The sequence below is a fragment of the Thermoactinomyces mirandus genome (genome assembly GCF_013868055.1).
Taxonomy (GTDB): Bacteria; Bacillota; Bacilli; order Thermoactinomycetales; family Thermoactinomycetaceae; genus Thermoactinomyces; species Thermoactinomyces mirandus.
Map to the genome: position 1 here is coordinate 115,344 of NZ_JACEOL010000009.1, position 57,507 is coordinate 172,850.

Below are 57,507 nucleotides of genomic sequence, written 5' to 3' on the forward strand. Positions count from 1 at the left end.
GTGGTGTACCAGAACCGTTTCGGATCGCGAAAACCCTCCCAGTCGGAACTTTTCAAACGGGTATAGCGCGGGTCATAAAGTTCATAATCCCGGTCATCATAATTGCTTCTGTATTGAAAGTGCAGATAGGTTTGCTGCCTGAGTGTCACTTCTTCATATTCATTTTTCGTCTTCCAGTCAAATGGCTGTTTCCGAATCGTTTTCCGGACAGCAGATTCCGCTGACATAACCATCCTCCTTTCTATCGAGAGCCCCTTCTTTTTTTGACAGATTGCCCGGCAATGCCCCAGTGCTCCCAAGGCATCTCATGAATTAACACCCGTACATTTTCGATCGGGGAATCCAAGACTTCCGCAGCCAGATTGGTCATTTTTTCAATCAGTTCTTCCTTTTGCTCCGCCGTACGTCCTTCAAGAATATGCACCTGAATCAGTGGCACAGTGTTTCCCCCTTTTTCCGGAGATTAAGTTAATGCTTTTCCAAAAGAATCAACCATTTGTCTGAGGTGATAGAAGATGCCCTGTTCAATCTTGTCTTCTGTCCACGTGATCGTCGGTTGATCATAGTAGGCTGTGTAACCGCCTGTATAGGTTTCATTGCGATTTCCGGACGGGTCGAAGAAATAAATGGTTTGGCCTCTGGTCACCCCGTGGCGGGTCGGAGAGATTTCAACCGGTACATTGTTCCGGCTCAGAAGATCGGCAGCCCGCAGTACTTCATACCAATTGTCAACAAAAAAACCGGCATGATGGAGCTTTTTATCGGGGCCTTTGATAAACGCGAGGTCATGGGGCTTACCGTTAGGGGCGTGCAACCAGCTTGCCAACAGCTCCTTGCCATCTGTGGAGACAATTTTTTCACTTATATGGAGGTTCAGTACGTCCGTAAAGAAACGGGTAGCCGTTTCTACGTCTTCGCCGGCTAACAGGCAGTGATCAAAACAGTGCGGTGCGATTCCTCTTGTATCATCCGGCCAGGGATGGGGATTCAAGGTGCCCACTTTTGTACCCACGCACTCGATCTCATGGTAAAGTTCCACAATATGGCCTGTCGGAATTTCAAAGCGCAGCGTTTCTCCTTCTCCCAACCGGTTGCCTTTTGGAACCCTGGTAACCGAACAGCCAAACTGTTCTATTCTTTTTTCAAATTGCTCCATGTCATTGGCGAATTCAACTTTAAACGCAATATGATCAACTCCCGGTGAGTCTGCTTCCCGCAGAATCACACTGTGGTGATCCCATTCATCCCAGGCTTTCAAATAAACCCGGTTTTCTTCCCGACCGACTTCATCCAGACCGATCAGGTTGGTATAGTAGTCAACTGACTTTTCCAGATCCAAAACTTTCAGTTCAATTCGGCCAATTCGCAGGATCCCCATCTCATCACTCCCTTGTGTTTGTTAATAGATGATGAACGTATTCATATATTAACTTACTGTTAATTCAAAATATACAAATTAATATGTTGATTTTATTATTTTTTTAGTACTTTTTATTCTAAAAATAAAATAAACACTTAATTATCATAGTTTGTAAAACATTGCGTTAAATCCTTGGAAATCAAGAATCTGGCTGTTCGCTCCAAACAAAAAAGCCAGTCCAAGAGATGGAGGACTGGCTCACATCAAACCATATTAATTTGCTCTGGCTACTTCCTGTTTGGCCGGGACGGCACGAAGCCGGGGAAAACGGAACAAAATAGACAATACGGCGCAAACGGCAATCAGAATCGGGTAATAAGAATAACTCAGAATGCTTACCGGAGAAATGGAAGCTACACTGGCCGCCAGCAAAATTTGCGGTCCATACGGAATCAGCCCTTGTACGCTGCATGAAAAGATATCAAGCAGGCTGGCCGTTTTCCGGCTGTCAATCCCAAACCTTGTGGAAATTTCCCTGGCCAAAGGTCCGGCTATGATAATGGAAATCGTATTGTTGGCAACGCACAGATTGGTTACACTGATCAGCCCGGCAATGCTGAATTGGGCCCCTTTCCTGCTGCGTGTCCGGCGTGTAAGGAAATCGAGCAGAAACTGGATTCCTCCATACGAACGGATCAGTTCCACCATTCCTCCGATCAGCAGAACCAATATGGAGAGGGATTGCATTCCCGTAATTCCTTCTTCCGCTTTTTGCACCAAAGTAAGCCAGGTATAGTTCCCTTCCCAGAAGCCGATCAATCCGGCGCAAACGATCCCCAGAACCAGGACAACAAATACATTGACACCGACCAACGCTGTAACCAAAACGGCAATATACGGCAAGGTTTCAATCAAGGAGAAAGGATGGCTGGCCACATTTGCCACGCTTCCTCCGGATATAAAGTAAAGAATGACTGCGGTGACGACAGCGGCTGGCAAAACGGTCAGAAAGTTGACCTTGAACTTGTCTTTCATTCTGATATTTTGTGTGCTTACGGCAGCGATGGTCGTATCGGAAATAAAAGACAGATTGTCTCCAAACATCGCTCCCCCGACAACTACAGCCATGGACAAGGCAAGAGAAATATCCGCCTGCTGGCTGAGGCCCACGCCAATCGGGGCCAGGGCAACAATCGTTCCCATCGATGTTCCCATCGACAGGGAAATGAAGCAGGCGATCACAAACAGCCCAACCATCAGTAAGTTAGGCGGCAGGACAGAGAGCGCCAGATTTACGGTTGATTCAACGGCGCCCATTCCTTTGGCCATTGCGGTAAATGCCCCGGATAACAGAAAAATCAATACCATCATGATAATGTTCGGATGTCCCGCACCGCGGTAAAACAATTTCATTTTGTCGGACAGGGAGATTTGCCTGTTCATCAAGAGTGCCAGCATCGATGCAATCAAAACGGCAATGATGGCAGGCATTTTTGTAAAATCACGGGTATAAACGCCGACACCGATAAACAGAGCCAAAAATATGACGAAAGGCAACAAAGCCCATGGATTTCCTTTGTTTTTCAATTTCATTCGCTCCTTTTTGAATAGAAAAAGACCTCTTCATTCCAGCGAAGAGGTCTTCATGTTCATATCGTTGAAAACCTCTTCTTATCTTCCAAGCACAAGCGCTTGCTGGAATTGGCACAGTACTCAAAATGAGCCCGTTGCCGAGGATTCACAGGGCCAGTCCCTCCACCTCTCTGGATAAGAAGATCGGTTTTTTATTAGTTTTAATAAATATCTTATGCCATAATAATATGATCTTATTTGTTTGTCAATAAATTTCGTGCAATCAAATTTTGAGAAATCCCATGAAAAATAGCCAGCTCTTTTTGGCTGACTATTTTCAAACGTTTATTGTTTAATTGAGCCCCAAGTGTGATTTCAGTTCACTTTGCTGCTTTTTCAATTGTTTCCATTCTTCATAAAGGTCATATTGTGCCAAAAATTCATGTCGTTCCTTAGCCAATAAATATTCTTGCTGAATGGAATAGAGACGCTCTTCCAGTGCTTTTAACTGTTCGATCATGCGAAGCACCTCAATTCTTTTCATTTAGAATTCAAGTATTAGAAGTTATCATTTTTTAATTACCCAGCGGTTAAAAAAAGTAAACCAAAAAATTTGTCTAAATCAAGAAAGAGTTTGTCCGATTCACCGAAAAACAGCGAAGAAGTTTGCAAGAGTTGACAAAAAATAAAGGATACGGCTAAAAACCAACGTTGACCTGCGTCGATTTTTTGATAAAATGATAATCTGATCACTTTATACAAACATGAAAGGAGTATATGTGATGTCCATCAACCCCCAATATATGCCATCCTTTCTCGAAGAATTCCGCTCTATGAAACTTGAAATGATGATCCGTGACCTGCATAAACTGAGTCACGATGAATTGATGTGTATCAAGAAGGAAATTGATGATTTACTTCATTCTGAAACAGAGTAGGATGAATTGTGATGAATCAACCGACAGAAAAAATATTGATCCAGACCTACAAACACATTAATGAATCGCGCAACCTGATCGAACAGCTCATCAACCAGCTTGGGCAACAAACACCATTTATTCACCATTTGCCTGAAGACATTCAACATCTTATTCACGTTGCCCTGGAATTATCACCGGACCAGCGGAAAACCCTGCGTCTGTTCCTTGAATCATTAAAACAGGAATGACCCCAGAATTACTTTGAAGTAATTACTGGGGTCATTTTTTCGGGCAGGACCTCCCTGCATGTTTCGGGAAGAGATGCCTGATGTGTTCAATTTTTTTCAGGATGATAATCGTTTGAATAAATGAGTTGAAATATTTTTCGGGATAAAACGGATGAGCGAAAATATTTATACATTTTCGCCGCATCAACTGCTGCAAACAAACCTGTTCCAGGAATAACCCGCGTTTCGTCACGAAAGCGAATATAGTCATGCGCCTGCAGTTTCGCCAAAATTTTATGGCATTGATTTTTGTTACCCAAAACATCCTGAAACATATGGACCAACTGATCAATATATACTGCATCCGAAGGATGTTCTTCTCTTAAATCGGGGTCCAATTTCGGATAAACGAGCAGTCCCCACAAAATTACCAGTGCTGCACGCTCCGTTTCGTTCCAATGGCGATGAGGGGGCTCCTGATCCCTGCGAACCGGTTTCTCTTTTTTGGCTGGAATGCGAGAAAACAAAAGAGAACTCATTTCCTGGATCGACATTTGATTCATCGTTTCGCCCCTTTCACAGAATATCAAATCATGTTAACTTTTTTTCTCTCTTAATAAGGGTTATAGGCAAAACTTTCCTATTTCATACCTCGTCATAAAGAAAATGATTTTAAAATATAATTTCACGAGCAATCTCTTAAATTTTCCTGTTATAAAAAAAGAAAACAGCTTATTCTCTCTGTAGATCTCACTTTACAGGAATGTTTCCAAAATGAGTAGTGGAAAAGATTATGTCTTTTCTGTTATATTTATAAGTAAAGATTTTAAGAAGAATTATGCTTCGGAAGGAGTTTGCACCGAATGTTCTTTGAAACAAAAAAAGGGAAATATACCGACAAGGAAAACGAACTGATTATAGAAGCGATCAACAAAAAAAGAACGGGAAATCCTCAAAGAACTGTCTGAACAATTAAACCGTGGATATTCAGGGATTATGTCTCATGTTCGGAAGCTGAGATCCGAATATCCAGATCGTTTCCACTGTTACGAAAATTCGGCGGACAACTCCCATCGTCTGAACAGCTGGGATCCAGAAGAGGAAGCACTTGTCATCAATACTGTAAACAAGTTTCTTGAAGAAGGCAAATCGCTTTCCAATGCGATCAGCGAATTGGAGAAAAAGCTTTCCCGTACCCAGGGAGCCATTTATCAACGGATCTACACGTTAAGGCGGAAACAGCCTGAAAAGTTTAAACATCTCCCTGTACATAGGCCCCGACGCCGCCGAAGCCTGCAGGACTGGCCATTTAACCAGACTTCAATAAACAGCCTGTACCCCGTGCCATCCAATCATACCGGGGAGCAAATATCCGCAACGGATCAACAGCGGCTGACAACTGAAGACAGTATAAATACATATCCCCAGCCCCTTATTTCCTCTTCAAACTCCGGTTCCGATCAAATGCTTACGGCTGAGGAAGAAGAAGAAATGGTTCTGAAAGCTTTCGAAAAAAAATTTGGACGGCCCAATAATGATGCACGGTCAAGACTGATCGCGATCATGCGAAAATACGGTACGACACGTGTTTCCATCGCCATGTTTACCTTAACGGAAGATAAGGCATTTCCCTCCCATATCGTTGATTTTTTGGAACGGCGTTTATTAAATAAAATTTTATGAAAACATAAAAGCACGAACCCATATTGGTCCGTGCTTTTATATCGGTTCCTTCAATTTTACGGGAATGGTTGCATTAATAATTGTCTTTCTATCTTTTGACTGTGGAATGACTTCTACCTGACCGACCACATCATAACCGAAGTCATCGCACAATTCGATAAGACGAACACGAAATTGCTTTATTTTTTTCTCATCAATATCGGATCTTTGATAGCTAAGCACCAGCGATAAACGATCATCAGCTGTCATGGCAGTCGGCTCGTCTTTGTCCCGGCTAAACATATTTAAAAAAGCCATCCTGATCGCCCCTATTCTGATCAAGCGATATGAAACAACCGCTTGATTCTCGTAATGATTGTGGAAGATTCCAATTCCATAAACGGTACATCCTCACCGATCAATCTGCGCGAAATGTTGCTGAATGCTTTGCCGGCCAAGGATTTGCTGTCCAGGATTACAGGTTCACCGGTATTGGACGAACGGATAATGCGTTTGTCCTCCGGAACGACACCCAACAGATTGATTGCCAGATGGCTTTGCACCCGTTCGACACTCAACATGTCCCCATCTCTTACCATCCCGGGCTGAACGCGATTTACAATCAAATCGATTCGCTGAATATTGGCAGATTCCAATAAACCGATTACCCGGTCTGAGTCCCTGACAGAGGGAATTTCCGGGTTTACTACAAGAATGGCCCGGTCCGCGGCAGCGATAGCGTTGCGAAATCCCCCTTCAATTCCGGCGGGTGAGTCAATCAGAATATAATCAAATTCTGATCGTAACTGGTCCACAATAGCCTGAACCTGCGATGGCGAAACCTCTTCCTTGTATCTTGTCTGTGCTGCAGGCAACAGTGCGAGATCATTATATTCCTTATGCCGGACAAGCGACTGCCGTATTGTGCTTACCCCTTCGATCACATCAACCAAATCGTAGACAATGCGATTTTCCAGTCCCAGCATCAAATCGAGTTTCCTCAACCCGATATCCGTATCCACCAGGCAGACTCTGTAACCCAACTGGGCCAATCCCAAACCAAGTGATGCAACTGTGGTTGACTTGCCTACGCCACCTTTTCCGCTTGTTACGGTAATGGAAACAGATCTGTTCATCCTGATTCCCCTTTCCTCACCCTCATATGTACTCAAGCCTCCATTTTTTTCAAAAAACTCTGCTCATCCTGTTTTTATGCCGATCCGTATGATAGAAAGAATTGGTTGTTTTTGTCGAAAAAAACAGCTGCCGACACCCAAAGTTCTGCAAGATTCTTCATTTATTGTAGCAAAACTGCAGGAATAAAAAAAGTAAGAAATCAGCCATTTTCCAAAAAATGACTTCTTTTGATTTCTTACTTCGACCTTGTTTTATCTCGTTTGTTCACAGTCGCGTTCAAATTGATCCAGTTCTTTGGAAAGGAGACGCCAAACAAACAGAACCGCAGTCATATCATCCACATACCCCATCAGGGGCACCCAGTCAAATATGATATCAGTTGGCAGGATGAAATAGAGCAAGGCCGCTCCGGCCAATCCTTTTTTCATCTTGCTGACACGCGGATCACGAAAATAGTTGTACATCACTTTCAGCTTATGGATGACAGCCTGAATTCCTCCCACGCGGGCAATCTTGTCATTAAACTGGTCAATGATTGTTTTCTCTCCTTCCCTTGTCAGTGCCCGTTCCTTCAAATCACTCAGCATGGCAACCATCTTGCGGTGATCGGATTGCTTCATTGACGATCCCTCCTCAATAGAAGCGTTTATGGCAATGGGGACAACCGGAAGCATTTGGAACAACCTGATGCGCGCAGAAAGGGCAAATATAAACAACTGAAGGAATGATCCCCACCGAATCGCCCGGCTTCTCTTCCAGAACCATCCCTTCCTGTGGAAAATCGTCCAATTGAACCCGTTCTGCAGTCTTGCGGGGAACCACTTCCTTATTCTTCAACTCTTCCAGTTCCTTGGTCAGAATCTTCAATTGCTCCTCCTGGCTGCGAATCGCTTCCAGGGAAAAGCGCAGCGTATCCGTCAATTCAATTTTCCCGTTCTTTTCCCAATACCGGTATAATTGCCATCCCAATTTGCCGATTTGATGATCGATATCTTCTCTTTTCCCTTTGATTCTCAGTGTTAAGCGGCTGATTTCCAACATTTTTTGTGATTTTTGGCCAGCCTGCTCAACACTTTTCTCCAGTTTCTGTTTCAGGTCCTGAAAAAAATTCAACGGAATCTCTCCTCACAAATCTTCATCACTTTATATTGTATGGAAGTTGCGAGGTAAGAAACAAGCCAAAACTTTTTTCGGAACTGTTTTCCTGTCAAGCTGAAGATTTCACCGGTTTATGTGCTCCGTCATACTGATGGTTTTTTCGCAAGGCAAACTTTAACCAGAATGCATTGATGATGAGCAGGATCCCGGTAATCGGGAAAATGCCGCGAATTCCAAACAATCCGGCCATGGCTCCGTAACAGATCGGACCTAACATGTTGCCCACGCTCATGGCACTGGTATAAAAGCCGTAAGCGGTACTTTCTTTCCCTGCTGGCGCGTGACGGCGGATCAGGGAATTAATGGATGGCAGCAAGCCGCCGATGCAAAGCCCCAACAGGAAGCGAAGAATTAAAAGCTGCCAAACGGTTTGGACGACCGCATGCGGAATAAAGAACAGACCTGAAGCAATCAAGGCAATAAACAATACACGCGCCGATCCGTAACGGTCGGAAGTTTTTCCCAGCACTGGAGAAGACAACATATTCGCGAAACCGGTCATGGCTGTTACCAGGCCGGCCAGAAATGCGACATGTCCACTTGCCCCCAACTCCTCCACAAACAGGGACATCAAAGGTGTGGGCCCGACATTGGCAAATTGCAGCAACAATCCGACGGAAAAGAGAATCAACAAAGTGCGTTGGTGAAATACAAACGCCCCATCTTCAATGATAGATGTTTTCCGGGCTTTGGGGTCGGGTTTTTTCTCTTCCTGCACAAAAAACAGAACGACCAGAGTTGCTATAAATAAAAAGACAGATGTCAAAATAAAATTATTGCGGTAGCCAACCCATTCAGCCAGAATCCCGCCGAAAAAGGGTCCCAATATTGTGCCGGCTACTGCTCCTGACTGCATCATTCCCAGTATATAACCCACTTTTTCTTTCGGTGAACTGGTGGCCATCAAAGAGATTGAAGCAGGAATAAATCCTGAAACAATCCCGTTAAGCATGCGAAGAATAAAGAGTTGCCAATGCGATGTAACAAGTCCCATGAAAAATGTTGCGATAACCATGCCAAATCCTGAACGCAATATCATCATTTTTCGGCCAAATCGATCTGCCAGATTCCCCCAAATGGGCTGTACAATGATTTGGGAGAAAAAGTTGATCCCAAAAATTAAGCCAGTCCACAGTTGGACTTGCTCCGGATCTGTCATGCCTATATCTTTCAGGTACAAAGGCAAAAATGGCATAATCATGTTCATGGCTCCAAGCACCAGGAACTGCGATACCATTAAAATATACATGTTCCGTTTCCAAACCGGCATTTCGGTCACTCCTTCTCCCTTCACTACATTATAAATTTCGGTTATCGAAATATCAAAACAAAAAAACTGTCACCTAAGTGACAGAAATATTCGTATCTAGATTTGTTGTGAATTTATCCGTTGATTAAAGTCAAAACAAATGTTCATTCGTTGTGATCTCTCCACACGCTTTACATAAGGCAATCTTTCGATTCGATGTATGATCTGGTCTGCTGTCTTCCCATCAACATAAAGATAAACATACTTCAATCGTTTGGAGATATAATGAATATTTCCCATGCGACCCAACGAACGGGCTGACTTCAGATCTTTGACCCAAACAGCCAAACCTAACCTTTCCACCATATTCATTCTATGTGACTCCTTTTCTTCAGAACGTGTCCGGAGGGTCCATCTCATTGCTTCAGCAGTATTCAATTGTTCAAACAGCCTATAATAATATCGTACCATTCTGCTTCAACTTATTCAATATACCAGGTATACCAAAAAAAGGATAGGCAAAATATCCAAAGGGATCTGGCTCCTTTCTCAGTCATTTCCCGGTACCTTTACTGATTTTGAAACAGAACGGGCGATGATTAAAGAGACCTGATGCAACAATTGATCCAACCGTTTCTCCGCTTCCAGATATGCATGGACAGACGGGTATTCATGAATCTTTTTTTCCAAAGCAAGTGCCTGCTCTTTCGCCTTTTTGTAATCGGGATGGAAATTGCCGAATCGTTTTGCTTCTTCAAACCGGTCGTTCGCTTTATAAAATTCCTGAATCATCTTTTGCGCTTCAGGATCATTATCCAGATTCTCTTTAGCCTTCAGGTATTCTTTCACTTCCTGCGATTCATTAATTTCGTCAGCCAATTGGTAAGCTTCCAGCAATATGGTTGACATATCCAGTGTTGCCATAATGATCCCCCTCCTCCTTATTGTAGCGCAGATGAAAATTTTTTGCCTGTTTTTCCCTGATTTTATGAGGAAGAAGGGGAAAGCAGCTGGAGAGCCTGAATTCGGGCCAATTTCACTTTTTTCTGCTCATTTCCGACCATGGCCTCAAACACCCATTCTCCCTGTTCATAACACAAATCTTCCGGACAGACTTCCAATTTTTGCCCATCCTGAACCAGCAACAGGGGAATCTGATGGGCAACGCTTTGCCGGACTACTTCCCTGGTCATCTCCGGGCCATATCGTCTGGGACCGGAAAACCAGGCTTTTGGCAATGATAAAGAGTTGTTTGTCCGCCCAAGATCGGGGGTTTCAACGCGACAATCTTTTAACCCCTGGAAATCGATGGCCCAGTTGACACTTTTTATTTTTTCTTCAGCAGGCAGCCGCCTTTCCCCAAGGCAAACATCCTTCCCCCGCGCCTGAAGCCATGCGGCGATTTGGGACGGGGTTGCATTGATAAAGCATTCCGATTTGCTGCATTTTCTTATTTCCCAATCCGTTTCGGACAAACGTTCCGCCCATTCAGCGTCTGCTTTGCCTGATTGCTTCAGGTAAGTCCATGTGGACAAATAAACCGCGTCCATTCTCCCCCACAGATCGCGGAGCCTTTCTGAAAAGACCGGAGGCAGTTCCCCGTTTGCCCATGCTTCCAGCCGTCCCGTCATTTTTTCTATTGTCCACCCATATTGAAAAGACCTTCTCAGCGAACGTTCGTTGATTTCATAGACCAGGATATAATCGCCACCCATATAATCTGCCCACTGGGAAAGCTCATATCGCCTGTTCCACGGGAAATGATAAGGTACATAAATTTCCAGTTCCGACTCCGGATATGCGGGAATATTGCCGGGGTCTTCCCATGACCGCGGCGGATAGGCGAGCCACTTCAGGCAATGTTCTCCCGCCTCTGTCATCCCAAACTCGAGCCATCCCATGCAGGCCATGGGGATCAGCCAATGGTCCCGCAACTCTTCAACGGTTCCCGGACTATCCCTGACCCCCAGCAAGATCTGCACCTGGCGGCAAATCTGCTCTATCCCATACCACTTGCCCGTTGGCAATTGTTCCAGGATCAACCGGTATCCTTCCACCCGGGGGTGATTTTCCAGCAGGACATGGCAAACTGCTTCATATAAGATTGAGATCGAGTCTTCCCATGATTGCCACAACCAGCTCATCCATCTGGTTTTATTTACCCTTGCATATTTCCCTGTCTCAACGATTAATTGCAACGAACGGGCAACATCGAGCAAAAAATGGGTCCAGCCGGACCAGGATAGGTGGATGTCTTCCAGTTCAAGCTCCACATCCATTTTCCTGAGTTCTTTTTGGGGAATTTTGCCTGTTTTGTTCAATAACCAGGGTTCATGGCTTAACGAAGACAAAAGGTGGAAAAATGCTTGCCCGACCATAAAGGCGTTGGCGTGAAGGGTTGTAACCGCATCCTCATCCAGGGGTTGCCGGGATTGTTCCCTGAGAAGAGCTTTTGCCCAGCCTGTCCGCACTTCTTTTGGACAATAATACACCAATTCCAGCTGTCTGTTCCTGAGACCAACTATCCAGCCCCTGCGGCAGGCCTTCCCCATGAGCTGCCGAAACACCACCGACGAAAGGGAAAGGTTTTTCGGCGGATACAGTTCCTGTTTCTTTATTTTGCCGAATTCGCTCTGGAACAGGATAAACCACAGCCATTTTCGTTCCTGATTGTCCATTTGTTTCAAAGCATGGGCATAATAGTTTGGGTCCATCAGTGTCTGCTCCAATTCTGCTGGCGACACTTTTCCCTTCAGACCCAGCTGAGCAGCAAAATGACGGCGCGCCTCGTCAGGCAACCGGCTTAAACAATACTCCAGTTCATTGATGCGCATAAAAGTTATCCTCCCCACTCCAAAACCTGGTATCGGTATCCCTGCTCTCTCAGGAAAGCCTGCCTTCGCCAGGCATACTCCTGGTCAACTGATTCCTTTGTCACCAATTGATAGAAATACGCCTTGTGTCCGGTCTGCTTTGGCCTTAAAACACGCCCCAGGCGTTGTGCTTCTTCCTGCCTTGAACCAAAGGTTCCCGACACCTGGATTGCAACCGAAGCATCCGGCAAATCTACAGCCATATTGGCCACCTTGGACACCAGCAAAACGGAGATTTTTTTCTCCCGAAACTGCTGATACCATTTTTCGCGTTCGGCTTGCGGTGTGGCTCCGGTTATCAGCGGATAACCTAAACGGGCAGCAATCTTTTTCAGTTGATCAATATATTGGCCAATCACCAGGATTTGTTCACCCCGATGCCGGGCCAATAACTCTTCAAGCACCTCCATCTTGAGCGGGTTTTCCGCAGCCAGCCGGTATTGATGGCGTTTTTCCGCCGCCTGGTAAATTTCTTTCTGTCCAGCAGGAAATGAAACCCGCACTTCCTGACAGACTGCTTCCGCGATCCAGCCTGCTGACTCCATTTCCTTCCAAAGCGATGAAAAGATGACAGGTCCGATTAATGTAAACACATCTTTTTCCCGACCATCTTCGCGCACCAGCGCAGCGGTCAGACCAAGTCTCCTTTTTGCCTGCAAATCGGCCGTTACCCGGAAAATGGGAGCAGGCAGCAAATGAACTTCATCATAAATAATCAATCCCCAGTTTCTTTCCCCGAATACCCGCAAATGCGGAAAAATTCCGGTTTTGGAATCCCGTTTGGTCATCATTTGATAGGTGGTGACGGTTACCGGGGCAATCTGTTTCTTTTCTGCCGTATATTCCCCGATTGATTCCCGGGGCAGATCGGTTTTGTCCCTCAATTCCCGCACCCATTGTTTACAGGAAATCGTATTGGGAGTCAAGATGAGGGTCTCTTTGCCAATTTTCCCCATAATGGCAATTGCGACAACGGTTTTCCCCGATCCGCACGGAAGCAGAATCACACCGCTGGACAGCCATCTTTGTGCCGGATGGCAAAAGGTCTGTACCGCTTTTTGCTGATAGGTGCGCAAACCGGAAAAGGAAGAGTGCTTTCTTAACCGGAAATGAAGATATTCCCCTTCGCTATATCCAATTTCATCAACGGGAGGATAGCCCCATTTGACACATTGTTCTTTAATTCGCCCCCGGTATTTCATCGGGAGAACAAGGTTATTCCTGTCCAAATGAAGAACTTCTTCCATCAGGCCGGGGATCTGGCTGATCCGTTCAATAATGGATTTCTTCATGCTGTGGAGGAGAAAAGACTGTTCGTTGTATTTTTCCAGCCGGACCATGCCAAACCGTTCCATATTCTTTCTGATCTGTTGTACAAATCCTGAATCCAACGGAAATCTGGCGTACTTTTTCAGCCACCCGACCAGGAAATCCGGGTGGATTCCGCTGGCGGCGGCCTGCCATAAAGTATATTCATCCAACTGATAGGTATACAGATGATCTGTCTCTTTTAACCGTCTGGCAAAGTAATCCAGCATTTGCAAAACAGACGCCGGGCCGGTATTCCACTTTTCAACCAGAATGGTTCCGTTCCGCATGACCATCAATGGTTTTGCATGCAAATTCACCACCCCTTGACATCTATTTTCACCCGTAAAGGCTGTAACTATTGATCATTTATGAGATAAAATAATTGAAACCCGGTATAATGGAAACCCGTCTGTTCAATAAAAGCTTTTCCAGGAGGTTCAACGATGAAAAACCGGAAAGGGCTTTTTCTTCTCTGTCTTCTGCCATTGCTGGCAGCCTGCTCCGCTTCTGCTCCGGATCCTGAACCAGGAGGAAACAAAATGGAGATTCCTTATCAAGTCATTGCCATCGATCAACTTCCGCCATCCCTTGCCAAACAGGCGCAACAGGCGATTTACTCCGTCAAGGAACAGATTCAGCTACTTTCCGCTGGCAAAAAGATGTATGTAATTTTGAGTTTGGGTGAAAAAAGAATGGCCGGATACGAAATTATTGTCAAAAAAGCGGAGCAGCAGGGAAGCAAACTGATCATTCATGCCAGCAAAAAAGCTCCTGCTGAAAATGATTTTGTGGCACAGGTCATAACTTATCCTGCTGTCATTCTCGTTATCCAACCGGTTCCCAAAGTGAAGCATGCTGAAGTGAAATGGCTTTAAGCATGGATTTAACGTGAAGCATGTTGCCTTTGTGCAGCTTGAGCCTGTCGGAATCAGACAGGCTTTTTGATGCGTTCAGAACGATCACCGTCAGGGGTGTGCGGTTCTTCCCTGCGGGCCGGCTCCGGATCACGGGGAGTCATGATTTCCGGCTGACGGGGCTGGTTAATTTCAGGTTCACGAATAACATCAGGAATTCGCATGATTCTCTTCCCTCCTTCTTTCCATGTAGTCTGTCCGCCTCTATTCTTTTTATAAAGTATGTTTTTTCCAGTAAAAAACCCTTTGTCTTGAACAAAGGGTGAGATAATAATATAGAAAGTCGATTTTCAGGGCTCCGTTCTGTCTTCTTGCAAGGATGCGATCAAGACACTTCAGCGTTCGCCTCCGCTTGCAAGAATTTATTTTTCTTCTTCCTCCTTGTTTTTTTCCACATGATTCTGGTAAGCACGCATCCATGGGGATTCTGGTGACTCCGGGGATTCCCAGGCCGGATTGCTGCCGATCACTGGCTTTTGTGACTGATATCCTTGGGATTCTGGTGGTACCATAGGAGATGACATCCCGGGATAGGGCGGAGCATAAGGGGCCCCGTAACCGGGCCAATGCATGACATTCCCCTGCAAACCTCTACATGTGCCGGAAGGGTAGGGCGGATAAAACGGAACACTGAAACCATAAGGGAAATAATAAGGTAAATAACCGGGTGTATATGAAACCTGCCCATATCTGAAGCCATAAGGCCAACCATACGCGGGATAGAATAAATGGTGCATTTTATTAAAACCTCCTATTTCAACCAGTTAGTCTAATATATGTAAAACCATGCTTGGCTTATGATCTCTTTTTCAAAATTCAAGGGGTAATTTATATGAACAAACAAAAAACCGGTGACAAGGAATACAAGAAATTATTAACTTATTTGCAGGCCCAAAACAATCAGGCGTTTCGGGAATTTATCGGGGAATTGCATTCCTATGACCTGGCCAGGCTCTTTTTTCGATTAAGCAAAATTAACCGGCAGCGTTTGCTTACATTCCTCGAGCCGCTGGAAATTGCCATGCTCATGGAAGAATTGGACCTTCATGAACAAAAAGAAATCATTGCATCCCTCGGTTCCCAAAAGTCGGCACAAGTGTTGAACCATATGCCCAACGACGATGTAGCCGATCTGCTCAGTGAACTGGAGGAAACCCAAACGACAGCTCTTCTCGGGAATATGAGAAATCTGGAAGCCGACAAGGTTCGTACCTTGCTCCATTACCCAAAAGATACGGCAGGGGGATTGATGACCACCGAATTTATCAGCATCCTTGACCACTATACGGTTGAGAAAACAATCCGGATCCTGCGAAAAACAGCCCCCTCTGCGGAAACCATTTACTATCTGTATGTGACAGATCCAAACCAGCGCCTGGTGGGGGTTCTGTCACTGCGTGACCTTTTGGTTGCCCAACCGGAAGACAAAATTTCCGAACTCATGTATAAGCGGGTGATCTCCGTTCCCGCTGAAATGGACCAGGAAGAAGTAGCAAAAATTCTCAGCCGGTATGATTTCCTGGCCCTTCCCGTGGTCAACAACAAAAAACGGTTGCTGGGAATCGTAACGGTTGACGATATCATTGATGTGCTGATTGAAGAAGCCCAGGAAGACATTCAACAGCTGTCAGCCATCCATCCGGACAAAAAACTGTTTGTACATCCTCTCCGTTCGGCAAAAAAACGGATTCCCTGGCTGGTTGTTCTGCTGGCCATCGGCATCGTTACTGCCGATTTGATCAGCCTGTTTGAAAACACCATTCACCTGCTGCCCATCCTGACCGTATTCATGCCAATGATCGCCGGGATGACAGGAAATGCGGCAACCCAATCCCTGGCGTTAACCATTCAGGGATTATCCAGCGACCAATTAACCCCGAAAAACTATGGGAAAGTGATCCGCCATGAAGGAATAGCCGGCACAATTATCGGGATCGTATGCAGCGGTGTCATTTTTGTCGCGATTGGATTCTGGAAAAACTTCCATCTCGGACTGGTAATCGGGGGCTCCCTTTTCTTCACCCTGATTCTGGGAACCCTTGTTGGAACCATAATCCCTATTCTTCTCGAAAAAATTCACATTGACCCGACCACCGCTTCCGGCCCGCTCATCACCACCTTGAATGATGTCCTTTCTTTGATGATCTATTTCGGGTTTGCCACACTGCTGGTGCATTATTTCCTGTAGGTTACAGGGCCTGAACCAGCCCTGCCCCTGTTAATGAATCCCGTCCTTCCGGCGGTAAATCGATCGCCCGCGCAAACAACATGTTTTTTAATTCCTGTGATCCCATGCGCGGATAAGCAGCCCGGTAAATGGCAAGCGCACCGCTCACATGGGCAGCGGCCATGGATGTGCCGCTCAAAATAGCAAACCGGCGATATGAATAGGTGCTCAAAATCTGGGAACCCGGGGCGGAAAGATCCACTTTTCCTGTTGCCGAATATGGTTCGCGCCTGTTATTCCGGTTCAGGGCCGCAACGGAAATGACCGGTTCAATCCGGGCCGGGATGGAAACGGTATCTCCGCTTCCGGCAGGCGTTCCTGTGTTTCCTGCTGCTGCAACCACAATAACTCCCCGTTTTACGGCCGATTGAATCACATATTCCAGTAACGGCGTTGTCATTTTGCCACCGCTGATACTTATATTCAAAACGTGCATACGGTTGGCAATCGCCCATTCAATGCCACGAATCAGGTTGGAAATGGTCCCGTTTCCCGCCGAGTTTAACACTTTAATGGCATAAAGAGATACCCTTGGCGCAATGCCGACTACCCCAAACTGATTATTCAGTGCACCAATAATCCCCGCGATATGCGTACCATGTCCGTTGTCGTCCTGCGGGGAGGCATACGGGGAAAGAATGTTCACCCCGCCTTTGATATTGGCCTTCAGGTCGGGGTGATGGAAATCTATCCCCGTATCAATTACTCCCACCCGTACACCGCTGCCGCTGTTTAAACGCCGTTTACCGATCACACGGGCGATATTCCAGGGAAGTACCTGTTTACTCACATTCGTCGGAACATTTTTGGGAACCGATGCTTTAAACACCTTCTCTACTTTATAGTAAGGGAGGGTTAACGGACGGTCCCTGGAAATTCCGATTAACTCGGGGTCCTTGCGGAGTTTTTGAATTTGTTTCGGATGTCTGAAGGTAGCAATTACAGCCGGCGAATATTTTCCAATATATTGAATATTACCTCCCAGTGCCTTTATTTTTTCCGGATGGACTGTTGACTTGAACAAAAAATGATATTTGGTTCTCATGAAAAATCACCCCTTTATTCTAGTTATGAATAAAAGGGTGATTTGGTTTGGACGAGATTGATAGATTTTTGCTCATTTTCCCTTGTGATCATCTTCGGATTGCTTTGGATAGCGACACGCTTTTTTAACAGCCTGTTTGAGAATAAATTCGATTTGTGCATTCACACTGCGAAACTCATCGGCTGCCCATTTTTCCAGTGAGGAATAGAGAGCATGGTCAATGCGAAGCAAGAAACGCTTTTTTTCCTTGCTCATGTATAAAGGGTGCCCGTATTGATCACAGGCTGTGATTCTCTTTCCGATACCAAAGCAACCATCAGATTGTTCGCCATGGAGGCCTTTCTTTCTTCATCTAATTGGACCACACCTTGCTTTTCCAAATGGGACAGCGTCATTTCCACCATGCTCATGGCACCTTCGACAATCTGTTTTCGTGCCGCGATGATCGCCTGTGCCTGCTGGCGTCTTAACATCGCCTGAGCAATTTCAGGTGCATAAGCCAAATGGCTGATCCGGGCTTCCAGCACTTCGACCCCGGCGATTTTCAACCGTTGTTGCAATTCCAGACGGAGATTGTCTGTCACTTCTTCCGGAGACGTCCTCAGGGAAATGTCTTTTTCATCCTGACGATCATAAGGATAACGGCCGGTGATCGTCCGGATGGCCGTTTCGCTCTGCACAGCGACAAAGGAACCGTAATTTTCCACATCCAACAACGCCTTGGCCGAATCCACCACACGCCAGACAATAACAGCGCCAATCAATACCGGATTTCCGTCAGCGTCATTCACTTTCAATTTATCGCTTTGAAAGTTGCGGACACGCAAAGAAACTTTCTTTTTCAAAGTGAATGGATTGGTCCAGAACAAACCATCCTCGCAAACACTGCCCACATATTTCCCGAAAAACAGCAATACACGGGCTTCGTTCGGCTGAATCAATGTAAATCCCGGCAAGGAAATCAGAAAAACAAGCACAAAAAGAACACCTAACAAATTTTCCATGATGATCAGATAAGCCCCTGCAACCAGCAAAACCAGATCCAAAAGCAGGATCAGGAAACCATTCATCTTCCAGGCCGGAGTTTCTTGTGATTGATTCATAAGCTCACTCCTTATCATTTTATTATCTTTATGATATCACTTTGATAAATAAAAAACCACCCTTAACTTTAAAGGAAATGAGTCAAGTAAAAAACCATTTCCCTAATCAGGAAATGGTTGGGTTTGTCGACAGAGTCTGGGAAAGCACTACTTTCTTGCAAGGCGGGAACGGAGTCCTGAAAATCGCTTTCCTGGATATGTTTTTCTGCAGTCTGAATCGATCCTTATAATGCCGATCGGGAAGGTTCACTTTGTTCAACAGACTGAATAAACAACTGCGCCAGTTGGTCATATCCCATCTGATTCGGATGGACTTCGTCGCAAAAATATTCGGTTCGGTTCAGGAAACAGTGATACGGGTTGACCAAATGGACACCAAATGTACGGCACAATCTGGTATAAAGCCGGTTAAGGGACTGTACCAGAATCTTTGCCTGTTCAATTCCCAGTTCGTAAGCGGGCAAAGGGATATAGAAACCGAGCAGATAAACGGTCAAATCCGGGTTTTTATCACGAATCAGGGAAAAAATGCGACGAACGTTTTCCTGAACCTTTTTTGTGGATTTCAATATCTCTTTTAAGGAAAGCTTACCCTGATCATAAAGCCGGATAAAATCGCATCCTCCCGTCGTGAGTGTCAAGTGGGTCAGTCGGGGGAAAAGGCGCTGCAAGGCCGGATTTTGCACAAAATGAAGCAATTCGGATGAAGTCATTCCCGAGATTCCCCAATTGCGTAGATGGCAATTTTCAGAGTGTTGCAGATAACGGAAAAATTGCGCTACAAAATGCTGATCCGGGCTGTTGGCCCCGATCCCTTCCGTCAAGGAATCCCCGATCGCCAAATAGGATACTGGAACAGGCGGTTGATTACGCATCAAGATCCTCCCTTCTGTTGTCGTTTTTCAAATGAAACAGCGTGCGCTATGCAGGGGATAGCTTCTCCCTGCTGGTAAGATATCGGGCTGAGCAAAGCACCCGTCGCCACCACCAGAATACGGTCATAATGGCCTTCTTCCATTTCCTTCAGCAGATGGCCATATGTGACAATCGCACTGCTGGCACAACCGCTCCCTCCGGCAAATGTTTCCTGATCCGAGGTATAGATCAGCAAACCACAATCCTTGAATTTCTGGCCCATGTTATAACCTTCATTTTCCAACAGCTCTCTTGCTATCGGCAATCCGACCGACGCCAGGTCTCCAGTTACGATGAGGTCATAATCTTTCACCGTTCGTCCGGTATCTGCAAAATGGGTTTGAATCGTTTTGGCAGCAGCCGGAGCCATGGCCGATCCCATATCAAACGGATTTTTTATTCCCAAATCGGTAACTTTGCCAATCGTGGCGTACCTGACCGCAATATCGCCACCGCCTTTTCCAAGCACACAAGCCCCGGCACCGGTTACGGTCCATTGGGCGGTGTCCGGTTTTTGCCCGCCGTATTCGGTCGGGTAACGGTATTGTTTTTCAGCAGTACAATTGTGGCTGCTGACACCGGCAACGGCATAATTGGCATATCCGCCATCCACCAGAACAGCCGCCAGGGACAGTGAAAGCATGGAAGTAGAACAGGCGCCATAAACGCCCAGCAAAGGAATCTGATTGGTTTTGGCGGAAAAGGAAGCAGAAATGTTTTGGTTGAGCAAATCCCCGGCCAGGTAGAAATCAATCTGCTGCGGGGTCAGGTTTGCCTTCTGAATGGCAATTTGTACTGCGTCTTCCAACATCTTGCGCTCTGCTTTTTCCCAAGTGTCCTGACCCATATACAGGTCCGGATAAATTTTGTCATAACGGTCTTTTAACTGTCCTTTCCCTTCCATGGGCCCTGCAGTTGCGGCACTGGCAAGGACGCATACATCTTCCGAAAATCCCCAGGTGCTCCGGCCAAGTAATTTTTTACCTTTCAATTTCATCTCCCCCGGATTATTTGACTAAGTGCAGGAGCATATGGATAATTCCCACAGCAAAAGCGGCAACGGTTCCAAACACAATCACGGAACCTGCCAGTTTAAACATTTTGCCGCCTACCCCCAGCACAAAACCTTCCGCCCTGTGTTCCAAAGCGGCTGACGCTATTGAATTGGCAAAGCCGGTTACCGGCACAGCCGTTCCTGCACCGGCCCATTGCCCAAAACGATCATATACCCCAAGGCCTGTCAGAAGACATGACAGAAAAATCAATGTAGCCACCGTCGGATCTCCTGCTTTTTCAGGCTTAAAGCCAAACCAATGAACATACATTAAAGAGAGTGCCTGGCCAAGCATGCAAATCGCTCCGCCAACTACAAAGGCTTTCAGACAGTTTATGAACACCTTGGGTCGCGGCTGGTGCTTTTTGGCCAATTTCTGATAGGCTTTTGCCTGTTCTTTCTCATTGTTTGCCGAATTTCCGTTCATGCTGATTCTCTCCTTTCCCCATCTTTTATCTCTTCTTAGAGTGTGGTCTTTCCCGTTTCTTTATGCACAAGAAAAGCATTCCTGATGGAATGCCCGAGACCGTTAAAAATATGGCAAAGCGATTTTAAGAAGAGCCGTCTGTGTGAGAACTGCGCAGTTCCAGGCGATTCCCCGCCATTTTCAAAAAACCGCTTCTTTAACCTTTACTTGATAACTGGAAATGAGTGCTGTCTACAAATAGCGAATTTTATGAAAACCTGTTGCATGGACAAATCTCATTTTCTGTTTTGAATTTGTTCAGAAAATGTTTTGGCTTCCAGTTCAGTGACGGAACTGATCAATAACGAACAACCTTTATCAGTAGTTATGGAATGGCTCAATCCGCGGGAACAGTAGAAATAGTCTCCCTGGTACAATTTTTCCTGTCCGTAACTTACTTCTCCATCAACCACAAAAATTTCTTCTCCTCCAGCATGTTCATGCACTGGAAATACTCCACCGGGGAGCATTTTGACAAACACGCTGTATTTATCTGCTGACTTGCGCAAATAGGTCAAATATACGCCATCACCCATCTGGATTGAGTTTTGTTCATCCCTGCGGATGATATAAGATTTATTCATTATGTAACCTCCTACCCGATTTGAAACTCATTGTAACCCCTTTTCACAGTAACATCAAGGGATTTCGGCAAATCAACGGCGTGAAAAATGCCGCTAGAAATAACTAGCGGCCGATACAGTTATTGGAGGTCATTTGATGCATTTGGATTGTGCTTTTCAGAAATCTTGTTCAAGGCTTGACCCGCTTCATCCTGATAAGGTTGACGAACGGCCAAATCCCCTATGGAAACGACCCCGACAATCCGGTTATTTTCTACAACAGGCAAACGGCGGACCTGGGCCTGCGCCATTAACCGGGCTGCTTCGTCCACCGACATGTCCGGAGTGCCATACACCAGATCGGTTGACATAATGTCACTGACAGAACCGGAATTCGGCATCTTGTTGGCAATTCCACGCGTAACAAGGTCACGGTCTGTCACAACTCCGACTAACTGGCCGTTTTCAACAACCGGCACCATTCCGATATTTGCCTGGCGCATTCTTTCAGCTACTTCAAACACATTGTCCCGGGGAGTGACAGAGTAAACATTGGTTGACATAATATCGCGCAAGGTATGCATCAAGAATCCCTCCTTATGCACTATCTTTTGCCGGGGAGAGCCTTCTCATTCCTGACACTGATTGCATGTAATCGCAATATCTGCCAGCCCATAAAACGGGAATCCTGTGCCCGCCTATGAAGGAAGTTCCGTGAAAAACAAGGAAGAGCAAACATATGGTACTGCCTCCGCAAGCACCAGCCGTATCAGCAATTCTGCCCCTACCCTCATGGCCTGCTCGTCAAAATCAAACAGCGGATGATGATGAGGATAGCCAAAATTTTCTTTATTCCCGGCTCCAACGAAACAAAAGGCGCCGGGACGTTTCTGGAGATAATAGCTAAAGTCTTCGCTGGCCATAAGAGGATTTATATCCCATACGTTCTTTTTTCCCACTATTTTGCGGGCTGCCTCCCTGATCCGCGAAACCGCTTTTTCTTCATTTGCAAGCGCGGGGTAACCCTGCTGATAACGACATTCATGGCTGGCACCATACATCCGGCAAGTCGCTTTGGTGATTTCCTCCAGCCGGTATTGAATATGCCGGCGTACCTCTTCCTTGAATGTTCTGACAGTTCCCTGCAAATGGCAACTTTCGGCAATGACGTTAAACGCTTGCCCGGCGTGAATTGTGCCCACCGTAAGAACCCCGGAATCCAGGGGATCGATCTGCCGGCTGATGATCGATTGCAAATTGACAACAAGCTGGGCGGCGATCTGGACCGCATCGACAGCTTCGTGCGGCAGACCGCCATGGCCGCCACGCCCCTTGATCCTGATTTCAAATGAATCGGCGGCAGCCATCAATTCACCCGGTCGGGTACCGATCACCCCATATGGCAAGGGGGTCCACAAGTGGACACCATAAATGAGATCGACATCCTCCAGGACTCCGTCTTCAATCATGGCATTGGCTCCTCCCGGAACCAATTCTTCAGCCGGTTGGAAAATAAACAGCACAGTGCCGGATAACTGTTCACGAAATTCCGCCAGCAATTCGGCAACCCCCATCATCATCGCCATGTGTCCATCATGCCCGCAGGCGTGCATCACACCGGGCACTTTTGAGCGATAGGCACAGGTCTTCTGGTCCTGAATCGGCAGTGCATCCATATCGGCGCGAAGGGCCACGGTTACGCCCGGTTTTTTCCCTTTGAGCAGGCCGGTCACTCCATGTCCGCCTACCCCCGTTTGCACCTCAAGCTGCAACTGCCGCAAATGGTCGGCAACGATCTGCGCAGTTTTTTGTTCCTGAAAGGACAACTCCGGAAATTGATGGAAGTGCCTTCTCCATTCTCTCATTTTCGGAAAAAGATGATTCAATCTGTTTTTAATTGCAGTCATCTTTCTCCCTCTTTTCCCTGAAGTTTTTGAAGACTGAATATTATGAAATTGTTATACCTTTATTCACCAAGCCGGAAATTATGTATTGGAGACTGAACAAACCAAAAAGAGGGTGATGGCCTGTCACCCTCTATTTCAACGGACACGCTGTGATTCTGTGCTTTCCTCAGCGGATTCCTTCAACGCTACTCCTTCGACCTTGACATTTACTTCCACGACAGACAAGCCTGTCATGGTTTCAACCGCTTCTTTGACATTATGTTGCAGCTCTCTGCAAACATTATGAATCTTTTCACCGTACTCCACGATTACCTTCAAATCAATCGCCGCTTCGAGGTTCCCTACTTCTACATGGACCCCCCGTGTCACGTTCTTGCCGCTCACGCGTTTGGCAAAACCTTCTGCCACCCCGCCTGACATGCCGGAGATTCCCTTGGTTTTACCTGCAGCCAGTCCTGCGATCACTGCCACCACGTCATCAGCAATCCGAACAGTTCCCTGATTCCTCTGTTCAGCCACGGTTTCACCCCCTCATCGCTAAAGAAAAATACCCCTCTCGCTTAGTTTATCATAACCTGGATTTCAAATAATATTTTCCTTTGCGATTAACTCACTTTATAGCCGGCAATTTTCACCATCGTTTGAACCTGGGAATGATTGAGGTTCACCTTATATCCATAATACGTCTTATCATCCATTTCAATTTCCACGGGGATAATAAATTTCCCTTTTAACAGCTTTGCAAACAATTGGTTTGCTTCAATTTCATCCAGATGGAATTTGCGCATAAAGTCATTTTTAATCCATGTACTTCCATAACTTTTGCCAATATTATTGGGATCATGATACCATTCATAAATTTGCACGACAGCATTATGAATCAAACGATCCAGGCTGGTTAAGTTCTGAAACCCGTTAATATTCAAAAATTCGAACAGATTGTGTGTTTGGTCGCAGAATTCATGCAATTGCGCAGTCCGGGACAAGCTTTCATCACAAAGGCAAAACAGCTCCACACGTTTCCCTCTGGACCACAGGCGATCCAAAAGCGGAATCATATCCTGGTCTGCGCTTACGATGACAAAGGTATTGATTTCAGGAATTTCATATAAAACTTCCATCGCATCCAGGCAGAGCTGGATGTCAGCTGCGTTTTTCCGCTCTTTCCCATCACGGCCGTTACCATACACCTGATGGATATGCACACGTTTTTTCTGCAAACTCATCATGGACAAATCTAGTTGTTCAAAATCGGCATAAGCTTCCATAAGCCGAATTGATTCTCTGCCATAGTGTTCCTGCAGGCGCAAGAACAGGTTATGCGTTTCATCCGGATGGTCAGGGTCGATATGATATTTTTTTAGTCCGTAATATACATTTTCAAGGTCAATAAATATCGCTGTATCTTTTGGCATAGGGGGCATCTTTATCCCTCCTTTCACATAATTAAGCATATTCAATTATTTCGATCTCTTACAGTGTTTTCCTGCCAAAAATTTGTCAAAATCATCGTTCAGATGCTTTGATAAGATTTGACATTTTTCCGTGTTTTCTTTATTCTTGCTGCAGATTTTTGCCCCCATCGGGCATCATTTCTATTATTTATTCCCTAATATGATCATAAATATGACAAAATATTTGACAAACTGTTACACAACACTCCTCGCTATTGGGTGACCAGCCTGAATGAGGCGAAGCGGATGTATTCGAATGCAAACTGTGCCGTCTCCGGAAATGGGCACTTGCATTTATTCAACCGGACTGTTTCCCTTTATGGAAAACCGGATTGTCTCCAACGATGACCTTTCCTAAAGCTTGCTAAAAACAAAAGACCCCTTTTCAAAAAAGGGAGTCTACGGATTTATTGATATAACTCTTACTCATCCAAAGACTTCAAGAGAACCTTTGAATAAAGATCTTCAAGTTTCCGTTCCAGATCGTGCATGATTTGCTGACCTTGCTCTCTGGTAATCATCCCCGCACGAACGGCAAAATCAATTTCCCTTGATAAACCAAACATTTGTGTATCTAAAACTTCCTCGTATAAAGGACATTTAGGCAAGGTAAGATTGTCCAGCTGAACGGAAATGAGCTGAGCAATTTTATCTGCATCTTCTCTTAACAACTGCAATGCTTTAAAATTCATTTCGGTCTGTGCTGGCATGGTCAAAGCAAACCCCTCCATCGACCGCCATAATCGCAATTGGTTTGCTTGAAACGGCCCATTATGCGTTAATGTTAGTTTACCATGATCCGCCTTTGTTTGTAAAATACTGAATAAGATCATTAAAAGATACTGAGATCCAACTGCCTTGATAAATCCTCCAATAAAGCGGTTCCTGCAATGCTGTTCCCTTTTTGATCCAGGGCAGGCCCGAACACTCCGATCCCCATGCGCATCGGCACAGAGGCCATGATCCCTCCCGATACTCCGCTTTTTGCCGGAATTCCCACTTTGATGGCAAATTCCCCGGATGCGTTATACATTCCACATGTTACCATAAATGTTTTGGCCAGTCGAGAGACACAGGCCGGAACAACCATCCGGTTGTCGAAGGTTTTTCCGTATTGCGCAAGGCAGAGGCCGATTTTGGCCAGGTCTTCACAGGTTATCTGAATGGCGCATTGGCGCAGATAGGCTTCCAGCGTTTCTTCCACCCGATCAATCAAATGCAACTCCTTCAAAAAGTGGGCCAACGCACGATTGCGATGCGAAGTCTCATATTCGGACCGGAAAACATCCTCATTTACTTTAATGTTGATGTTTCCGGTCATTTCCTCAATCAGGTGAATCATCCGGCCTACTTTTTCTTCGACAGTTTGCCCCTTGATCAGTGAAGTCACAACCAACGCCCCGGCGTTAATCATAGGGTTTAAAGGCTTTTGCGTCTGGAAGATTTCCATTTTGTAGATGGAGTTGAAGGGATCTCCCGTCGGTTCCATTCCTACCATGGAAAATACCTTACGTTCACCACAATCCATAATTGCCAGGATTAACGCAATCACTTTGGATATGCTTTGCATCGTAAAACGTTCCGGAAACCGGCCCGCCTTGTAAATTCCCCGGTTCCGTGTAACCACGGTAATTCCCAGCTGTGACGGGTCCTGTTCAGCCAACAGGGGGATATAATCGGCGCACTTTCCTTCCCTTGTTTTGAATTGATGCTTTTCAACAAGCCTTTCCAGCAATTCCTTCATCATCAATCCTTCTTTCTCATTGATGTTCTATTCATTATCTTGTCCGATTATTTCCCGGTTATTTTAAGCCGGTCCCGCACATTTTGGTGTTAATTGTCTTGCGGCTCCTGACGCTGACTTTACGCCCGGAAAAAAATCCCTGCATCTGAAACGGTCCCTGCCAATAGGACCGTTTCACTCTTCACCTGATAATAAAAAATGTAGCGGTCGCGTGAGTAATCAGGTGGTTTTTCTCATTTCGGATCTCACACGAAGCCGAAGCGAGACTGCTGCCCATTCTTAGCAGTTTTGCTCGTGAAATCAGTTGTTTGCCTCTGCCCGGAGCCAAATACCTTACGTTCATATCAGCTGTGACCACACCTTTGGCATCTTCCGGCATCCGTTTATAGATCAGCGAACCCATCACTGAATCTGCCAGAGTGGCCGTAATTCCTCCATGGACCATCCCTGCCCCGTTCATCATAAAAGGAGTGATGGGAATGGAAAATTCATATTCATCTTCTCCGACAAAACTCCCCTTTAATCCCAAAAATCCCGACATATAAGCACTGTTTCTCTCTCTTTTCTGTTTAATCGCCTGAACGGCAAGGGACAAGACCTGCTTTTCCTCATCATTTCCCTCACTGATTATGAAATCCAGTTCTGTCTGCAAATCCAATTTTTCCACTCCTTGTCAACACTTAATAACAGGATGATTGTGATAATTAAAACTATAAAAAATAAATCGGTTTTTCGCAATCTGTCCCATTAAACCGGAAGTTCCGCCATCTTTTTACATGGTTTTGGAAGTCAGATAATAATAGAGCAAATGATACGTATTTTCCAATGCATCCCGGTGTGTCCGCTCATAAGCATGGGAAGCGTCCACCCCTGGACCAATCAGGGCGTGCTTCACATCATATCCGGCCCGTACGGCAGCGCTGGCATCAGAAGCATAATGCGGGTAAATATCCACCTGATAATTGAGGCCGTTTTCTTCAGCCAGCCCGATCAATTGGTTGGTAAGGCCATAAGATAGGGCCCTGTTCCATCTTTAGCGCAGATGGAAACGCCGTATTCATTCGTTACCTGCCCTTCACCCACCGCGCCTATATCAACGGCCACATATTCGCGTACAAGAGCGGGAATATTGGAATTTGCCCCGAAGCCAACCTCTTCAAAATTGCTGAAATAAAAATGAGTCGTATATGGAAGGACTACACTCATTTCTCTGATGGCTGCCAACAATTCAATCAGGACGGCCGCACTGGCTTTGTCATCAAGATGGCGTGCTTTGATAAAACCGGTTTCCGTCTTCATGATCCAGGGATCAAAGGATACAAAATCACCGACTGATATTCCCAAAGCCTTTGCTTCATCGGAGGATCGGACACGTGCATCAAGACGGATTTCCATGGTTTCATCCGAACGTTTCTGCGTTTCCGCATTATCATAAACATGAACCGAAGTATGAGAGGACAGGATCGTGCCAGGAATAAGCTCTCCTTTTCTTGTCTCCACATAACAATAAACCCCGTCAACGGAAAACCAGCCAAATCCGCCGATTTTGCTCAGTTTCAAGCGTCCATTGGGCTTGATTTCCTTAACCATCGCCCCCAGGGTATCCACGTGAACCGTTACAAACCGGTGCTGCCTTTGGTCTTCACCCGGTACCACAACACGCAATCCCCCTTTATTGGCAAATACCGTCTGCAATCCGGCCTGCTTCAAACGGCGATCCACATATTGAATGGCCTGTTCGGCATGTCCGGCTGGACTCTATATACTCAGCAACTCCAAAAGTGTCTGAATCACTTTCTGTTCCGGAAAATGCACCATAAACTGTTCCCTCCTTATATTTTCAAAAGAAAAGGCTTCCTTTCATCTGGCTCATGAGAAGGAAGCCCTTACAGGACTTGATTAATAGCTTATTTTTTGCCTACCGTTGCTACCAGGCTTTCTCCGGCATGCAAATCCTTGCTTGCCTTCAGCTCAATCTTCCATTCGGCAGACTGTGGAAAAACAACTGGTGTGATCAGAGATTTTCCTTGCTCTTTTATGCGGTTCATATCAAATTGAAGCAATTTTTGCCCGATCTTGACCGTATCGCCCTCACCGATGAACACCTCAAATCCTTCCCCGTTTAAATCAACCGTATCGATACCAATGTGGATCAACAGTTCGATGTCATCGGAAGTTTTAAGGCCAATCGCATGCTTTGTCGGGAAAACATGAATCACTTCGCCGTCAACCGGAGCCAGCACTTCTCCCTGTGCCGGATCAATGGCAAAGCCTTCCCCCATCATCTTCCGGGAAAAAACCTGGTCAGGCACCTCTTCCAATGACAGCAGCCGACCGGTAAGCGGGGCAAACACCTCCACACTTTTCTTTCGTTTTTTCCAAAAAAACATGTCAAATTCCCCCATCTTCTCCTGTCAGCTCTGCTTCAGGTTTTCCGGATTAAGCGGAATCAGGTCATCAACCACAAAGAGACCGTCTTTGCGAATCAATTCACCGTCAAAATAAATTTCTCCACCACCGTATTCCGGTCGTTGGATCAGCACCAGATCCCAGTGGATGGAGGACCGGTTTCCATTATCAGCGTTTTCATATGCCTGACCCGGAGTAAAGTGGAAACTTCCGTTGATTTTTTCGTCAAACAGCGTATCTTTCATGGGATGATTGATATACGGATTGATGCCAAGGCTGAATTCGCCAATATAGCGGGCACCCTCATCGGTATCCAGAATCTGGTTCAGGCGTTCGGTATGATTGGCCGTTGCTTTGGCAATTTTTCCATTCTCCAGTTCAAAGGAAATTTTTTCAAAGGTGACTCCCTGGTTTACCGACGGGGTATTGAAGGTAATCACTCCGTTGACCGAATCGCGCACTGGGGCAGTGTATACTTCTCCATCCGGAATATTCATTTCCCCGGCACATTTTATAACGGGAATTCCTTTAATAGAAAAAGTAAGATCGGTTCCCGGGCTGACAATCCGCACCTGATCCGTCTGTTCCATCCGTTTTACAAGCGGTTCCATCGCTTTGGACATTTTTTTGTAATCCACATTGCATACCTGAAAATAAAAGTCTTCAAAGGCTTCCGTACTCATGTTTGCCAACTGGGCCATGGATGGATTGGGATAGCGAAGTACAACCCATTTTGTATGCTTTACCCGTTGTTCGCTATGTACGGGATGATTAAACTCGCTGGTGAATAATTTCATTTTTTCTTCCGGAATATCACTTAACTCGCTGACATTGTCGCTGCCGCGAATGCCGATGTAACAATCCATTGACTTCATTTGCTCCAGGGCGTGATGGGTCCAGGTCTCCATATGCGCCTCAGAGGTTCCCAGGAGCAGAGCACGGGTGATGAAATGATCGTTCAGCTGAACATATGGATACCCTCCCGCATCATAAACCGCTGCCACAACAGCACGTGCCAGTTCTCTCTCTTTTCCGAACACATCAATCAGGACACGTTCTCCCGATTGTACGTTGCAGGAATGCTCTACCAATATTTTGGCCAGTTTTGAAACGCGCAAGTCACGCATAACGTCATCTCCTTTTATGTCCATGACCAATATTATTTTTAGGATGATTATATTTCATTCATCCATTACGCTTTTATTTTATCATTTTTACAAAGAAAGCACTTTTTCTTTTCTTTATTCTTCATTAGATGTAAAATATGCTTTAAAATAGAATTTTTTCACCGTTATTGTTTATTATTATTCTATTTTTAAAATAATAAACAAAAAGGGGGTATTCCATGTTTGTGTTTAAACATATTCAGGCTGACAAAAAAACAGGTTACGAAACGATGTTAAACCAGTTATCCGGCTTGCTGGAAGGGGAAACGGACTGGCTGGCCAACCTGTCCAATACCGCCTCCCATTTGATCCACTCCCTGCCGGATCTTAACTGGGCCGGTTTTTACCTGCTAAAAGACGAAGAACTTGTTTTGGGTCCCTTCATGGGCAAACCGGCTTGTGTGCGCATTCCTGTCAGCAAGGGGGTATGCGGAACTGCCGTAAAGGAGAAACGGACACTGCTGGTAAAAGATGTGACAACCTTTCCCGGGCATATCGCTTGTGATGCGGACAGCCGTTCAGAAGTGGTGATCCCCCTGTATGTGAACAGGCAAATTATCGGGGTGCTGGATATAGACAGCCCCAAACAGGCACGCTTCGATGAGGAAGATGTGGCAAATCTGGAGAAATACGCCGGGATTCTGCTGAAAAAAACCGATTGGAGCCCGCTGTTGTCCAGGCAAAGCTAACCCCCTTGCCAGGTGATTTTCAGGACTCCGTTTCGCTTCTGCCGGGGATAACAGGCAATTATGTTGCTCCGGTATCCATTTCCAGGCGGCTTTCCATTTACTGCACGCAAACAGTTTTACCTGTTTTTTCCCGGAAATATCTGCTCATCACTTATGTATCCTCACACTTTGTTTCGTGTTCAAGGCCCGATGTAACCTGCCGGGCCTTACCCTATCTAACTGTACACCTGGCTTAAAAATTGCCTTGTCCGTTCTTCTCTGGGTGACTCGAAAATTTGCTCCGGAGAACCTGATTCAATAATGGCTCCTTCATCCAAAAACATGACCTGATCGGCCACCTCGCGTGCAAATCCCATTTCATGGGTAACAATGACCATTGTCATTCCTTCCTGGGCCAATTCCTTCATCACAGCCAATACTTCCCCGACCAGTTCCGGATCAAGCGCCGAGGTCGGTTCGTCAAACAGCATGACTTTTGGCCGCATGGCCAGCGCACGGGCGATCGCCACCCGCTGTTTTTGCCCACCCGACAAGGAATGCGGGTAAACATGGGCTTTATCGCCCAGTCCAACTTTTTCCAACAACTCCAGCGCCAACTGTCTGGCTTTTTCCTTCTTCATCTTTTTTACATACACTGGAGCCTCAATTAAATTTTCCATTACTGTCCGGTGCGGGAACAAGTGAAAATGCTGAAATACCATGCCGATTTCCTGCCGCATCTGATTAAGATCGTTATATTGCGGATTAACTTTTTTGCCTTCAAAACAGATTTCTCCGGAATCAGGCATTTCCAAAAAATTCAGACATCTGAGCAAAGTGCTTTTGCCCGAACCACTGGCACCGATCAACACAACCACTTCACTTTTTTCAACTTTCAAATCAATGCCTTTTAATACGTGAACGCTACCGTATGATTTTTTCAGCTTTTTTACTTCAATCAAGCGCTGACACTCCTTTTTTCAACATTCAAATGTTTTTCAATCCACTGCAACAGGAAAGTAAATATCAAAACCAATGCTAAATAATACAAACCGTTAATAAAATATGTCTCAAACTGTGCAAAATTGTCAGCTGCTGCTCCCAAAGCCGATGCCCACAACTCTGTCCCGCCAATATAAGCCACCAAAGAGGAATCTTTCAGCCCGATGATAAACTGGTTTCCCAGTGAAGGGATGGAACGGCGAAAAGCCTGCGGCAATATAATCCGCCGCATTGCCAACGAATACTTCATTCCCAGGGAACGGGCAGCTTCCATCTGACCTTTATCGATTGACTGGATCGCACCCCGGAATATTTCCGCAATATACGCCCCTGCATGGATCGCCAGTGCATGTATTCCCGCCATAAAGGAATCCAGTACCACCATGTGTGACAAACCAAAGTAAATCGCAAAAATCTGCACAATCAGGGGAGTCCCGCGGATTACCGTAATATAGACAGTTGCGATTCCCTTTAAAACAACATTGCGGGAAATCTTGAAAAACGCAATAATCAATCCGATCACAGTCCCCAGAAGCAAAGACCAGAAAGTTAACTGGACAGTTTGCCAGGCAGCTCTGGTAAAGCCGGGTAACGTCGCTTGAAAAATTTCAATTATATCCATTTTCCTGCAAGATCACTCCTTGTTGTTTTCATCCGTAGTTGTTCTCAAAATATTGCGATTAAAATACCTGTAGCTGATTTTTTCATATGTCCCGTCTTTAATAATCTGTTCAAGGGCCTGATTCAATTTCTGCCGCAGTTCCCGATCTCCTTTATGAATCGCGATTCCCATTTCATCTTCTGTAAGAGGAGTGTCGATATCCTTTATGAGAAAATTCATTTTCGACATCGCATATAATCCGACAGCCCGGTCCGTTATCACCGCATCAACCCGGCCTGTAGGCAGATCCTGCAAAGCTGTGATATCGCTGGTGTACTCCACAATATCAGAACTATATTCCAAAGCAACATCCTTGAACGTCGTTGCTTTGACCACCCCGATTGTTTTGCCTTTCAGGTCATCTGCCGAACGAATGGATAAATTTTCTTTGGCCACAAAAATCTGGGCTCCCGACCGATAATACGGGTCTGTGAAATTAACGGCTTTTTTTCGCTTATTCGTAATGCCCATGCTTCCAATAATGGCGTCATACTTTCTCATCTGCAAACCAGCGATAATTGTCTCCCAGGGGACAGCCACAGGATTGGGCCTAAGCCCCATCTCCTTTGCCAGCGCCTTGCCGATGTCCACGTCAAATCCCGTCAGCCGGCTGCCTTTTTCCGTTTCGTGATAATTAAAAGGTTTGTACAATCCACTCATGGCAAAGGTAAAGGTTCCTCTTTGCAAGGTGAGCTGTCCTTCCGGCTTCACCGGAGAACAAGCAGTTAATGCCAGGAAAGACAGGACAAGTATACAGACAAAAGTTATTCGAGCCAACCGAATTGCAAAAACCTCCTTTTTAATCATTTGAAAAAGAAAAAAATCTCTTATTTTTATTCGCAAGTGGTGTTTCCCGTTTTCAATAGACAGTAAACGTATAAATTTGTATTAAATGCAAAAAATTCTGCTGTAATAATTTGTTTTTATGTATATTGAGATTCATTTTTATTTATTTACCGTTGATTTTTTAAAAAAGAGCTGCCCGTCAGCCGGGCAACCCAGCCGGCCAACATAATGATTCGAAACCAGTGCAAGCCCGGCAGCACGGGTTCTCCTTATTAACACGAATCCGGATTATTGGATAAAACTGTTTACATCCACTTTCCAGACACCACGTTCATCTTTAAACATTTGAAAGCGGGCACTGTTTTCTCCCAGCATGGGATACTCTATGTAGCCGGATTGCTGATCCGTCTGGATGAACTTCACCTTTGTCACACCGGTCAAAATCGTTTTCATACTTTGGGCTTTATTATACGCCCTGGCTTCTGCCATTCCCTGAACCGATAACGCCTTTTCCATCACCTGGTCCCGGGTTAAAACAGCATACAGATACAGTTTGGCCACCACGATCGGGTCTACTTTTCTCAAGCAGTTTTCCTTTTCGTCTGCCTTGCATGTGTGATAGATTTTCTGTTCATCTTCACTAAGAACGAGAAAATCTGTTTCTTCCATCAAGGTGACTTTCTTTTCGTTACCAACCACGGTTCCTGTTCCCAGTTCCTCATGACCCTGACATCCGTTCATGAACAAAACAAACCCGATACATATGATGATCAGTCCGCGAATCACACGAATCACATTTTGCCCCCCTTATTGTTTGATAAAAAAACCCCTGGCCTTTCAAACCAGAGGGTTGGTTCTCTCCCATCTATACGGCATTGTTCTGTCATTTTCCGCGAAAGTCACAGAAAATCCGGTAAGCCCGCCGGATTTCCTCTTTCATCCAATCCGGAAATTCCCCTTGCTCAAGTTCATTCAGATGAACCCAGCAATGGTAATCATGTTCAGAGCTTAATTTCAAGGTTCCCATCGGTCGGCAGCAGGCAAATTTGATAATAATCAGGTGTTTCTCCTCCTGAATTTCGTCATAAATATAGGCCGGTGCCACCACCTTTACTTCCAGGCCGGTTTCCTCCATCACTTCCCGGGCCAAAGCATCCATCAGCGGTTCGCACGGTTCCAGGCCTCCTCCCGGAAAATCCCAGCCATGCGTATCCTTGGCCACACGTTCCTCCAACGACTTTCGCAAAATGAGCACATAGTCCTGATCAAAAATAATCGCTTTTGCCACGATTTTATAAGGTTTGGTCATATAATCCTCCACCTACTTCAAGCGAAAAAAGGTTGAGGAAGCTTTGGCAATCAGCTTTTTCCGCTCATCCAGTACTTTGGCTTCCATCAGGAACGTCTTCTTACCTTTCTTGATCACTTCGGTTTCAGCCGTAAGCCAGCCTTCTTCTGCGGGGCTGCAAAATGAACATGCAAATCCAGGGTGACGATCCTGGCATCCGTTCCTTCCATCTGAAAAATGGTTTTGGCCATCGCTGTATCGATAAAGGTCGATGTAATGCCGCCATGAAGGATTTTATAGTTATTTTTCAATTCCTCAGCAATGCGCATGCGATAAATATATACATCTTGACTGGTATCATTACCCAATTCCTGAAAATTTATCACTTCTTCAATAAAAGCAAGCGGATCAACGCTCAATTGTTTCAAGGCTTTTACAAGTTTGTCTATTGTCTTGATTTCATCGACATTCAAGCCTTCCATTTCCTGTTGCAAAGTTTCCGGTAACATGACTGCACGTTCCTCAGCTCTTCAATCTTTATTAATATTCTTTTATTATCTTAACCAAACGATTTATCCATCGCAACTTGAATCAGGCACTTCACAAAATCAACAAGATTTTTACAATATGTAAACACAAAAAATCCTTTACCGTTCCTGCACAAATCTGTCAGATTTTTTCGGTTTTAAAGCAAAATTTTCGCTATTTCAGATGCGAAACATCATTATATTTTTCTATCTGCCACTTGCCGTCCTCGTGATAGATCAGACACGTGCAGCTGGTATTGAGCAGTTGCTCTCCTTTCGTCCCATACTCTCCCATTGTAATGGCCTGCAAAAAAACGGTTATGCAAAATCCATGGGCTACAATGGCGATTTGCCCGCCCAGATGTTGCCTGGCCAGGGCCTCGCATTTGCGCAGAAACCGTTTCTGGACCTGCCCAGTGGGTTCAATTCCATACTTGCCGCCGACAGGGTTAACGATCGCCCAGTCCGGATATTTGCGAACCAGTTCCTCATGCGTCTGTCCTTCCCATTCTCCGCAATACCGTTCCCGAAAATCCACACTACAGTTGACCGGCAACTGATGCTTGTCCGCAATAATCCGTGCCGTTTCCCGGGCCCGCCACAAATCGCTTGCATAAATCGCGTCAAATTTTACGGTTTGCATCTGTACTGCCAATTGCCCGGCCTGCTTTCTCCCCAACTCACTCAGTGGTACATTTTGATGTCCCTGGTACCGGCGTTCCTTGTTCCACTCGGTTTCCCCGTGACGAATCAGGAATATTCTGGTGTTCATTCTAATTCTCCTCCATTTGTTGAAACTGTTTTTGCCGATCATTCCAACGCAAAACAATTGTTTGCATCACTTGCTGTTTGTGATCAAGCACATCAATGACAATCTTTTCTGCTGACTCCTGTCCGGTCTTGGAAAGATGCACCCGGTAGCCATGAAACTGTCTGGAGAAGCGGAATGTTTTCCCGGCGGAAATCAGGTTCTGCCGGGTTCCTTTAATCAGAACCTCTTTTTTATCATTCAAAATCAGGAACTGGCCAACCCGCCCCTGATAAGAAATCCGTGAATCATTTCTTTCTTTTTGCTTTCCTTTCACCAGCAGATACCAATGGTCCTGTTCTTCATGCCGGAACGCCAGCCTGCAGTCCTTTTTTCCTTCGGCAAGCATTCGGTTGCATACCTGTTCCAATTCCTGGTCAAAAGGCACGGAAGACAGGGTTTTGTCGTCAAAATGCTGAACCACATTAGTTTCAGCATTTTCCCCCATCATAAAGACCACAAAAGTCCAGACGGAGTTATTTTCATCAAAGGGCAGCAGATAAGCAAATACCTGTTCGGGCCCGATTTTTCCCAAATCCTGCCGGAATATGGTCCAGTGCTCTCCACGACTGTTTTCAATCGTCAGATGAAAGTGGCCTTCTTCCTGAACGGGACGTACATACCAACCTTTGTCCTTGTTCAGGATATATCTGGTCTGCGGAACCAGCAGAATCGGTTTGACCGGCCTTTTAATCTGATAACCGCGCTCAACCGTTTCCTGCACAATCCCGATGTACTCCAGAATCTCATCTCCGTTTTCCGAATGCATTCGGGCTTCCAGCTCTGCCTGGCTTGGCAGGTATAACGTCTGGATACTTTCCCCTGTAGACAGCCGGTAAAAGTCGAGGCGGCAACTCTGTTTTTGCCCGACATAACTCAAAATGGCCAGGGTTCTGCCATCCATACTCCGTCCATAAATGTACGGCTGCTTTTGCAGGTAAGCCTGTACTCTTTCATCCAAAAGCAGATCTTTCACAGACGGCACCTGATCAAACAATTTTGTATCCAGATATGAGTCAATCGCCGATTCAGAGTTCAAATCAAAGGAAAATCCCTGGCAGCCAGCACAAAACAAGAAAACCAGTCCCAACAGAATCATCATCCTGGCATGTTTAATAGGCACACTGACACCCCGTCAAAAAGTATTCTTATGCTTATCTATTTTATCTTAAATTGCCCTTCAAATAACATGAATCTGCCGGTATGAAAGGACATGACTTCCGGAATAAAACACGGACCTGTAAGTTTCATCGCTTCTCACAAGCCCGAAATAATTGTTTGGTTACAAATCAGACAATCGTCACCTGTCTGGATGAGACAATGATCGGGCTGGGGATACCACCAGCACAGGCAATCAGTGTTGCGTCACCCCAGCGGTTGACCTGGCAAACATATACATAGACGGGATAAGAATAAACGCCGCGAATGATCACACGAATCACCCGGCCGACATACTGGCGCAAGGTTTGCGGAGCGAGTCTGGGCTGCTGCGCTGGCGGTCTTTGGGGTTGCTGATCAGGTCTCCTCTGTCCGATTTGGCCTTCCCCATCCATCCAACCATATCCATAGGGATAATCGTACATCCAACCTTCTCCCTTCCATAGTTATTCATACTTTTCCTATTCCATTCGGAATCACTTGGTTCGGGTAATCACCCAACAATAGAAAACTGGGCAATTTTTCTCAAATCCTTTGTTTTTTGGCGGGCAATCGTTATAATTGACACGAATCATATTGGAGGAATGGTTGAGTGAAATGCGACTAAGAAGAAATCCAGAAGCTTCAAAAATCCTGTCCGGTCATCCGATGGTCTTTCGGGTCACAGAAGAAAACAAAAGTCAGTGGCGGGGAAGATGGCATACACTCTTTCCCGATGCAGAAAATCCGGTTTATGTGGAACTTGGCACCGGAAAAGGGCAATTTCTGGCAGAAGCTTCCACAAAGTATCCAGAGATCAACTGGATTGGCATTGAAAGAATCCAGGAACCGCTGCTCAAAGCTGTAAGAAAAGGAGAAGAAACGGAAAATGCCAATCTCCGTTTTATCTGGATGGATGCCAAATGGCTGGACGAAGTTTTTGAACCAGGGGAAATCAAGCGGATCTATCTCCATTTCAGTGATCCGTGGCCTAAAAAAAGACATGCAAAAAGGCGCCTGACCCATCACTTTTTTTTGAAACTTTACCGGAAAGTGCTGGCGCCTGACGGTGACCTGATCCTGAAAACAGACAGTGTTTCCCTGTTTGATTTTTCCTTGCAGGAATTTGCCGATCACGGCTGGGAACTGCTGGAGAAAACGCGGGATCTTTATAACAGTCCTTTTAAAAAGGAAAACATTGCAACAGAATATGAAGAAAAATTTGTTTCCCGCGGCTTGCCCATCCATTATGTCCGGGTCAAACCGGTTCGGTCATTCTCGCAGACAGATGATTGACTTTTGTGCTGAAACCGATATAATTAATTTTTGTATGGCTCAAGCCTAAAAAGGAATTTGAGGATAGCAAGCAAACGATAGGTGAAGGGATCACCCTCACTGATTCGCCCCATCGGAAAGCGATGGGTATCCGGTTTTTCGCCGCTATCCGGAAAACCTGGGTAATTCGCGAATCAGCACCCTGTCATTTGCGAAAATCTGTGCAAATGATGAAAGGAGCCAATAATTATGGCACGTTACACAGGACCAAGATGGAAATTGAGTCGTCGTCTGGGAATTTCTCTTTCCGGCACAGGCAAGGAACTGGCCAAACGCCCATATGCGCCCGGACTGCATGGACCAACCCAACGCAGAAAGCTGTCCGAATATGGGATGCAGCTTCAGGAAAAACAAAAACTTCGTCTGATGTACGGCGTTAACGAAAAGCAATTCCGCAACCTGTTCAAACGCGCAGGCAAAATGAAAGGTGTCCATGGCGAAAACTTCATGAAACTGCTGGAATCCCGCCTGGACAATCTTGTCTATCGCCTGGGATTGGCCCGCACCCGTGCACAAGCCCGTCAATTGGTTGTGCATGGCCACATTCTTGTAAACGACAAAAAAGTTGACCGTCCTTCTTACCAGGTCAAACCGGGTGATGTTATCGGTGTACGCGAAAAAAGCCGCAACTTGCAAGTAATTAAAGAAGCCCTGGAAGAACGCCAATACCTTCCGGAATATCTCACCTTTGACGAAAACAAAATGGAAGGAACCTATACCCGTCTTCCGGAGCGTTCGGAATTGCCATCTGAGATTAACGAAACGATGATTGTTGAGTTCTATTCCCGTTAATAAATGGCGATATCACATCGGGCATTCAAAAACCCTTAACCTTTTCATAAAGGATTTAAGGGTTTTTTTGTTAATAAAAACAGGTCAAATCTCTGATAAAAAAGATTTGACCCTTTTTTCTCACGGATTTCAACCAGGAAAAGAAAACCACTTGCGGATGCAGTTTCTCATTATGATCAAAACCGCCGCTTATTCTTCTTTTGCATTTAAAGAAAGCAAAGGAATACGTTTTTTATATTTTTTTATTAAAGCTATATTATGCTCGTCGGAACCTTCAATATTGCCACTTAAAAATATGGGGGGAGCAAAATTGGCATCCGCCATGATTTTAATGGCCTCGGCAAAAATGGCATTTAATATCGTTGCGCCAATAACCGTGGAAGTAGGCGCAAAGGAAACATTTACTTTCTCATAGGATAAAATTGCGTCTCCCTTAACGGAAAAATTATTAATCACCAGATCTACGGAATCATAAAGATGTTTTCCGCTCCTATGTCGTGAATGTTGGCTTCTTGAGTATTCCAGGGAAGTAATCCCAATAACATAAGCCCCTTTTTCTTTTGCATATAATGCAACATCGACCGGAACCGGATTTCTGCCTGATGTTGACAAAACCACTACCGTATCATCGGGAGTTATATTCTGATTTTCCATAAAAGACTTGGCATAGTCATTTTTTCTTTCCAATTGCGAGGAACGCAACGCTCCTTCATGAAGCATTAACGGTTCGATCAAGATCGGATTAATCGGAACCAATCCACCCGCCCGATAAAAAACTTCTTCCGTTAAAATATGGGAATGCCCACATCCGAACAGTTGAATAATGCCACCATTGATAATGCTTTTTGCAACCATTTCCGCTGCTTTGTTTAAGTTATCCAATTCATTTTGTAACACAAGGTTGAGCCTTTCTTCAATCTTGTTAAAATATGTGGTCAGCATGGTTTACCCTCCAAAGCGAGTAAAATTTTTTTAACTTCAGCTGGAATCGTTCTGCCTGATTCTTTATCTATCGTAGACCCAAATATATGTGGCATAAAAAATTCAATATCGATATCTTTAACTGCATTGATCACGCGCTTGATATTGGTGTGGTTGATTCCGCCAGCCGGTTCAATTCCCCGAAGCCCATTTTTTGCCGCAATTTTTGTTAGATAGACCAACTCATCCAAATGGGTTATCCCTTTTAAAGGCATGAACTTAACTGACTCAATCCCCATTGCTTTAGCCATTTCAACAAAGTCTTCCACTTTCATTTCCAACCCGGAATAAAGCTTGATGCAGCCAACGTGACCGCTTGGTACCACAAGCGCATTCACCAATTGCGGATTCCCTATGCCCTCCAGATATCCCCTTGCAAACGAAGATCGTTCAAAAGGCTGATTGATATGACCAGGATTGGATAAGGCTGCTATTTCCACCACTCTGCCGGCAAATTCGGGATTGCCCCCTCCACCCAGACCGATCGAAACCAATTCGGCTACTTCTTTTATTTCTTTCACTCGTCTGGCACCAGCATGAATATCATCAAATTCAGAAGCAATAATACCGGGGATAACAAAACCCCGCCCCGCATTTATCACTTCTTCTGCATTTTTTTTATCTTTCACCAAAAAGTTGAAAAGAACAAAGTCATATAGCTTTCCAGTAACCAATTCAGTTTCCTTCTTTCGCTTGTTCAATCAGCTTAACCATATGATCCAATGCGACACGAATAACCTTCTCGCCTTTTTCCGCTGAAGCCAGTGTCGCATCACCCAATACCGCTGACTGCGTAAATTCTCTCCATGGTGTTGGAGTAAAATCTGCGCGGAACGGGATCTTCGGAAGATCTGAAATCGCTTTTTTCATATTTACAAATTCGGGTGCCAAATAGAGCATATAAGATGTTTCAATTTCACAAGCATGAAAATACGAACGATGGCTTGGCGGGGTTTCTCTTATTTCTGAAACCACTTGATCCGTCCCCGGATAAAATAAGTACATGACTTTTAATTCCGGATTCCATTCATATAACTCTCTGGCAGCTTCCTTCATCGCCACCGAATTTCCCAAATGGCCATTCACCATAACAAAAACTTTAAATCCCTGATGGTATAAACTTTTGCCGATATCTACGATGAAGCGGATGAGTGATTGATTAGACACATTGATACTTCCCGGAAAATCTTTTAAACTCCACACTTGACCGTATGGCAATGTCGGAAGCACAAAAGCATTGACTCGTTCCGCCAGCTTCTCACTTAATCGTTCGGCTAACAAATTGTCTGTCCCCAGCGGGAGATGTGGACCATGCGCCTCAACCGCTCCAATGGGCAGGATCGCTACCAGTTTTTCTAAAATTTTTTCCTTCACTTCAAAGGAATTTTCAAATTGAAATTTCAATTTTGCCACCTCAGCAAAACTATTTTTTAAAGGAAAAACACCGTGCCGGGTTATCAATAAAAAATTTATGAATCAGCTTTTCGCCATCAAAACCCTTTTGATTCGCTTGGTCAATAAATCTCGGTACCCATTTGGAAATGATGTACACAAGCCCTAATCCATACTCGTAATGTTTATAATAGGTTTTGCGGGCCGTATCTCCGGAAATCAATATTTGATCTTCGTACCCTTTATCAACTAACGCTAAAATGCATTCAATTCTCTGTGATTCCGGAGCATATTTCAGTTTGGCTATGCCATCAAAGCTTAAAAACGCACCTGTTTTCGCAATCTGTTCATGATAATAAGGATCGAGATTACGATCCATATGGCCGATGCTTACATATGCCATATGGATATTTTCGGACTTAAGAAGTTCTATTTGTTCCAAAGCCATGGTCCCGGCTTCCGTATGGGCATGAATTGGTGCCTTTGTTTCATGATGTGCCCGGGCAACAGCACGAATCGTCTTTTCTTCTAAAGGAGTAATACGGTTATAGGCAGAACCGAATTTTACCTGTCCTGCTTTAAAAGGGGTACCTTCCAACCCTTCTTCAACTTCCCGGATAACAAATTCAGTCAATTCATGAATGGATGCACGATCAATCCATTCCCGATAAGTCGGATAATTGCCTACAATCGGTTTTAACTCCTCTTTTAATTTTGCATCCCATAAGAAACTCTTATTAAACCCGGCCGTACCAATAATATGAATCCCCAATTCATCAGAAATCTCTTTGACAGCCTGAACATCACGGCCATAATCTACTGCTGTTGCATCAACAATGGCCTGGCCGCCATGTCTTTTAAAATCCTCTACATCTTTTTTTGATTTTGCCGGATCATCTAAAAGCAAATCATCGGCTCCGTGTTCCTGCCAATAAGGCGGCCGGCAAACAATGTGCTCGTGCGAATAGGTAAAACCCAACTGTTCTGGAGCAATGTCTCCCTTTAAAGTTCTAATAAAAGTCATATTTAACCAAACTCCCTAATAATTTTTAGATGGATTTTCAGATAAATCAAAATCACTGTGAACACGTCATTTTTGATACTAGAAAAACAGTTGGCTTAAAAATCTGATGATTGGTCCAAGGGTAAACATATCCGAATCTGCAGCCCACATAGCCGTATCAGGAATAGTAGAGGTAATCAGTGTTTCGACCATGAAATATTGTCCCCAGGCAACCACTGTCGCCGTTAGGAATCCTCCAAACAATGCCCCGCGAACCCCGCCAGTGGCATTTCCAAATACACCCGCTGTGGCACCATGGAAGAACAGAACAATCATCGTCGGAACAAATACATAGCCTACTGTTTTCCCAATGACCACCAACCATAACAATGCACCGGCGAATGCACCTAAGAACCCCAAAATTACCGCATTCGGCGCAAAGGTAAATACGATCGGGCAATCGAGAGCCGGTCTTGCTCCTGGCACAAGTTTGGTGGCAATTCCATTAAACGCGGGAACAATTTCACCAATGAACATCTTAACCCCGAATAAGACGACAGCAATCCCTGCAGCAAATGTAAAGGCTTGCACAACAGAGTTGACGATAAAGTTTTGATTGCCGGCATTTGCAATTAACTCGTCAGCACCCGGTGTTCCCTTCATTGTTAAAATGATGGCACCGATTAAAAATAAGATTGCCATGGTAATCGCCGTAATGACGTTAGAATCCCTTAAGAATTCAAGTCCCTTTGGCAATTTGATTTTTTCTGAGTCATTGTTCTTATTGCCAATAAATTTGCCCAACCATGCCGAAAGCAGGGCGACAATGGCGGAAGTGTGGCCTAAAGCGATCTTGTCATTCCCGGTCACCTTACGCATAAACGGTTGCACAATGGCCGGTTGGAAAGTCCAATACAACCCCATAAAAATCGATAAGAAAATGACCAGTTGTAAAAATGAAACATTTCCAACGGTATTGACGATAATGCCCGCAAAGATCAATGTTGTCCAAAACATCATATGACCGGTTAAATAAATATATTTAAACCGTGTAAATCTGGCCAGCAATACATTAATAATAAATCCCAAAAACATGGCTAATGTAACTGCTGAACCATATTGGTTATTAAAAGCTTCTTGCCCCATAAACTTTCCTAAAGTCGTTCCTTTTAACCCAAATACTTCTTTCCACATGGGTTCAAATATGTCTAAGGCTCCAACAATGATCGTAGAACCGGCATTAATAATCAAAAATCCAATCATCGCTTTAAAAGTGCCGCTAATTACCTGGCTCGTCGTCTTCTTTTGTAAAAGCAAACCTAATAGAACAATAGAACCTAATAAAATTGCAGGTACGCCAAAGATATTGGTCGCAATCCATGTAATAATTTGCATGTTAAGATCTCCCCCCTAAATTCCTATTCGACAGCCTTTATTTGCCAAGATTCGCCTCTAAGGCATTCTTAATTTCGTCTTTATCAAAGTAATTATTGACCAATATGATTTTTGAAGGATGCCCTTCTAAGTTTTTGGCCAGTTCCTTGTTGGTAATAATGTAATCCGGATGTTCACTTGATGCGCTTGAAACATCGGTATTCTCCACATCCGCCTGAATCCCTATCTCACGCAGCACGCTTTCTACATTAATTCTTAAAATCAAACTCGTTCCTTGACCCAATCCGCAAACACACAAAATTTTCATTCCCTTACACCTCCAATAATTGATGGATCTCTTCATAACTTTGAACACGCAGCAGCCTGTCTACATTTTTAGTATCTCCCAATAATGCTGTTAAATTCTGCAAAATTTTCAAGTGCTCTTCACTGGATGAAGCTCCCAAGGCAAATACAAGCTGTACAGGATCATTAGCAAAATGGCCGAAATGGATGGGATGCGCCAAGCGGATCAACGATACACATGCTTCATTTACACCATCTTCCGGCCTTGCATGCGGTAAAGCAATATTTGGTGCAATTACAAAATAAGGTCCATTTTTTTTAAAGGAATTGACCATCGCATCTACATAGGATGGTTCAACTAATTCAGATTCAACTAAAAGTTTTCCAGCCTCCCGAATCGCTTCTTCAGGAGATTGAACCAGAACATCCAGTGCGATCAGTGGCCTTTTCAAATACTTCAAAAACCATACCCCCTACTAGTCGAAAAACGGATTAATCATCACATGCAACAAGCTCTTGCATCAATTGGTTAAACTCCAGCTTTGTTTTGGCTTTCAACAACTTTTGCGTATTTTCTTCAGTAGAAAAAAGTTGGGTAAGCTGGGATAAAGCTTTTAAATGCGATTCATTATCAATTGCCGCTAGAATCACTACAAATTGAACATCATGGTTTCTTTGCTTGGAAAAAGAAACAGGATGTTGTATCCTGAGCAAACTCATTCCGAGTTTTTTTACACCATTTTCAGGTTTAGCATGCGGGACAGCAATTTTAGGAGCAATTACAATATATGGACCCATCTTTTCAACATGATCAATCATTTCCTTTACATAGGCTTTTGTGATGGATCCATTTTTAAGAAGCGGATCCGCCGTTATGCGAATGGCTTCTTTCCAATCTGCGACTGAATCAGCCAGCTGAACCGTATCCTCTGTAATTAGCTCGGTTAAGTTTGGTTTATATTTTTCGTTTAAGGCAATTTCAGGGCGATATATAAACTGTTTCAATTCCCTGAGCAACTTTTCTTGGTTATGAATCTCTGCGTTTTGTTTGATGATTTCCATCAAACCATCCGTAATATAAGTATTTTGCTTGGTATGGTGAAAAAGTTGGGTTACTTTCTTTAACAGGCTCTCTTTTTCATTTTCATTCAATATGGGGTGAACAATAAATACCGGACAATCATTCCTGGAGATGGGCAACGGTATGGTGGAAATGACAAAGTCCACATCAAATTGGCTTTCTTCATATTCTCTGGCAGAAATGGTACCAACAATATCAATCGCAGGAATCAATCCTTCCAGTTGTTGCCGTAACATTTGAGAAGTTCCCAACCCGTTGGCGCAAACAACCAAAACTCTTTTTCTGACAATCTGGGTTGCACTTATCCTTCCGCCTAAATGCAAAGCGATATAGGCAATTTCATTTTCGTGGATCGGTTTTCCCAAAACCTTTTCAAAATGGTGAACTGCTTTTTTCGTTAAAAAAAAGATCTCCTGATAGTTTTCTTTTACCAAATCAACAATTTGATTTTCGACCTCAATACCATATTTAATCCGGTAATAAGCCGGCTTTAAATGCAGTGTCAAATTTTTGACAAGAAGATCCTTATCATAAAACTGGATACACGCGTATTTTTCGAAATCGTTTACAATTTTCACGGCAACATCTTTTAAACTGACTGAGGTAGAAATATAAACCAAATCATCCGCTGAATAATTTACTTTTGCGCCTAATAATTGGGTGGTGATATAAAACTGCTCATCTTCCGGAAAAGAATGACCCATCATCTTTTCCAAATTAAGACAGATCATCTTCGCAGCCATAAAAGCTTTTGATTCCTTTAATACCGCTTTCTCCACTTGATCCAGTTTGATATTTTTCCCTTGAAAAATTCTTTTAATATACAGCACTAGTCTTAAGCTTAATTGGTGAAGGATATCATCCGTAAATTGAACGTTCAATATCTTTTCGCTTTCAATTAATAACTCATAAACCAGATTCAATGCGTGAATATTGAAGAGATCCTCCCTATTATCATTTGCATTAGCATCCATTCGAATTCTGACTAAAAATGTTGACCAAATCGGTTCCGGGATGGCCAGGGACAAATAATAAGCAATCGCTTTTCTGATATTTAATTCCTTGCCCAAGATGATGTAGCCTGTTTTTCGTTCAAATTTCAGATATAAAATGAACCTTTCGATTTCCGTTTTTAGGGATTTTATATCTTCAATAGTGGTATTTCTGCTAACTCTTAATTTTTCACTTAAAATTTCCAGATAAAGCGGTTTCTCGCTGGTTAATAAATATAAGGCTAACCACGCTTTTCGTTCGGTAGGTGACCATTCGTAATACCATGGCTCCATTTCCCCTAATTTCTGAAAAACCAATTTTTTCGTTTCTTCTTTAAGAATCAACCCCGCAAACCGTACCTGTTTAATTTGGGTTAGTCCTGAATTTTTAAGCCAGTCATTAATTTTATCAATATCGTAATATATGGTCCTTCTCGATACATTGAACCTCTTGGACAATTCACTGATGGATACATAAGAATCTGAGTTAACTAATTGAAGCAAAACAGCCGTACTGCGTTTATCCAGTGACATGCCATCACCCCTAGCAATAAATCCTTGTCCAAACCAGGCTATTAGACTATTGCTTAGTTTTAATATAAATGTTTCAGACGTATTCCTTAAGACCAAATAACACACGCTTTTATGTGCAAAATTGTACGGATACAGGAGGTTTTTTATTCAGGAAACATTTTCCAAGCGCTTGTAAAAAACAGACAAAAAACATTAAGTGAACCACCAAAGCGCTTCAGGCGAGCTGCAAACTTGCTTGCGCTTAGGACAGTTTCACCCGTTTTTCGTTTCCTCTTTATAGCGGTTCCGAATTACTTAAACCCGCTTCCTCACACTTTTTCGACAAGCTCATCACAGGTTATAGGTATTATTACAAAAATGGTATCATTTCAAAAATTTTTCTTAAACAAAGGAACTTTTCTTGAGTATATCAGGAGTATAGATTTGCACAAAAATGGAAATTGAAAATCATAACCTTGTCCTTTGATGTCGAAGAAAGTTATAAATGTTATTAGCCATTCCATAGGAAGTTGCGCAAGGCAAAGCTTGCGCAAAAATTGGATTCGAGTCGTAGAAAAATGAAATGGACGAGTAAAAAAACATCCATTGAATAAGAACATAGACGACCAGAGAAGCAAAAAGCTGACCATACACGGAATTAGGAGTCGTTCCAAAGAGTCGTTGTTGTTTGATCCAGCGAAAGAAAAGCTCCATTTGTCAGCGTGCACAATATAATTCGGCAATTACTTCCGGTTTAAGTCTAAATAAATTCGTAGCAACGTGAATTCGATTCCCTTCAAGATCCATAAAGCTTACAATATGATAATGATATTGTATCATGGAAGATCTAAAGCCCAGATGGGCTACAAAATCTTCCAAAACATGTGAATGTGGATGATAATGAAGTGTGAATGGTTGTTCATTCCACACCAAAGCATTCTTCTTTAAGCGGATCACGAAAAACTGTTGTTTTTCGTACATGTCATCCAGGCGGGTATATTTTTCATAATCCCGATCACATATATAGATAGAGGTGTGGGTTTTTCTATAATCAAATCCTTGAAAAAGAGAATCGTTTCAAAGCAACGAACTCTTCTGCTTGTCTAAGCAGTTGGGAATAAATGTCAAACTGAACATGCAGCCTTACTCCAGTCTTTTCTCCACGAAGGTAAGCCCAATGGAGTTTTCCGGCCCCCGCTGTGAAGGCAGTGGAATCGACAGCGATCAAGGGAAGAGCTAATTTCCTGCGTAGTTGGCGATTGCACTTTTCTACCGTGCGATGGAAAAGCATTTTGAAAAACTCATGCGGAGTTTCTGATACTTTCTTTGATAACGTCGAGTAAAGACCTTTACAAGCTTTCATTTGTTCTTCACTTTCACGAAAACTGGACTATTTTCCAAGAGCAGATGACACCCAAAACTTCAAAAGTTCAGTGACTGTAAATTTTCGAGCTGGATTGGTGTACCCTGCTGCATCAGGAGAATCTTGTATATCTTCTGAGGTTAGTTGAATAATCTCACTTGTGTACCGCTTTGACCAGTTTTGGCGTAATTTTCTTTTGCTACTCTGGATCGGACCATTTGGAAACGTTATTCAAATTTTCATTTCTGGTTCCTAAATAGTAATTATCTGCAGGAAGAACTTGCGGATCTTCAACTAAGAATGTACTGATTATAAATGTTAAAAGTACAGGAATAAAACTGACACAAAATAAAAGAAGAAATAACCACTTTTTGATTGTTAATGGTTTAGTTCTTATCTTCAAACTTGTAACCTACCCCCCAGAACTCCTTTGGGGTTAGTTCGACTCTCCTTCCCTTCAAATGGTTTGGAAGCCCTGGCTATTCTAAAAAAAACAAGTTGTTCATTGTATCCTGTTGGATATTATGATGCCAAATCAATGCTATTTGATGTAAATGGCAAGAAGGAGGAATAGATATCCATGAAGTGGCAAAATTTCCTTCATCAAGATGCTGGAAGGAACCATTGATCAGGAAGCACTGCGTAATTACGACGCAATCATCACAAAAAATTTGAAAAAACTTGGGTATCAGTTAGGAGATGATATCCAAATAGGACGATTTAACGAAGTGATGAAAGGCAAAAATTCCGGACATCGATTTAAAACTGTCGGGATTATTGGCAAGATGCCTGTTTGCCATTTGATGAATATACGGCTTACACGGACAGGGAAAATCTTGAATAATATTTCCACATCAACACAATCGACCAAATTCAATTCAATATTAATAAACCATCCTTAAGTAGCAAGATTCAAAAAAAGATTGACCAATTATTAAACAGTCCCGATTTTTCAAATGTCATCCTATATGACCGCCAAAAGGATATTTCCAAATTACACCAACAGGTACAACAAAGGTTGTTCATTTTATTAGCGGCTGTGATTTTATTTAACAATTTTTCTCAATATCATAGAATTGATGAATAACATGGCCAGCAGTTTAAGAGAAAGAAACAGGGAATTTGCCGTACTGAGAGCATTGGGAAACCGGCCAAATCAAGTTGTGGGATTAGCCTTGTTAGAAGGAATCATCATTTCATTAGCCGGAGGGCTCATTGGAATCATATCAGGCCTTGTGTTTGGTTACCATATACTTGCAGGTTTGGATGCAAACGAATATCTATTTCCGGGGCAAATCGTTTTCATCCAATTAATCATAAGCCCTTTGATCAGCTTGGCCGCAGCATGGATCCCTTCCATATGGATTTCACGGAGGAACCTTCTTAAAGCTTTATACCTGGAATAAAAATCTATGACTTAAATACAAACAGGCATATGAGTACAACAAAAAACAAGTAACGAAATCTTTCATCCAGTAAACATATTCTCCTATCTCCAGGCGTTATATTCAAAGATCAGAACATAATTTGACTATAACGCCTTTTTCTGATCCTACCAGCACAATCAACATAATATTAATAGAATATAAATAAATCTAAACATATTTTTATATTACTTTATACCAATAAAATATACTAATGTTTCCTAATTTTTGTTAAAATATAAATATAGGTACTATTTGTCTGATTAAGGTATTTCTCCTTATTTCATATAAGTTTCATACACCTGGACCTCATTTTCCAAAAGGTTAGGTGAGTATGATGACCCCTCCAAAATTTATGTTGAGTTCCCATGTTTTGGTGTTCAATTACAGCTCGGAGATTCTGCTTGTCAAACACCCGAAACGGGGTTGGGAAATTCCCGGCGGATGGGTGGAAGAAGAAGAGTCCGTACGCTTGGCTGCCATTCGTGAAGTAAGGGAAAAAACCGGACTTAATATTAAACTGGTCAAGTATTGCGGAATTTTCCAAAATTTGCGTTCACATAAATGCGATCTGCTTTTTATTGGCAAGCCCATCGGCGGACGAATCACAACCAGCGATGAGATTGGGGACGCCGGCTATTTTCCGGCAGAAACAGCGATGAGGCTGATTTCCCAACGAATTATCAAACAGCAGATCATGTATTGTCTCAATGAGAAAAGACAGCCTTTCATTGTTGAATATTAATGTTACCAATCCTGTTCAAGTAAACAGGAAAAAAGCTACAAATGGCAGCGGACCTGCAAAAAGGGTCCGCTGTTTTCCTTATTTCCATTTCACTTTGGCAAATTTCCGTTTCCCAACCTGAACGATCATGCCTTCCTGCACTTCAACCTGTTCGTCCACGTTGGTCACTTTCTCCTGATTGATCCGCACACCGCCCTGCCGGATCATGCGGCGGCCTTCTCCGTTGCTGGCCACCAGTCCCAGCCTGGACAGGAGAGCAACAACCCATATTTTCCCGTCATTGATGTCAGATGGAGCAATTTCGGCTTCGGGAATATCATTGGGCAATGCCCCTTTCTGGAACACGGTTTGAAAATGTTTCTCCGCTTCATCAGCTGCCGCTTCTCCACGATACATTCGTACCAGGGTATGAGCCAGACGCATTTTGGCATCGCGCGGATGAATCTGCCCGTTCTCCAGCCCTGCCTGCAATTTTTCCAGTTCATCGATCGACAGGTCTGTCGCCAGCTCGAAATACTTGATCATCAGCTCATCCGGAATCGACATGGCTTTCCCGTACATATCATTGGGTTCTTCATCCACACCAATATAGTTGCCCAGGCTTTTGCTCATTTTTTTCACGCCATCCAGCCCTTCCAAAAGCGGCATGGTCAGGATCACCTGCTCTTCCTGGCTATACTCTTTTTGCAATTGCCGACCCATCAGCAGGTTGAATTTCTGGTCTGTTCCTCCCAATTCAATGTCACTTTTCAGGGCAACCGAGTCATATCCCTGCATAAGGGGGTAAAAAAACTCATGAATGCTGATTGCCTGCCCATTCCGGTAACGGTTGGCAAAATCATCCCGTTCCAGCATGCGGGCAACCGTACATTTCGAAGCCAAATGGGTTACATCGGCAAAGGTGAGCGGGCTTAACCAGTGGCTGTTAAAATAGATTTCGGTCTTGTCCGGATCCAGCACTTTAAACAGCTGGTCTGTATAGGTTTTGGCATTTTTCTTTACTTCTTCCTCTGACAGCTGTTTGCGCGTTTCCGATTTGCCGGTCGGATCCCCGATCTGTGCCGTAAAATCGCCGATAACCAGTTGCACGATATGGCCCAGTTCCTGAAAATCGCGCAATTTGTGAAAGACAACTGTATGTCCGATATGCAAATCAGGAGCAGTCGGGTCCAGCCCGAGTTTTACTCTTAACGGTTGCTTTTGTTCAATGGAACGTACCAGTTTTCTGTACAAATCCGGGAGCGGCAAAACTTCAGCGGCTCCCCGCTTGATGATGCGCAATTGGCGCTCGATCTCCGCTTTTACTTCCTCAGACAATTTTTTTTCTGTCGACATTGATTTTACCTCCTGTAATAAAATAGAGATATACGATAATAAAAAACCCCATCCCTCAAAAAGGGACGGAGTCAGGTTCCGCGGTACCACCCTTGTTGGAAACAGATATTTCCCGCTTCATTTTATAACGGACATAATGACCGTGCGTATAAACGCAATGCTCCCAAGTGTAATTCATCGAAAGGGTCCTGCTGGTTCGCAACAACCACCAGCTTTCTGAAAGGACAATCCTTCCAACTACTCGGCTTGTTCACAGCATTTTGATATTTTCATTATTTCAATTCAGTCAATTCAATAACCGGATTATGCTATAATATTACCCTAGAATGAGGAGGGTATCAAGTGAATGAAAAGTAGATCAGCGAGATATGCAAAAGACTCCAACCGAAGTAAGCTGATAAAATGGACACGGCTTGCCTTTTATTCTTTGTTCGTCTTTATACTGATTATTGCTTTTGGTACGGTTGGAGTTGGGGCCGGTATTGTGTCAGCGATGGTAAAGGATGAGAAAGTCCGGGACAGAGAAGATTTTAAAAAGGATTTAAACAGCCTGTTTGAAAACAGTTATGCCTATTTTTCAAACACGGATGAAAGCGGAAACCCGATACGCATTGGTGCCTTTCGTAACGAAGGAGATGTACGTAAACTGATTAAATCAGTGAATGATGCCGGCCCTCATTTGGTTGATGCTTTCATCTCTACTGAAGACAAGGATTTTTACAATCACAACGGAATTGTCCCCCGTTCCATCCTGAGGGCAGCTTTTCAACAACTGGTCAATGCCGAGGTAACCACAGGCGGCAGCACGATTACCCAGCAGCTGGTAAGACGCGTCATCCTTGAAGACTTTGACAAAGACCTCGCACGCAAATCGAAGGAAATTGTCCTGGCGATTCGGCTGGACTCCCTGCTCGAAAAAAATGAGATTTTGGTCTACTACATGAACAGTGTCTATTTTGGGAAAGGAGCAAACAATCAAAATTTATATGGTGTTCAGGCAGCGGCCAACGGAATTTTCGGTGTACAGGCCAAGGACCTGAATCTGGCGCAGGCTGCTTATATTGCGGGTATGGTGCAGCGACCCAATGCCTATAACCCGTTTGGTGGAAACGATAATCTCAAACGCGGTTTAAAACGGATGAAACTTGTTTTAAACGAAATGCTGGAAAATGATAAAATTACGAAACAGCAGTATAATGAAGCGCTTAAATTCGACATCAAGAAGTCTCTCGCAAAGCCGAACCCCGAATCAAACAGCTACGTCAATTATCCATTTATCATGTATGCACTGGAAGAAGAAGCGGCCGAACTGCTGATGAAAAAGGATGGACTGGATATAAAGGCACTGAGCGAACAGGGAAAATACCGGGCAACCCTGCAAAAATATATCGAACGTCTGCAAACACAAGGATATCATGTATACAGTACGATTGACAAAAACATGTATGAAGCGGTAAACAAGGAAGCCACAAAATCTCTGTCCTTCCATCCCCGTAAATACGGAAAATTTGAAGACCATGAACAATTGGGAGCCGTTTTGCTCGACAACCAGACAGGGGCCGTACTGGCTTTCGTCTCTTCAACCGATCGAAAGGGGAACCAAAAAGATCATGCCTTTAACTCGCTCAACCAGCCAGGTTCCTCCATCAAACCGCTCATTGTATACGGCCCGGCAATCGAGAATAAAGTGGTCTCCCCCAACACCAAAGTATTGGATGAAAAAATGCCGCGCGGGGACGGATCGGGTTACTACCAGAATGCAAGCCAAAAATACCATGGGCCGGTCACTGTTCGCGAGGCATTAAAATGGTCATACAACATCCCGGCCATCAAGGTTTTTAACCATTTGGGCCATGATACGGGATTTGACTATTTGCGCAAGCTGAATATCCCCCCTCACCCAAATGATGGAGAGTCTGCCGCAATCGGCGGGCAAACAAAAGGTTACTCGGTAGCCAGGATGACTGCGGCATTTGCTACTTTTGGAAACCAGGGAAAATACAATCCTCCGCATCTGGTAACAAAAATAACAGATGCCGACGGAAAAGTGATCTATGAATATGAGAACGAAAATCAAAAAATATTTTCACCGCAAACCTCTTATCAGGTAACCGATATGCTCCGCGATGTTGTCAATGGCGGAACCGGAACCTATATCGGAAGTCGCATTAACGGATACGACCTGGCAGGAAAGACGGGAACCACCTCCGATGAAAGAGATCTGTGGTTTATCGGCTATACTCCCCAAATTTCACTGGGCGTCTGGAGCGGTTATGATTACAATTTCCCGATGAGCCATAACGACTCTTTTTCAAAACGGGCCTGGGTAAACATTTTTAAAGCAGCAGCCAAAGCGGCACCCCATTACTTTGATAAAAATGCACGCTTTAAAAACCCCGGCGGTCTTTTCTATGGAGTGGAATGTCTGGAGTGTGACCGGATTAAAAAACACATAGAAGATGAAAAGATTAAAGAAGAAGAGAAGAAGAAAAACGAGAAAGACAAGCAAAAACATCCTAATGATCCCAATGATCCGAACCAGCCGGAACCCCATGAGCCGCCTGTCATATTCCCGCCAGATGAAGATCCTTTGCCCGGCGGCGGAGGAGAAGATGGCGGTGATCCCGGTTATGGAGGCAATCCAAATAATGGCGGTCAGCCTCCTGGACAGGAAGACTCAACATGAATATGATTAAAATAGACAAAAGCCCCTGACACCGTAAACGGTCTCAGGGGCTTTTGTCGGGATTGTCAAAATTATGTATACCCGGATAGATTCTACCCTGTGTTATAATTGTTTTCGTTGAAGAAGGGAGGATGAATGCTAAATAAACAGGTTGCCAGAACATCCCATCGAGAGTGAAAAAAAGTGGGGAAGAAGACAGGATGAATAAAAGAACAAAACTTATTTTAACCAGCAGTTTATCTGCAGTACTCGCCATCACAGTCGGCGTTTTTGGTGTTGGTGCTGGAATCGTTTCCGCTTTCGCAAAAGACGAAAAAATCCGCACCAAAGAGGCTTATGAAAAAGAGCTAAATGGATGGTCACAAACCAGTTATGCCTATTTCCGTCCGGAAAACGGAGAAGTCAAGCCAATTGGACGGATGATTTCACAAACTGACCGGAAACTGATCAAAAGCATGGATGAAGTCAGTCCCTATGTTGCAGACGCACTGATCGCTACAGAAGACCGGGAATTCTACGATCATAACGGAATCGTCCCCCGTTCCATTGCCCGGGCTGCCTGGCAGCAAATCATCCATAGTGATGTTGAAACAGGGGGAAGCACATTAACCCAGCAATTAGTTAAAAATGAAATCTTGGATAACACAAAGAAAACCTATGAACGGAAAACCCTGGAAATTATCAACGCCTTGCGTTTGGAACGATTCTACAGCAAAGAGGAAATCTTTGTAAAATACCTGAACAGCGTAGAGTTTGGCCCGGGTGCTCATGGCACGCGCATGGTCGGTTTCGCATCTGCCGCACGTGGGCTTTTCAATAAAGACATCAAGAAATTGAACATTGCACAGTCAGCTTACCTTGCGGGAATGGTGCAACGTCCATACGACTATAATCCCTTTTACGGAAACACGGAAAAAGAGCAGGAAAAACATTTGAAAAAAGGGATTAAACGGATGAATCTGGTGTTGGACAAAATGCTTGAAACCGGTCATATTACCCAGGAACAGCACGATCAGGCAGCAAAATACGATATCAAGTCCAGTCTGGCAAAACCATCCGATTTCCCAAATGCATATGAAAACTATCCCTATATCATTACCTCCGTTGAAAGGGAAGCTGCGCAAGTGCTAAGGGAAATGGACGAGAAAAAAGGCAACAAGGTCCAATCCTACAAAAACTATCTGGATGAAGTGCGCCAGGGCGGATACAAGATTTACACCACAATTGACCAGAAAATGTATGACGCCGTAAACGAAGCGGTCTCCAAAATAGACATGCCTTCAAAAAACGGTCACAGTGAACAAATCGGCGCAACCATTATTGACAATAAGACCGGAGCAATTCTGGCTTTTGTGGGTGGCACCAGTTTTGAGAAGTCCAATATCAACTATGCCTTGAGCGCCACCAACCAGCCTGGTTCAACCATCAAGCCGCTGTTGGTTTACGGACCGGCCATGAATAAAGGGATCATTTCCCCTGACTCTGTCATTATTGACGAACCGGTCAAAAAAGCTGGAAGTTCGGATTACTATGTTAACGCCAACGGGAGATACCAAGGTCCTGTCAATGCTACCTATGCCCTGCAATATTCGCTCAATATCCCGGCAGTCAAAATCTTTAAGAAACTGGGGATTGAAACCGGCTTTAACTATTTGCGCAAAATGGGCATGCCTCCCACAAAATATGACGGAGAAGCATCCGCTTTGGGAGGAATGCGCGCCGGTTATACGGTTTCAGAAATGACGGCAGGATTTGCGATGATCGCAAACAACGGACAACATAACCCGCCGCATTTGATCGAAAAGATTGTTGATGCCAACGGGCAAGTGATATATGAATACGACAGGGACCAAAAACCGAAAAAAATCCTGAAACCGTCTGTTGCCTATGAGTTGACCAGTATGCTCAGGAAAGTGGTTACTGAAGGAACGGGGCGTTTTATTGGCGCCAGCCTGCCTGGCTATAATATAGCAGGAAAAACCGGAACCACCACCAACTATTATGACCTGTGGTTTATAGGCTATACTCCTGAGATTTCACTTGGTGTATGGACAGGTTATTCAGATGCCAACCGCTCTGCCAACCAGCAATTGTCCAAAAGCGCCTGGGTGAAAATCTTTAAGGCAGCAGCCAAATCAAGACCCGATCTCATCAAGCAAGGCAGCTCGTTCGATAATCCAGGAGGAAAAGTGGAAACCAAATGTTTTGAATGTAACAAAGTCCAACAAACGCAACCGGATCAGCCCGGTCAACCAGGACAACAGGAACAACCAGGGCAGCCGGGGCAACCCAAATTGCCTGTTAATCCTGAGCAACCCGGACAACCGGGCACTGAACAACCCGAGCAACCTGGTGCTCCTGCCCAGCCCCAAACAGGTAATCCTGGCGTTCCTCAATAAGAAAAGACACCACCTGTGTAAAACATGGGTGGTGTCTTTTCCGTTTGTCAGTCTTCCATGGTAGATAAATCCCCGGTCGGCAATCCAAGCTCCCAGGCTTTCAGTACACGCCGCATAATTTTGCCGCTCCGTGTTTTTGGCAGCTTCTCCTTGACTTCAATTTCCCGTGGCGCAGCATGGGAAGCCAGTCCTTTTTTTACGAATTGCCGGATATTTTCGATTAATTCTTCCGTAGCTTCATATCCCGTACGAAGTGAAATAAACGCCTTAATGATTTGTCCACGAACCGGATCAGGCTTTCCAATCACTCCTGCTTCCGCAACTGCAGGATGTTCCACCAGTTTGCTTTCGACTTCAAAAGGACCGACCAGTTTTCCGGAGGTATTTATCACATCATCGAGTCTTCCCTGGAACCAGAAATATCCTTCTTCATCGCGGTAAGCCGAATCGCCGGAAAGATACCAGCCAGGAAT

At 44.3% G+C, this 57,507-nt stretch carries 65 protein-coding genes, 2 pseudogenes, 1 riboswitch and 1 other annotated feature (2 of these 69 running past the window's edge); of the genes and pseudogenes, 12 read left to right on the top strand and 55 right to left on the bottom strand.

The window, feature by feature from the left end:
* The 5 genes from H2C83_RS03580 to H2C83_RS03600 form a co-directional block, all read right to left on the bottom strand.
* On the bottom strand, positions 1–227 hold the 5' portion of the coding sequence (locus tag H2C83_RS03580) for a ferritin family protein (RefSeq protein WP_181737829.1). It extends 886 nt beyond the left edge of the window; the window shows 227 of its 1,113 coding nt (coding positions 1–227); the start codon lies at positions 225–227; its stop codon lies off the left edge, out of view.
* A gap of 14 nt (positions 228–241) precedes the next feature.
* Positions 242–439 (bottom strand): 4-oxalocrotonate tautomerase, encoded by a 198-nt coding sequence (locus H2C83_RS03585; RefSeq protein WP_181737832.1) that lies wholly within the window; start codon positions 437–439, stop codon positions 242–244.
* A 24-nt stretch (positions 440–463) separates the two neighbouring features.
* Positions 464–1,378 (bottom strand): catechol 2,3-dioxygenase, encoded by a 915-nt coding sequence (locus H2C83_RS03590; protein WP_181737834.1) that lies wholly within the window; start codon positions 1,376–1,378, stop codon positions 464–466.
* A 255-nt stretch (positions 1,379–1,633) separates the two neighbouring features.
* Entirely contained in the window at positions 1,634–2,953 is a 1,320-nt protein-coding gene (locus H2C83_RS03595; RefSeq protein WP_181737836.1) for a Na+/H+ antiporter NhaC family protein, read from the bottom strand.
* Between the two features lie 75 nt (positions 2,954–3,028).
* Positions 3,029–3,134, bottom strand: a riboswitch (SAM riboswitch).
* 150 nt (positions 3,135–3,284) lie between these two features.
* A complete protein-coding gene (locus tag H2C83_RS03600; protein WP_181737838.1) occupies positions 3,285–3,476 on the bottom strand; it encodes a hypothetical protein in 192 nt (63 codons plus the stop codon).
* 238 nt (positions 3,477–3,714) lie between these two features.
* Between H2C83_RS03600 and H2C83_RS03605 the strand changes: the two genes are divergently transcribed.
* Positions 3,715–3,870 (top strand): hypothetical protein, encoded by a 156-nt coding sequence (locus H2C83_RS03605; RefSeq protein WP_181737840.1) that lies wholly within the window; start codon positions 3,715–3,717, stop codon positions 3,868–3,870.
* A gap of 11 nt (positions 3,871–3,881) precedes the next feature.
* Positions 3,882–4,100, top strand: a complete 219-nt coding sequence (locus tag H2C83_RS03610; protein WP_181737843.1) for a hypothetical protein — start codon at positions 3,882–3,884, stop codon at positions 4,098–4,100.
* A gap of 86 nt (positions 4,101–4,186) precedes the next feature.
* Here the strand turns inward: H2C83_RS03610 and H2C83_RS03615 are convergent, their stop codons facing one another.
* Positions 4,187–4,642, bottom strand: a complete 456-nt coding sequence (locus H2C83_RS03615) for a hypothetical protein (RefSeq protein WP_181737845.1) — start codon at positions 4,640–4,642, stop codon at positions 4,187–4,189.
* 433 nt (positions 4,643–5,075) lie between these two features.
* Here H2C83_RS03615 and H2C83_RS03620 point away from each other — a divergent pair, with 433 nt between their 5' ends.
* Positions 5,076–5,762 carry a hypothetical protein gene (locus tag H2C83_RS03620; RefSeq protein WP_181737847.1) on the top strand — a complete coding sequence of 229 codons (687 nt, stop codon included), beginning with the start codon at positions 5,076–5,078 and terminating at the stop codon, positions 5,760–5,762.
* A 36-nt stretch (positions 5,763–5,798) separates the two neighbouring features.
* On the opposite strand, the gene H2C83_RS03625 is transcribed toward H2C83_RS03620, so the two are convergent.
* From H2C83_RS03625 to H2C83_RS03665, 9 genes are all read right to left on the bottom strand, one after another.
* Positions 5,799–6,059, bottom strand: coding sequence for a cell division topological specificity factor MinE (locus tag H2C83_RS03625; protein WP_181737849.1), 261 nt, complete (start codon positions 6,057–6,059; stop codon positions 5,799–5,801).
* 20 nt (positions 6,060–6,079) lie between these two features.
* The gene (gene minD, locus H2C83_RS03630; RefSeq protein ID WP_181737851.1) at positions 6,080–6,877 is read right to left on the bottom strand and encodes a septum site-determining protein MinD; all 798 of its coding nucleotides are present in this window, start codon (positions 6,875–6,877) and stop codon (positions 6,080–6,082) included.
* Positions 6,878–7,129: 252 nt separating this feature from the next.
* The gene (locus H2C83_RS03635) at positions 7,130–7,498 is read right to left on the bottom strand and encodes a YkvA family protein (RefSeq protein ID WP_181737853.1); all 369 of its coding nucleotides are present in this window, start codon (positions 7,496–7,498) and stop codon (positions 7,130–7,132) included.
* A 13-nt stretch (positions 7,499–7,511) separates the two neighbouring features.
* Complete coding sequence (locus H2C83_RS03640) at positions 7,512–7,991, bottom strand: hypothetical protein (protein ID WP_181737855.1); 480 nt, start codon at positions 7,989–7,991, stop codon at positions 7,512–7,514.
* 94 nt (positions 7,992–8,085) lie between these two features.
* Positions 8,086–9,306: an MFS transporter gene (locus H2C83_RS03645; protein WP_181737857.1), complete on the bottom strand. Its 1,221-nt coding sequence runs from the start codon at positions 9,304–9,306 to the stop codon at positions 8,086–8,088.
* Positions 9,307–9,402: 96 nt separating this feature from the next.
* Entirely contained in the window at positions 9,403–9,657 is a 255-nt protein-coding gene (locus tag H2C83_RS03650) for a YlbG family protein (protein WP_181737859.1), read from the bottom strand.
* A gap of 177 nt (positions 9,658–9,834) precedes the next feature.
* Positions 9,835–10,209: a YlbF/YmcA family competence regulator gene (locus H2C83_RS03655; RefSeq protein WP_181737860.1), complete on the bottom strand. Its 375-nt coding sequence runs from the start codon at positions 10,207–10,209 to the stop codon at positions 9,835–9,837.
* A 62-nt stretch (positions 10,210–10,271) separates the two neighbouring features.
* Positions 10,272–12,119: a hypothetical protein gene (locus tag H2C83_RS03660; RefSeq protein ID WP_181737862.1), complete on the bottom strand. Its 1,848-nt coding sequence runs from the start codon at positions 12,117–12,119 to the stop codon at positions 10,272–10,274.
* 5 nt (positions 12,120–12,124) lie between these two features.
* On the bottom strand, positions 12,125–13,780 hold the full coding sequence (locus H2C83_RS03665) for a DNA repair helicase XPB (RefSeq protein ID WP_246333712.1): 1,656 nt from the start codon (positions 13,778–13,780) through the stop codon (positions 12,125–12,127).
* Positions 13,781–13,912: 132 nt separating this feature from the next.
* Between H2C83_RS03665 and H2C83_RS03670 the strand changes: the two genes are divergently transcribed.
* On the top strand, positions 13,913–14,344 hold the full coding sequence (locus H2C83_RS03670) for a protease complex subunit PrcB family protein (protein WP_181737864.1): 432 nt from the start codon (positions 13,913–13,915) through the stop codon (positions 14,342–14,344).
* Between the two features lie 53 nt (positions 14,345–14,397).
* On the opposite strand, the gene H2C83_RS03675 is transcribed toward H2C83_RS03670, so the two are convergent.
* Together H2C83_RS03675 and H2C83_RS03680 are read right to left on the bottom strand one after the other, a co-directional pair.
* A complete protein-coding gene (locus H2C83_RS03675; protein ID WP_181737866.1) occupies positions 14,398–14,547 on the bottom strand; it encodes a hypothetical protein in 150 nt (49 codons plus the stop codon).
* Positions 14,548–14,745: 198 nt separating this feature from the next.
* Positions 14,746–14,895 carry a hypothetical protein gene (locus tag H2C83_RS03680; protein WP_181737867.1) on the bottom strand — a complete coding sequence of 50 codons (150 nt, stop codon included), beginning with the start codon at positions 14,893–14,895 and terminating at the stop codon, positions 14,746–14,748.
* Between the two features lie 320 nt (positions 14,896–15,215).
* Here H2C83_RS03680 and mgtE point away from each other — a divergent pair, with 320 nt between their 5' ends.
* On the top strand, positions 15,216–16,571 hold the full coding sequence (mgtE, locus tag H2C83_RS03685; protein WP_181737870.1) for a magnesium transporter: 1,356 nt from the start codon (positions 15,216–15,218) through the stop codon (positions 16,569–16,571).
* Between the two features lies 1 nt (position 16,572).
* Here the strand turns inward: mgtE and H2C83_RS03690 are convergent, their stop codons facing one another.
* The 17 genes and pseudogenes from H2C83_RS03690 to H2C83_RS03770 form a co-directional block, all read right to left on the bottom strand.
* Positions 16,573–17,655 carry a S8 family peptidase gene (locus H2C83_RS03690; RefSeq protein ID WP_181737872.1) on the bottom strand — a complete coding sequence of 361 codons (1,083 nt, stop codon included), beginning with the start codon at positions 17,653–17,655 and terminating at the stop codon, positions 16,573–16,575.
* Between the two features lie 72 nt (positions 17,656–17,727).
* Positions 17,728–17,910, bottom strand: coding sequence for a type II toxin-antitoxin system antitoxin (locus H2C83_RS03695; protein WP_181737874.1), 183 nt, complete (start codon positions 17,908–17,910; stop codon positions 17,728–17,730).
* On the bottom strand, positions 17,907–18,758 hold the full coding sequence (locus H2C83_RS03700) for an SPFH domain-containing protein (RefSeq protein WP_181737876.1): 852 nt from the start codon (positions 18,756–18,758) through the stop codon (positions 17,907–17,909). Before H2C83_RS03700 ends, H2C83_RS03695 begins: the two co-directional genes overlap by 4 nt.
* 224 nt (positions 18,759–18,982) lie before the next feature.
* On the bottom strand, positions 18,983–19,633 hold the full coding sequence (locus H2C83_RS03705) for an SGNH/GDSL hydrolase family protein (protein ID WP_181737878.1): 651 nt from the start codon (positions 19,631–19,633) through the stop codon (positions 18,983–18,985).
* The gene (spoVAD, locus tag H2C83_RS03710) at positions 19,633–20,664 is read right to left on the bottom strand and encodes a stage V sporulation protein AD (RefSeq protein WP_246333713.1); all 1,032 of its coding nucleotides are present in this window, start codon (positions 20,662–20,664) and stop codon (positions 19,633–19,635) included. Before spoVAD ends, H2C83_RS03705 begins: the two co-directional genes overlap by 1 nt.
* A gap of 16 nt (positions 20,665–20,680) precedes the next feature.
* On the bottom strand, positions 20,681–21,154 hold the full coding sequence (spoVAC, locus tag H2C83_RS03715; RefSeq protein ID WP_181737881.1) for a stage V sporulation protein AC: 474 nt from the start codon (positions 21,152–21,154) through the stop codon (positions 20,681–20,683).
* Positions 21,155–21,429: 275 nt separating this feature from the next.
* Positions 21,430–21,777 carry a cupin domain-containing protein gene (locus H2C83_RS03720; RefSeq protein ID WP_181737884.1) on the bottom strand — a complete coding sequence of 116 codons (348 nt, stop codon included), beginning with the start codon at positions 21,775–21,777 and terminating at the stop codon, positions 21,430–21,432.
* 119 nt (positions 21,778–21,896) lie between these two features.
* A complete protein-coding gene (locus H2C83_RS03725) occupies positions 21,897–22,340 on the bottom strand; it encodes a CBS domain-containing protein (protein ID WP_181737886.1) in 444 nt (147 codons plus the stop codon).
* A gap of 114 nt (positions 22,341–22,454) precedes the next feature.
* Entirely contained in the window at positions 22,455–23,663 is a 1,209-nt protein-coding gene (locus tag H2C83_RS03730) for a M20 metallopeptidase family protein (RefSeq protein ID WP_181737887.1), read from the bottom strand.
* Between the two features lie 135 nt (positions 23,664–23,798).
* Positions 23,799–24,182, bottom strand: coding sequence for an Asp23/Gls24 family envelope stress response protein (locus H2C83_RS03735; RefSeq protein WP_181737889.1), 384 nt, complete (start codon positions 24,180–24,182; stop codon positions 23,799–23,801).
* A gap of 86 nt (positions 24,183–24,268) precedes the next feature.
* Positions 24,269–25,087, bottom strand: a complete 819-nt coding sequence (locus tag H2C83_RS03740) for an NYN domain-containing protein (RefSeq protein ID WP_181737891.1) — start codon at positions 25,085–25,087, stop codon at positions 24,269–24,271.
* Positions 25,088–25,539: 452 nt separating this feature from the next.
* Entirely contained in the window at positions 25,540–25,848 is a 309-nt protein-coding gene (locus H2C83_RS03745) for an Fpa/YlaN family protein (RefSeq protein ID WP_246333714.1), read from the bottom strand.
* Positions 25,849–25,949: 101 nt separating this feature from the next.
* A complete protein-coding gene (gene glsA, locus H2C83_RS03750) occupies positions 25,950–26,864 on the bottom strand; it encodes a glutaminase A (protein ID WP_220183981.1) in 915 nt (304 codons plus the stop codon).
* 178 nt (positions 26,865–27,042) lie between these two features.
* Positions 27,043–27,519: a PaaI family thioesterase gene (locus tag H2C83_RS03755; protein ID WP_246333715.1), complete on the bottom strand. Its 477-nt coding sequence runs from the start codon at positions 27,517–27,519 to the stop codon at positions 27,043–27,045.
* A 114-nt stretch (positions 27,520–27,633) separates the two neighbouring features.
* Positions 27,634–28,679, bottom strand: a pseudogene (locus tag H2C83_RS03760) (M42 family metallopeptidase).
* A gap of 89 nt (positions 28,680–28,768) precedes the next feature.
* Positions 28,769–29,251: a PTS sugar transporter subunit IIA gene (locus tag H2C83_RS03765; protein WP_181737893.1), complete on the bottom strand. Its 483-nt coding sequence runs from the start codon at positions 29,249–29,251 to the stop codon at positions 28,769–28,771.
* A gap of 24 nt (positions 29,252–29,275) precedes the next feature.
* Positions 29,276–30,397: an aminopeptidase gene (locus H2C83_RS03770; protein ID WP_181737895.1), complete on the bottom strand. Its 1,122-nt coding sequence runs from the start codon at positions 30,395–30,397 to the stop codon at positions 29,276–29,278.
* 218 nt (positions 30,398–30,615) lie between these two features.
* Here H2C83_RS03770 and msrC point away from each other — a divergent pair, with 218 nt between their 5' ends.
* Complete coding sequence (gene msrC, locus H2C83_RS03775; RefSeq protein ID WP_181737897.1) at positions 30,616–31,125, top strand: free L-methionine (R)-S-oxide reductase MsrC; 510 nt, start codon at positions 30,616–30,618, stop codon at positions 31,123–31,125.
* 215 nt (positions 31,126–31,340) lie between these two features.
* Here the strand turns inward: msrC and H2C83_RS03780 are convergent, their stop codons facing one another.
* The 9 genes and pseudogenes from H2C83_RS03780 to H2C83_RS03820 form a co-directional block, all read right to left on the bottom strand.
* Entirely contained in the window at positions 31,341–32,066 is a 726-nt protein-coding gene (locus H2C83_RS03780; RefSeq protein ID WP_181737899.1) for an amino acid ABC transporter ATP-binding protein, read from the bottom strand.
* Positions 32,063–32,722, bottom strand: a complete 660-nt coding sequence (locus H2C83_RS03785) for an amino acid ABC transporter permease (RefSeq protein WP_181738087.1) — start codon at positions 32,720–32,722, stop codon at positions 32,063–32,065. Before H2C83_RS03785 ends, H2C83_RS03780 begins: the two co-directional genes overlap by 4 nt.
* A gap of 18 nt (positions 32,723–32,740) precedes the next feature.
* Positions 32,741–33,550, bottom strand: a complete 810-nt coding sequence (locus H2C83_RS03790) for an ABC transporter substrate-binding protein (protein WP_376766328.1) — start codon at positions 33,548–33,550, stop codon at positions 32,741–32,743.
* Positions 33,551–33,841: 291 nt separating this feature from the next.
* The gene (locus H2C83_RS03795) at positions 33,842–34,348 is read right to left on the bottom strand and encodes a hypothetical protein (protein WP_181737901.1); all 507 of its coding nucleotides are present in this window, start codon (positions 34,346–34,348) and stop codon (positions 33,842–33,844) included.
* 88 nt (positions 34,349–34,436) lie between these two features.
* Positions 34,437–34,862: an NUDIX domain-containing protein gene (locus tag H2C83_RS03800; RefSeq protein ID WP_181737903.1), complete on the bottom strand. Its 426-nt coding sequence runs from the start codon at positions 34,860–34,862 to the stop codon at positions 34,437–34,439.
* Positions 34,863–34,874: 12 nt separating this feature from the next.
* Positions 34,875–35,350, bottom strand: a pseudogene (locus tag H2C83_RS17295) (PaaI family thioesterase).
* A 193-nt stretch (positions 35,351–35,543) separates the two neighbouring features.
* Complete coding sequence (locus H2C83_RS03810; RefSeq protein WP_181737905.1) at positions 35,544–36,140, bottom strand: histidine phosphatase family protein; 597 nt, start codon at positions 36,138–36,140, stop codon at positions 35,544–35,546.
* Position 36,141: 1 nt separating this feature from the next.
* On the bottom strand, positions 36,142–37,299 hold the full coding sequence (locus H2C83_RS03815) for a hypothetical protein (RefSeq protein WP_181737906.1): 1,158 nt from the start codon (positions 37,297–37,299) through the stop codon (positions 36,142–36,144).
* Positions 37,300–37,465: 166 nt separating this feature from the next.
* Positions 37,466–37,759, bottom strand: a complete 294-nt coding sequence (locus tag H2C83_RS03820) for a hypothetical protein (protein WP_181737908.1) — start codon at positions 37,757–37,759, stop codon at positions 37,466–37,468.
* A gap of 172 nt (positions 37,760–37,931) precedes the next feature.
* On the opposite strand from H2C83_RS03820, the gene trmB reads away from it, so the two are divergent.
* Positions 37,932–38,609, top strand: coding sequence for a tRNA (guanosine(46)-N7)-methyltransferase TrmB (gene trmB / locus H2C83_RS03825; RefSeq protein ID WP_181738093.1), 678 nt, complete (start codon positions 37,932–37,934; stop codon positions 38,607–38,609).
* A gap of 228 nt (positions 38,610–38,837) precedes the next feature.
* Complete coding sequence (gene rpsD / locus H2C83_RS03830; RefSeq protein WP_181737910.1) at positions 38,838–39,440, top strand: 30S ribosomal protein S4; 603 nt, start codon at positions 38,838–38,840, stop codon at positions 39,438–39,440.
* Positions 39,441–39,629: 189 nt separating this feature from the next.
* Here rpsD and H2C83_RS03835 read toward each other — a convergent pair whose 3' ends face one another.
* From H2C83_RS03835 to H2C83_RS03880, 10 genes are all read right to left on the bottom strand, one after another.
* Complete coding sequence (locus H2C83_RS03835; protein WP_181737912.1) at positions 39,630–40,382, bottom strand: SIS domain-containing protein; 753 nt, start codon at positions 40,380–40,382, stop codon at positions 39,630–39,632.
* Positions 40,376–41,122, bottom strand: a complete 747-nt coding sequence (locus tag H2C83_RS03840; protein WP_312853839.1) for a KDGP aldolase — start codon at positions 41,120–41,122, stop codon at positions 40,376–40,378. The genes H2C83_RS03835 and H2C83_RS03840 overlap by 7 nt, the downstream gene beginning before the upstream one ends.
* A complete protein-coding gene (locus tag H2C83_RS03845) occupies positions 41,097–41,825 on the bottom strand; it encodes a creatininase family protein (protein ID WP_181737916.1) in 729 nt (242 codons plus the stop codon). The genes H2C83_RS03840 and H2C83_RS03845 overlap by 26 nt, the downstream gene beginning before the upstream one ends.
* A 19-nt stretch (positions 41,826–41,844) precedes the next feature.
* Positions 41,845–42,837 (bottom strand): phosphotriesterase family protein, encoded by a 993-nt coding sequence (locus tag H2C83_RS03850; protein ID WP_181737918.1) that lies wholly within the window; start codon positions 42,835–42,837, stop codon positions 41,845–41,847.
* 78 nt (positions 42,838–42,915) lie between these two features.
* Positions 42,916–44,211, bottom strand: coding sequence for a PTS ascorbate transporter subunit IIC (gene ulaA, locus H2C83_RS03855; RefSeq protein ID WP_181737920.1), 1,296 nt, complete (start codon positions 44,209–44,211; stop codon positions 42,916–42,918).
* Positions 44,212–44,248: 37 nt separating this feature from the next.
* Complete coding sequence (locus tag H2C83_RS03860) at positions 44,249–44,518, bottom strand: PTS sugar transporter subunit IIB (RefSeq protein ID WP_181737922.1); 270 nt, start codon at positions 44,516–44,518, stop codon at positions 44,249–44,251.
* 4 nt (positions 44,519–44,522) lie between these two features.
* Positions 44,523–44,957: a PTS sugar transporter subunit IIA gene (locus H2C83_RS03865; RefSeq protein ID WP_181737924.1), complete on the bottom strand. Its 435-nt coding sequence runs from the start codon at positions 44,955–44,957 to the stop codon at positions 44,523–44,525.
* A 31-nt stretch (positions 44,958–44,988) separates the two neighbouring features.
* Positions 44,989–47,208 (bottom strand): BglG family transcription antiterminator, encoded by a 2,220-nt coding sequence (locus H2C83_RS03870; protein ID WP_220183986.1) that lies wholly within the window; start codon positions 47,206–47,208, stop codon positions 44,989–44,991.
* A 591-nt stretch (positions 47,209–47,799) separates the two neighbouring features.
* Positions 47,800–48,111 carry a transposase gene (locus H2C83_RS03875; RefSeq protein ID WP_376766329.1) on the bottom strand — a complete coding sequence of 104 codons (312 nt, stop codon included), beginning with the start codon at positions 48,109–48,111 and terminating at the stop codon, positions 47,800–47,802.
* A 22-nt stretch (positions 48,112–48,133) separates the two neighbouring features.
* Positions 48,134–48,445, bottom strand: a complete 312-nt coding sequence (locus tag H2C83_RS03880; RefSeq protein ID WP_181737930.1) for a hypothetical protein — start codon at positions 48,443–48,445, stop codon at positions 48,134–48,136.
* Positions 48,446–49,500: 1,055 nt separating this feature from the next.
* Here H2C83_RS03880 and H2C83_RS18430 point away from each other — a divergent pair.
* Positions 49,501–49,851 carry an FtsX-like permease family protein gene (locus tag H2C83_RS18430; RefSeq protein WP_376766330.1) on the top strand — a complete coding sequence of 117 codons (351 nt, stop codon included), beginning with the start codon at positions 49,501–49,503 and terminating at the stop codon, positions 49,849–49,851.
* Positions 49,852–50,224: 373 nt separating this feature from the next.
* Positions 50,225–50,614: an NUDIX hydrolase gene (locus tag H2C83_RS03890; protein ID WP_246333717.1), complete on the top strand. Its 390-nt coding sequence runs from the start codon at positions 50,225–50,227 to the stop codon at positions 50,612–50,614.
* 78 nt (positions 50,615–50,692) lie between these two features.
* Here the strand turns inward: H2C83_RS03890 and tyrS are convergent, their stop codons facing one another.
* Complete coding sequence (gene tyrS, locus H2C83_RS03895) at positions 50,693–51,949, bottom strand: tyrosine--tRNA ligase (protein ID WP_181737934.1); 1,257 nt, start codon at positions 51,947–51,949, stop codon at positions 50,693–50,695.
* Between the two features lie 58 nt (positions 51,950–52,007).
* Positions 52,008–52,212: a binding site (T-box leader), on the bottom strand.
* A gap of 83 nt (positions 52,213–52,295) precedes the next feature.
* Here tyrS and H2C83_RS03900 point away from each other — a divergent pair.
* Positions 52,296–54,635, top strand: a complete 2,340-nt coding sequence (locus H2C83_RS03900; RefSeq protein ID WP_181737936.1) for a transglycosylase domain-containing protein — start codon at positions 52,296–52,298, stop codon at positions 54,633–54,635.
* Positions 54,636–54,835: 200 nt separating this feature from the next.
* Entirely contained in the window at positions 54,836–57,034 is a 2,199-nt protein-coding gene (locus H2C83_RS03905; RefSeq protein ID WP_181737938.1) for a transglycosylase domain-containing protein, read from the top strand.
* 47 nt (positions 57,035–57,081) lie between these two features.
* Here H2C83_RS03905 and acsA read toward each other — a convergent pair whose 3' ends face one another.
* Positions 57,082–57,507, bottom strand: the final stretch of a protein-coding gene (acsA, locus tag H2C83_RS03910) for an acetate--CoA ligase (RefSeq protein ID WP_181737940.1). 1,293 nt of this gene lie beyond the right edge of the window; the window shows 426 of its 1,719 coding nt (coding positions 1,294–1,719); the start codon falls outside the window, past its right edge — the gene reads right to left on this strand; the stop codon is at positions 57,082–57,084.

Bases quoted from the DNA above. Each gene is read 5' to 3' on its own strand.
- H2C83_RS03590 (WP_181737834.1), bottom strand. From the start codon at position 1,378: ATGGGGATCCTGCGAATTGGCCGAATTGAACTGAAAGTTTTGGATCTG.
- H2C83_RS03595 (WP_181737836.1), bottom strand. From the start codon at position 2,953: ATGAAATTGAAAAACAAAGGAAATCCATGGGCTTTGTTGCCTTTCGTC.
- H2C83_RS03600 (WP_181737838.1), bottom strand. From the start codon at position 3,476: ATGAAAAGAATTGAGGTGCTTCGCATGATCGAACAGTTAAAAGCACTG.
- H2C83_RS03605 (WP_181737840.1), top strand. From the start codon at position 3,715: ATGTCCATCAACCCCCAATATATGCCATCCTTTCTCGAAGAATTCCGC.
- H2C83_RS03610 (WP_181737843.1), top strand. From the start codon at position 3,882: ATGAATCAACCGACAGAAAAAATATTGATCCAGACCTACAAACACATT.
- H2C83_RS03615 (WP_181737845.1), bottom strand. From the start codon at position 4,642: ATGAATCAAATGTCGATCCAGGAAATGAGTTCTCTTTTGTTTTCTCGC.
- H2C83_RS03620 (WP_181737847.1), top strand. From the start codon at position 5,076: ATGTCTCATGTTCGGAAGCTGAGATCCGAATATCCAGATCGTTTCCAC.
- H2C83_RS03625 (WP_181737849.1), bottom strand. From the start codon at position 6,059: ATGGCTTTTTTAAATATGTTTAGCCGGGACAAAGACGAGCCGACTGCC.
- minD (WP_181737851.1), bottom strand. From the start codon at position 6,877: ATGAACAGATCTGTTTCCATTACCGTAACAAGCGGAAAAGGTGGCGTA.
- H2C83_RS03635 (WP_181737853.1), bottom strand. From the start codon at position 7,498: ATGAAGCAATCCGATCACCGCAAGATGGTTGCCATGCTGAGTGATTTG.
- H2C83_RS03645 (WP_181737857.1), bottom strand. From the start codon at position 9,306: ATGCCGGTTTGGAAACGGAACATGTATATTTTAATGGTATCGCAGTTC.
- H2C83_RS03650 (WP_181737859.1), bottom strand. From the start codon at position 9,657: ATGAATATGGTGGAAAGGTTAGGTTTGGCTGTTTGGGTCAAAGATCTG.
- H2C83_RS03655 (WP_181737860.1), bottom strand. From the start codon at position 10,209: ATGGCAACACTGGATATGTCAACCATATTGCTGGAAGCTTACCAATTG.
- H2C83_RS03660 (WP_181737862.1), bottom strand. From the start codon at position 12,119: ATGCGCATCAATGAACTGGAGTATTGTTTAAGCCGGTTGCCTGACGAG.
- H2C83_RS03670 (WP_181737864.1), top strand. From the start codon at position 13,913: ATGAAAAACCGGAAAGGGCTTTTTCTTCTCTGTCTTCTGCCATTGCTG.
- H2C83_RS03675 (WP_181737866.1), bottom strand. From the start codon at position 14,547: ATGCGAATTCCTGATGTTATTCGTGAACCTGAAATTAACCAGCCCCGT.
- H2C83_RS03680 (WP_181737867.1), bottom strand. From the start codon at position 14,895: ATGGTACCACCAGAATCCCAAGGATATCAGTCACAAAAGCCAGTGATC.
- mgtE (WP_181737870.1), top strand. From the start codon at position 15,216: ATGAACAAACAAAAAACCGGTGACAAGGAATACAAGAAATTATTAACT.
- H2C83_RS03690 (WP_181737872.1), bottom strand. From the start codon at position 17,655: ATGAGAACCAAATATCATTTTTTGTTCAAGTCAACAGTCCATCCGGAA.
- H2C83_RS03695 (WP_181737874.1), bottom strand. From the start codon at position 17,910: ATGAGCAAGGAAAAAAAGCGTTTCTTGCTTCGCATTGACCATGCTCTC.
- H2C83_RS03700 (WP_181737876.1), bottom strand. From the start codon at position 18,758: ATGAATCAATCACAAGAAACTCCGGCCTGGAAGATGAATGGTTTCCTG.
- H2C83_RS03705 (WP_181737878.1), bottom strand. From the start codon at position 19,633: ATGCGTAATCAACCGCCTGTTCCAGTATCCTATTTGGCGATCGGGGAT.
- spoVAC (WP_181737881.1), bottom strand. From the start codon at position 21,154: ATGAACGGAAATTCGGCAAACAATGAGAAAGAACAGGCAAAAGCCTAT.
- H2C83_RS03720 (WP_181737884.1), bottom strand. From the start codon at position 21,777: ATGAATAAATCTTATATCATCCGCAGGGATGAACAAAACTCAATCCAG.
- H2C83_RS03725 (WP_181737886.1), bottom strand. From the start codon at position 22,340: ATGCATACCTTGCGCGATATTATGTCAACCAATGTTTACTCTGTCACT.
- H2C83_RS03730 (WP_181737887.1), bottom strand. From the start codon at position 23,663: ATGACTGCAATTAAAAACAGATTGAATCATCTTTTTCCGAAAATGAGA.
- H2C83_RS03740 (WP_181737891.1), bottom strand. From the start codon at position 25,087: ATGCCCCCTATGCCAAAAGATACAGCGATATTTATTGACCTTGAAAAT.
- H2C83_RS03745 (WP_246333714.1), bottom strand. From the start codon at position 25,848: ATGGAGGGGTTTGCTTTGACCATGCCAGCACAGACCGAAATGAATTTT.
- glsA (WP_220183981.1), bottom strand. From the start codon at position 26,864: ATGATGAAGGAATTGCTGGAAAGGCTTGTTGAAAAGCATCAATTCAAA.
- H2C83_RS03765 (WP_181737893.1), bottom strand. From the start codon at position 29,251: ATGTTTTTTTGGAAAAAACGAAAGAAAAGTGTGGAGGTGTTTGCCCCG.
- H2C83_RS03770 (WP_181737895.1), bottom strand. From the start codon at position 30,397: ATGCGTGACTTGCGCGTTTCAAAACTGGCCAAAATATTGGTAGAGCAT.
- msrC (WP_181737897.1), top strand. From the start codon at position 30,616: ATGTTTGTGTTTAAACATATTCAGGCTGACAAAAAAACAGGTTACGAA.
- H2C83_RS03800 (WP_181737903.1), bottom strand. From the start codon at position 34,862: ATGACCAAACCTTATAAAATCGTGGCAAAAGCGATTATTTTTGATCAG.
- H2C83_RS03810 (WP_181737905.1), bottom strand. From the start codon at position 36,140: ATGAACACCAGAATATTCCTGATTCGTCACGGGGAAACCGAGTGGAAC.
- H2C83_RS03820 (WP_181737908.1), bottom strand. From the start codon at position 37,759: ATGTACGATTATCCCTATGGATATGGTTGGATGGATGGGGAAGGCCAA.
- trmB (WP_181738093.1), top strand. From the start codon at position 37,932: ATGCGACTAAGAAGAAATCCAGAAGCTTCAAAAATCCTGTCCGGTCAT.
- rpsD (WP_181737910.1), top strand. From the start codon at position 38,838: ATGGCACGTTACACAGGACCAAGATGGAAATTGAGTCGTCGTCTGGGA.
- H2C83_RS03835 (WP_181737912.1), bottom strand. From the start codon at position 40,382: ATGCTGACCACATATTTTAACAAGATTGAAGAAAGGCTCAACCTTGTG.
- H2C83_RS03850 (WP_181737918.1), bottom strand. From the start codon at position 42,837: ATGACTTTTATTAGAACTTTAAAGGGAGACATTGCTCCAGAACAGTTG.
- ulaA (WP_181737920.1), bottom strand. From the start codon at position 44,211: ATGCAAATTATTACATGGATTGCGACCAATATCTTTGGCGTACCTGCA.
- H2C83_RS03860 (WP_181737922.1), bottom strand. From the start codon at position 44,518: ATGAAAATTTTGTGTGTTTGCGGATTGGGTCAAGGAACGAGTTTGATT.
- H2C83_RS03880 (WP_181737930.1), bottom strand. From the start codon at position 48,445: ATGAAAGCTTGTAAAGGTCTTTACTCGACGTTATCAAAGAAAGTATCA.
- H2C83_RS03890 (WP_246333717.1), top strand. From the start codon at position 50,225: ATGTTGAGTTCCCATGTTTTGGTGTTCAATTACAGCTCGGAGATTCTG.
- tyrS (WP_181737934.1), bottom strand. From the start codon at position 51,949: ATGTCGACAGAAAAAAAATTGTCTGAGGAAGTAAAAGCGGAGATCGAG.
- H2C83_RS03900 (WP_181737936.1), top strand. From the start codon at position 52,296: ATGAAAAGTAGATCAGCGAGATATGCAAAAGACTCCAACCGAAGTAAG.
- H2C83_RS03905 (WP_181737938.1), top strand. From the start codon at position 54,836: ATGAATAAAAGAACAAAACTTATTTTAACCAGCAGTTTATCTGCAGTA.